Annotated in this window: 31 protein-coding genes and 2 pseudogenes; 14 read left to right on the top strand and 19 right to left on the bottom strand. The window is 60.9% G+C overall.

Annotation, left to right across the window (positions count from 1 at the left end; translation table 11 throughout):
- The 6 genes from NKI73_RS29985 to NKI73_RS29960 all read left to right on the top strand — a co-directional run.
- The coding region (locus NKI73_RS29985) for a type I secretion C-terminal target domain-containing protein (protein WP_352635221.1) at positions 1 to 2,206 on the top strand (2,206 nt) is incomplete at its 5' end.
- A gap of 60 nt (positions 2,207 to 2,266) precedes the next feature.
- Positions 2,267 to 2,638 carry a hypothetical protein gene (locus tag NKI73_RS29980; protein WP_352635219.1) on the top strand — a complete coding sequence of 124 codons (372 nt, stop codon included), beginning with the start codon at positions 2,267 to 2,269 and terminating at the stop codon, positions 2,636 to 2,638.
- Positions 2,639 to 2,670: 32 nt separating this feature from the next.
- On the top strand, positions 2,671 to 3,417 hold the full coding sequence (locus NKI73_RS29975; RefSeq protein WP_352635227.1) for a lytic transglycosylase domain-containing protein: 747 nt from the start codon (positions 2,671 to 2,673) through the stop codon (positions 3,415 to 3,417).
- An 87-nt stretch (positions 3,418 to 3,504) separates the two neighbouring features.
- Positions 3,505 to 4,737: an ABC transporter substrate-binding protein gene (locus NKI73_RS29970; protein WP_352635217.1), complete on the top strand. Its 1,233-nt coding sequence runs from the start codon at positions 3,505 to 3,507 to the stop codon at positions 4,735 to 4,737.
- 33 nt (positions 4,738 to 4,770) lie between these two features.
- Positions 4,771 to 5,466: a thermonuclease family protein gene (locus NKI73_RS29965; protein WP_352635215.1), complete on the top strand. Its 696-nt coding sequence runs from the start codon at positions 4,771 to 4,773 to the stop codon at positions 5,464 to 5,466.
- 184 nt (positions 5,467 to 5,650) lie between these two features.
- A complete protein-coding gene (locus tag NKI73_RS29960; RefSeq protein WP_352635213.1) occupies positions 5,651 to 6,403 on the top strand; it encodes a GGDEF domain-containing protein in 753 nt (250 codons plus the stop codon).
- 6 nt (positions 6,404 to 6,409) lie between these two features.
- On the opposite strand, the gene NKI73_RS29955 is transcribed toward NKI73_RS29960, so the two are convergent.
- The 5 genes from NKI73_RS29955 to NKI73_RS29935 all read right to left on the bottom strand — a co-directional run bounded on the left by NKI73_RS29955 (position 6,410) and on the right by NKI73_RS29935 (position 17,244).
- The gene (locus tag NKI73_RS29955) at positions 6,410 to 7,936 is read right to left on the bottom strand and encodes an HlyD family type I secretion periplasmic adaptor subunit (protein ID WP_352635212.1); all 1,527 of its coding nucleotides are present in this window, start codon (positions 7,934 to 7,936) and stop codon (positions 6,410 to 6,412) included.
- A 4-nt stretch (positions 7,937 to 7,940) separates the two neighbouring features.
- On the bottom strand, positions 7,941 to 9,692 hold the full coding sequence (locus tag NKI73_RS29950) for a type I secretion system permease/ATPase (RefSeq protein WP_352635210.1): 1,752 nt from the start codon (positions 9,690 to 9,692) through the stop codon (positions 7,941 to 7,943).
- 73 nt (positions 9,693 to 9,765) lie between these two features.
- Positions 9,766 to 13,782 (bottom strand): T1SS-143 repeat domain-containing protein, encoded by a 4,017-nt coding sequence (locus NKI73_RS29945; RefSeq protein WP_352635208.1) that lies wholly within the window; start codon positions 13,780 to 13,782, stop codon positions 9,766 to 9,768.
- Positions 13,783 to 14,119: 337 nt separating this feature from the next.
- Positions 14,120 to 15,469 carry an HlyD family type I secretion periplasmic adaptor subunit gene (locus NKI73_RS29940; protein ID WP_352635206.1) on the bottom strand — a complete coding sequence of 450 codons (1,350 nt, stop codon included), beginning with the start codon at positions 15,467 to 15,469 and terminating at the stop codon, positions 14,120 to 14,122.
- A complete protein-coding gene (locus NKI73_RS29935; RefSeq protein ID WP_352635203.1) occupies positions 15,466 to 17,244 on the bottom strand; it encodes a type I secretion system permease/ATPase in 1,779 nt (592 codons plus the stop codon). The genes NKI73_RS29940 and NKI73_RS29935 overlap by 4 nt, the downstream gene beginning before the upstream one ends.
- Positions 17,245 to 17,737: 493 nt before the next feature.
- Here NKI73_RS29935 and NKI73_RS29930 point away from each other — a divergent pair.
- Positions 17,738 to 17,918 (top strand): annotated as a pseudogene (locus NKI73_RS29930) (IS21-like element helper ATPase IstB); the annotation flags it as partial.
- A gap of 97 nt (positions 17,919 to 18,015) precedes the next feature.
- On the opposite strand, the gene NKI73_RS29925 reads toward NKI73_RS29930, so the two are convergent.
- Together NKI73_RS29925 and NKI73_RS29920 are read right to left on the bottom strand one after the other, a co-directional pair.
- Positions 18,016 to 18,879: an IS3 family transposase gene (locus tag NKI73_RS29925; RefSeq protein ID WP_352635225.1), complete on the bottom strand. Its 864-nt coding sequence runs from the start codon at positions 18,877 to 18,879 to the stop codon at positions 18,016 to 18,018.
- Positions 18,858 to 19,208: a transposase gene (locus NKI73_RS29920; protein WP_352635201.1), complete on the bottom strand. Its 351-nt coding sequence runs from the start codon at positions 19,206 to 19,208 to the stop codon at positions 18,858 to 18,860. The genes NKI73_RS29925 and NKI73_RS29920 overlap by 22 nt, the downstream gene beginning before the upstream one ends.
- Positions 19,209 to 19,672: 464 nt before the next feature.
- On the opposite strand from NKI73_RS29920, the gene NKI73_RS29915 reads away from it, so the two are divergent.
- Together NKI73_RS29915 and NKI73_RS29910 are read left to right on the top strand one after the other, a co-directional pair.
- Positions 19,673 to 21,754 carry a hypothetical protein gene (locus tag NKI73_RS29915; RefSeq protein WP_352635199.1) on the top strand — a complete coding sequence of 694 codons (2,082 nt, stop codon included), beginning with the start codon at positions 19,673 to 19,675 and terminating at the stop codon, positions 21,752 to 21,754.
- 288 nt (positions 21,755 to 22,042) lie between these two features.
- A complete protein-coding gene (locus NKI73_RS29910) occupies positions 22,043 to 22,276 on the top strand; it encodes a hypothetical protein (protein WP_352635197.1) in 234 nt (77 codons plus the stop codon).
- An 11-nt stretch (positions 22,277 to 22,287) separates the two neighbouring features.
- Here the strand turns inward: NKI73_RS29910 and NKI73_RS29905 are convergent, their stop codons facing one another.
- The 9 genes from NKI73_RS29905 to NKI73_RS29865 all read right to left on the bottom strand — a co-directional run bounded on the left by NKI73_RS29905 (position 22,288) and on the right by NKI73_RS29865 (position 32,659).
- Entirely contained in the window at positions 22,288 to 22,926 is a 639-nt protein-coding gene (locus NKI73_RS29905; protein WP_352635195.1) for a response regulator transcription factor, read from the bottom strand.
- A gap of 604 nt (positions 22,927 to 23,530) precedes the next feature.
- Positions 23,531 to 24,139 carry an ATP-dependent DNA ligase gene (locus NKI73_RS29900; RefSeq protein WP_352635193.1) on the bottom strand — a complete coding sequence of 203 codons (609 nt, stop codon included), beginning with the start codon at positions 24,137 to 24,139 and terminating at the stop codon, positions 23,531 to 23,533.
- A 228-nt stretch (positions 24,140 to 24,367) separates the two neighbouring features.
- Positions 24,368 to 24,706, bottom strand: a complete 339-nt coding sequence (locus tag NKI73_RS29895; RefSeq protein ID WP_352635191.1) for a slr1659 superfamily regulator — start codon at positions 24,704 to 24,706, stop codon at positions 24,368 to 24,370.
- 18 nt (positions 24,707 to 24,724) lie between these two features.
- Positions 24,725 to 25,285, bottom strand: coding sequence for a slr1658 superfamily regulator (locus tag NKI73_RS29890; protein ID WP_352635190.1), 561 nt, complete (start codon positions 25,283 to 25,285; stop codon positions 24,725 to 24,727).
- Between the two features lie 2 nt (positions 25,286 to 25,287).
- Complete coding sequence (locus NKI73_RS29885) at positions 25,288 to 27,654, bottom strand: SpoIIE family protein phosphatase (protein ID WP_352635189.1); 2,367 nt, start codon at positions 27,652 to 27,654, stop codon at positions 25,288 to 25,290.
- Positions 27,651 to 28,829: a methyltransferase domain-containing protein gene (locus tag NKI73_RS29880; RefSeq protein WP_352635187.1), complete on the bottom strand. Its 1,179-nt coding sequence runs from the start codon at positions 28,827 to 28,829 to the stop codon at positions 27,651 to 27,653. Before NKI73_RS29880 ends, NKI73_RS29885 begins: the two co-directional genes overlap by 4 nt.
- A complete protein-coding gene (locus NKI73_RS29875; protein WP_352635223.1) occupies positions 28,826 to 29,350 on the bottom strand; it encodes a ubiquinone biosynthesis methyltransferase UbiE in 525 nt (174 codons plus the stop codon). The genes NKI73_RS29880 and NKI73_RS29875 overlap by 4 nt, the downstream gene beginning before the upstream one ends.
- A gap of 172 nt (positions 29,351 to 29,522) precedes the next feature.
- Positions 29,523 to 31,151: a putative bifunctional diguanylate cyclase/phosphodiesterase gene (locus tag NKI73_RS29870; RefSeq protein WP_502909629.1), complete on the bottom strand. Its 1,629-nt coding sequence runs from the start codon at positions 31,149 to 31,151 to the stop codon at positions 29,523 to 29,525.
- A gap of 371 nt (positions 31,152 to 31,522) precedes the next feature.
- On the bottom strand, positions 31,523 to 32,659 hold the full coding sequence (locus NKI73_RS29865) for a helix-turn-helix domain-containing protein (RefSeq protein WP_352635183.1): 1,137 nt from the start codon (positions 32,657 to 32,659) through the stop codon (positions 31,523 to 31,525).
- A gap of 230 nt (positions 32,660 to 32,889) precedes the next feature.
- On the opposite strand from NKI73_RS29865, the gene NKI73_RS29860 reads away from it, so the two are divergent.
- The 5 genes and pseudogenes from NKI73_RS29860 to NKI73_RS29840 form a co-directional block, all read left to right on the top strand.
- Positions 32,890 to 33,192 (top strand): hypothetical protein, encoded by a 303-nt coding sequence (locus tag NKI73_RS29860; protein ID WP_352635181.1) that lies wholly within the window; start codon positions 32,890 to 32,892, stop codon positions 33,190 to 33,192.
- Between the two features lie 117 nt (positions 33,193 to 33,309).
- Complete coding sequence (locus NKI73_RS29855) at positions 33,310 to 33,543, top strand: hypothetical protein (RefSeq protein ID WP_352635179.1); 234 nt, start codon at positions 33,310 to 33,312, stop codon at positions 33,541 to 33,543.
- Positions 33,544 to 33,909: 366 nt separating this feature from the next.
- Positions 33,910 to 34,569, top strand: coding sequence for a L,D-transpeptidase (locus NKI73_RS29850; RefSeq protein ID WP_352635177.1), 660 nt, complete (start codon positions 33,910 to 33,912; stop codon positions 34,567 to 34,569).
- A gap of 10 nt (positions 34,570 to 34,579) precedes the next feature.
- Entirely contained in the window at positions 34,580 to 35,092 is a 513-nt protein-coding gene (locus tag NKI73_RS29845; protein ID WP_352635175.1) for an OmpA family protein, read from the top strand.
- 128 nt (positions 35,093 to 35,220) lie between these two features.
- Positions 35,221 to 35,418, top strand: a pseudogene (locus tag NKI73_RS29840) (tyrosine-type recombinase/integrase); the annotation flags it as partial.
- Between the two features lie 141 nt (positions 35,419 to 35,559).
- Here NKI73_RS29840 and NKI73_RS29835 read toward each other — a convergent pair.
- From NKI73_RS29835 to NKI73_RS29825, 3 genes are read right to left on the bottom strand one after another with little or no spacing between them, the layout of a single operon-like run.
- Positions 35,560 to 36,813: an adenylate/guanylate cyclase domain-containing protein gene (locus NKI73_RS29835; RefSeq protein WP_352635173.1), complete on the bottom strand. Its 1,254-nt coding sequence runs from the start codon at positions 36,811 to 36,813 to the stop codon at positions 35,560 to 35,562.
- The gene (locus NKI73_RS29830; RefSeq protein WP_352635171.1) at positions 36,810 to 37,199 is read right to left on the bottom strand and encodes a response regulator; all 390 of its coding nucleotides are present in this window, start codon (positions 37,197 to 37,199) and stop codon (positions 36,810 to 36,812) included. The genes NKI73_RS29835 and NKI73_RS29830 overlap by 4 nt, the downstream gene beginning before the upstream one ends.
- Positions 37,196 to 40,249, bottom strand: coding sequence for a GAF domain-containing protein (locus NKI73_RS29825; RefSeq protein WP_352635169.1), 3,054 nt, complete (start codon positions 40,247 to 40,249; stop codon positions 37,196 to 37,198). The genes NKI73_RS29830 and NKI73_RS29825 overlap by 4 nt, the downstream gene beginning before the upstream one ends.
- Positions 40,250 to 40,577 lie beyond the last annotated feature (328 nt).

Below are 40,577 nucleotides of genomic sequence, written 5' to 3'. Positions count from 1 at the left end.
GTTCACGGTCACGGCGACGGTGACGGACGCCGACGGCTCCACCGGCACCACCAGCTTCACCGTGGTGATCGATGACGATACGCCGACTGTATCGACCAACCTCGCCGTCCAACTCGACGACGACGCGCTGGCCGGCGGCAACCCCGGTGGAACCGGCGATGTCACTCCCGACACGGCCAATACGACCGGGACGCTGGCGCATAGCTATGGCGCCGATGGCGCCGGCTCGACGCTGCTGACGGGTTCCGGCCTGCCGACCTCGTCGGTGACGGAAGGGGCTTTCTTCCAGACGGTGACCGGCACGCTGCTGACGATCAGCCAGATCCAGAACGGCGTCGCGGTGGCGGTTGTATCGGTGTCGCTGTCGAACACGACGGCTGGCGCCTATACGGTGACCCAGCTGCATGCGATCGACCACCCGGCGGGCGCCAACGAGAACGACGTGGCGTTCACGGTCGGCTACACGACGACCGATCATGACGGCGACACGGCGACGGGCTCGCTGACGATCAATGTCGATGACGACACACCGACGATCAGCAACATCCAAGACGCGATCATGCCGAACGTCAGCAATACCGACGTTCACGGCACCTGGCAGCCGTCCTTTGGAGCGGACGGGCCAAGCCTTACTTCGGCGATCAGCCTTGCTATGGGAGCCGCGCCCTCTGGACTGACCTACATTTTGACTAGCCAGGGGACGAATGGTGCTGGCGATGCCGTAACTCAAGTCGACGTGAAAAGTGGAACGACTACTCTCTATACGTTCTATGAGTATACGCACTACGATCCGGCAACCCATTCGTCCGAGATGTTTGCCTACACGAACCTCACGGATGCGCAGGGAGCTACCGGCGCGAACGAATACTTCACGCTGACTGTCGCGGCAGATGGAACCTACGACTTCCACCTCGTGACGAACAGCCTGCAATCGACCAATACGTTCGACATAACGGGGGTCCATCCGGGCAACGGCAACTACGCGACGATCATCAACAACGTTGGCAGCTTCGGCAACGGTGCGGTCCCAGCCAGCGGCTACGATGTCCTTATCGATGGGTTCAACGCGTCAAACGTCAACGACAACGTATATATGAACAATAACGGGCTGGGGATCGGCAACGGTAACCTGGACACGAACGAGACCCTGACCTTCAAGTTCGCTCTGCTTCAGGATCACGTCTCGATGGCTATCGGGAAAAGCGGAAACGATGCGAATGAGCATTTCTTGGTGACCATCTGGAATGCGGCGCACAATATCTCCGCCACCTGGAACGTGACACAAGCGGATGGCACGCCGCTGATTATCGACGCGGCGCATTGGGGGACCAACGGAACGAATAGCGGGGCGTTCTTCGATTTCAGCGAAGCAGATGTAAAGAACATCTCAAGCGCCAGCGGTGAGGATCCCAAGCTAGTGATCCTGTCGCTTACCTACAACTCGCAGACGATCATTAGCGACACGACGCTGAATTTTGCGCTTGGCATCACCGATCATGATGGCGACTCCGTCACCAGTTCGGACAATCTGTCCGTCTCGCTAGTCGGAACCCATACCGGTTCCGGCTATCAGGAGACGGGTACCACGACTGCGGAGGTAATTGCCGCGAGTTCCGGTGCCGACACGCTCAACGGCGGAACCGGCCCCGGCGACACCGTCGACTACAGCAGCGCGTTGGGCGCGGTCACGATCAATCTGTCAACGCAGACAGTGAGCGGAGCGGGGGCGAGTGGCGACACGATCAGCAACTTCGAGAACGCGATCGGCTCGCATTTCGCAGATACATTGACCGCCAACAACACCGGAAGTGCACTGTGGGGCGGGGGAGGCGACGATACGTTGATTGGCGGCAACGGCAACGACCTGCTGATCGGCGGTCTCGGTCAGGACACGATGACCGGCGGCACAGGCGCCGATACGTTCAAGCTCGATCATCTCGACATCAAGGATCTCATCACCGATTACAATGGTGGCGAGGGTGACAAGATCGACCTGACGGCGTTGTTCGAAACCGGACCAGGGACCAATATTGCCGATTTCGTGAAATATGATGCGCTCTCACACACTCTCAGCGTCGATACGAATGGTACAACCGGCGGCGCCAATTTCGTCGACGTCGCCGTCTTGCAGAACGCACCTGTCGCCGGCACCATCAATCTGATTTACGACGACACGGCGCACGTACAACACACGGCAACGATCTAACGCCATGGCGCACGACCACCTGCCTATGTTATACATCGCTAATATCGAGGGGAGCTCAATATGAAACGTTCTGCAAGACTGCTGGTTTCCGCTGCGACGCTGTTGCTGGCAGTCGGGTCGACGGGTTATGCCGCCGACATCATCGAAGGTCCGACGGGCGACTATTGTCGTGTCGTCGGAACCTCCAACCTGGTGCTGAACGACAACATCGTCGATCTCAGGGAGCAGGTGGTGAAGCTGATGGACGAGTCGGTGGCGGCCGCCAACAGCTCGGAGTGGATCAACTCGTCCCGGCCCGTCTTCGTCTGGGCATCGGAAGCCAAGGTCGCTTGCGGCATGGCTTACGGCTACTTGAAGACGAACTACAAGGACGAAGACACGCTCAACAAATGCGAGTGTTTTCACGATCGCATGGTCGAGTACATGCACTGACCGGATAGGCGAAGCCACGCCTGTTGGCCGTCATGACAGCCGACGGATCATTCCTGAGCGCGATCGCCGGTGCGGTCGCGTTGATCGGCTTTGGCCATGCTGTCACGCCGGCCAGCGCCAACTGGCTGGAACGACCTTCCGTGAAACAGTCCTCCAATCCGGTGCGACCGGTGCACTGTGAGGCTGCCACGCAGTGGACCCGGCAGACATTCAAGGCGTTTGCCAGCTGCCAGGCATCGATCTATGGCCTGGAGCCGCTGCTGGCGCATGCCGTCATGGAGATCGAAAGCGGGTTCGATCCCGACGTGCAGGGCGCCGATGGCGAAGTCGGCCTGATGCAGGTCATGCCGGCGACCGCCAGGATGCTCGGTTTTCGAGGCTCCCTGGACGATCTGAGCGCGCCGGCGACCAACATCGCTCTTGGGGTCAGATATCTTGCGCAGGCCAACAGGCTGGCCGCGGGCGATCTGTGCACCACCGTCATGAAATATCGCGCCGGGCACAATGAAAGCCGGTTCTCGGCCCTGTCAGTCCGCTACTGCCAGCGTGCGCGGGCAATCCTGGCAAGGGACGGCATCGACGTAGCCGGCCCGCTACCAGTGGCCTCCTTCGGCTTTTCCGCATTTTCGCCAGGAGGCGGAGCTCCTGCCCAGGGAAAAAATGTGTGCGTGCGCCGTGTGTTCGTGCCCGGGCCGCGATACATGAAATGCGCCGACTACCGGAGTGCCGGGCAGGCACGACAGGTCAAGGCGCTCAGGGCCAGGCTTTTCGGCGGTTAAAAGAAATGCAGACGGCACAGCAAGTCCGCCGTAACATGACTTGAGGGCCAGACCGGGAAGCCGGCGGCAAATAAGGGTGGAGCATTCATGGAAGCTGGCCGACGCGTCCATTGTCCACGGACATGGGCAATCGCCTTTGCGCTCGCCATGATGGTGTCGGGCTGCCAATCGAAAGACGGCGTTTCCGAAGCGCTCGATCCGGCGGCGATCGCCGCGCCTGCCGGGCAGAATGGCGCCGCTGTTGCCGTACCTGCCGGGCAAAATGGCGCCGCTGTTGCCGGTCCAGTCCAGGCGACCCAGTCGCTGGGCACCGGTTCGACGAAGATCACCATGCTGCTGCCGCTGTCCGCCGCCGGAACGGCAGGCGAAAACGGCAGGAAGATGCTCGATGCCACCAAGCTGGCGATGACGGATATCGGCAATGGATTGCTTACGCTGACGGTAGAGGACACCAGAGGCGACAGCACACTGGCCAGCAAACTGGCGATAACGGCCATAACGACGGGGTCGAAGGCCGTCATCGGCCCGACCGAATTGCCGGCAGCACAGCATATTGCCACGCTGTCGGGATCGACGCGGCCACCGGTCCTGGCGCTTGCCGATAATTTCGCCGGCGGCGCCGGAGTTTATGCCGTGCCGCTTGGCGAAGCGGACAGCGCCGCGGCGGGCGCCGCGGGACTGGCGGCGAAAGGCAGCAAGAAGTTCGTACTGCTTGTCGCGGCGGGCCCAAACGCCGGCGCCGTGGAGAAGCGGGTCGCAAACAGCCTCAGCATCTACGGCGCGACGCTGGCGGTCACCGTGCCGTATTCGGCCGGCGACAGTGGCGCGAAGGCGGTCGACGATATGGGCTCGCTGGTGGAAGCCCCCGACGCCGTCATCGTTGCCAGCGGCGATGGCAGTCCGTCATCCATCCTTGCCGCCCTCAAATCAAAGGGCATTCCGGGAAAGACAATCTCCGTCGTCGGAACGAACCGTTGGCTGGAACACCCGATGGATCCGCTGTTCGCGGGGGCCTATATCGCCACGCTCGATCCAAGTGAAACCGGGCCGATCGCCGACCGTTTCAGGACGACATACAACTATCCGGCCGACGTCAATGTGGCCTACGCCTATGACATGGTTGCGCTGACCGCGGGGATTGCCAGTGCGGTCGGGCCTGATGGCTTCAGCAAGAAAAATCTCGAAAATCCAAACGGGTTTCGTGGATCGACAGGCCTGTTCCGGTTTCGGGCCGACGGATCCAGCGAGCGATCGATGCCGTTCTATCGGATTGAAAAAGGTGCTCTCAAGCTGGTTGCAAAATCGACGTCGGGTTTCTGATCGGCGAGAAGCCTTGAGAACCTGTTCGGGCTGATGGGCAGGTTTGTCCGCAGCCGCCAGCCGATCGGGCTCGGAAGCCTGCTGCTTCTGGCCGGTATCCTGCTGATTGGTCGGGCCGGGGCTTTGCTTTCGGTCGATCGGCCTGTCCTGGCTCCTTCGCAGGACGACACGCAGCCAATCCGACCGGCGGCCACTATCGAGGCACAACGCCGAGAGCCGGCGCGCAAGGTTGCTCAAGACCTCATCGCCCCGCCGCGGCTCGATCCCGCGGAGATCGAACGGGTCGAGCCCCGCCCGCCGCTCAGCGAGCTCGGGCTCGCCGTACCCCCGAAGACGCCGATGCCTGGCGACTGGCGGGAGGTCTTGCTCTACCGCCCGATTGCGACATCGTCGGCGATGTTCGAATCCATGGGCCGGAAGGTGATCATCAGCGGGGTGCAAGGCATCGACCTCGACGGATCCTGCTCGTTTCACGCCGTCACCTGGCCCTGCGGCCAGCGCGCACGCGCCGCTTTCAATTCCTGGCTGAGGGGACGCGCGTTGAAATGTTTCGTGCCGCCGGACGTCGAGCGTTTTGCCATCGCCGCACCGTGCAGCCTGGGCAAGCAGGATGTCGGCGCCTGGCTTGTCTCCAATGGCTGGGCCACGGCGCTGCCGAACGGCCTCTATGGCAAGGCGGAGGCGACAGCCAGGGGTGCGGAGATGGGCATGTTCGGCCCAGCGCAATAGCCGGCCATTCAACCCCTGATACTTGGTTTGTTAACCGTCACGGGCGAAGCTTTCCCCAGGAGCAAGCCATTTCGTCCGCAGCCTTGATGGGGTCATCGCGCAATCGATTAAATTGCAAGGTTCCTTGAAACTGAAATTGCAACACACCGGCCTTATTACCAGCCCATCCACAGGAGATCGGCCAGTGACAAAGATATCGGCGAGCACCACCGTCCCAGCATGGAAAGGCGTCGTTTGGCTGACCTTTCTGGGAACCACGGGAATCCTGGCCCTTTCCGTCGGCCTCAACTATCTGCTGCTTTTCTCGGAGGCGCTGACGCCATTTGGGCGCAGTATGATCACGGCGATCCTGTTGCCGGTTGTCCTTGGCGTTCCGCTTTTTCTGTTCGTCGGATTGAAGCAGATCGAGGTCCGTCACTATCGCCGGGAGCTCGACAAGTCGGCAACTTTCGACACCATGACCGGCTGCCTGAACGGAGCGGTGTTCACGTCGATGGTCGAACGAAGAACAGCAAGGCCGTCGTCGCCAGGGCCGAGATCCGGCGCCTTCCTGGTCATCCATTCGGAACAGCTGCGGTCCATCAACCTGCGCTTTGGCCTTGAATGGGGCGACGAGGCCTTGCGGCTGGTCGCCTCGACCATACGATCGTCGGTGCGCGCGGAGGACCTGGTTGGACGTATAGGGGCTTCTATGTTCGGGGTCTTCCTCTCGGGCGCCACCGAGGCGGAAGCCAGCGAAATCGGCGAGCGTATCCGGTCGCGCATCGCGCAAGTCTATTTCGCACCAAAAGGAACCGAGGATGCGCTGAGCGTCAAGGTCGGCGGCGTGGTGTTCGAAGACGAGGTGGAGTTCGCGGACATGTTCCGCTCCGTCGAGCAGCGCATGGCAATCGTCCAGGACGGAGCCGCGTTCGAACTGACGCATCTCCACAGCTGACAGTCGCTAATGCTCCCTGAAACCGCGATTGAGAGAATCGCGAACTGGCGCCAGCATGTAGTCGAGCAGCGTATGCTCGCCGGTCAGGATCATGACCTCGGCCGGCATGCCGGGCGACAGATGGACGTCATGCAGCTTCCCCAGATCGGCGGTATCGACTTTGACCTTGGCGAGGAAATAGGGTTCTCCTGTCCTCTCGTCCGTTAGCCGGTCCGCCGATACCGAGGTCAGCAGGCCATGGATCTGCGGCAGGTGCCTGGTCGGATAGGCCGACAGCACCACGCGGGCCGGCATGTCCGGATGCACCATGTCGATGTCGGCAGGCTTGATCCTGGAATCGATGACCAGATTGGGCTCATTGGGAACGATATCGAGAAGCGGCTGGCCGCCGGAAATCACCCCGGATTCGGTCGTCACGCGCACGTTCATGACGGTTCCCGCGATCGGTGCGGCAATGTCGGTCCTTGCCAGCACATCCTGGCGTGAAGGCAGAAGGCTGCGCAGCTCGGCCAGGTCGCCCCGCACCTTGGCAAGGTCCTCATTGGCGCTCTCGCTATCTTGCTGGCGCAGGTTGAGCAGCTGCAGCTTGGTCTCGCCGATCTGCTGCTCGTTGCGCGCGACCTGCGACCGGTTCGACGCCTGGTTGGCCCGGATGTCGGCCTGGGCGCGCTGCAGCGCCAGGATTCGCGGCAGGCGCTCCAGTCCCTTCTTGTAGAGCACCGTCGCGGAACCGATCTCCTGGTCGATCAGGCCGAGTTGCTCGCCTTGCGCCGCGATCACCTCCCTCGATCCCGTGATCTGTTCTTCTATCTGCGCTATGCGCTTGTTGAGGATCTGTTCGCGCCCTTCGCGGGTCGCGAGGCGGCTGTCGAGCAGCGCCTGCTCCTCGACAACCACCTTTCGCGCGATCTCGCTGTCGATCGAGGTCAGCTCCTTGGGAAAAATGATCTGGTCTTGCTTGGCAAGCTCCGCGAGCAGGCGCGCCTCGGCGGCCAGCAGGCGGATGTAGCGCCCCTGAAGCTCGTCGTAGCGGCCCTGTGCGTCGGTCGTCTTCATGCTGATCAGGATCTGGCCGGCGCTGACCTTGTCGCCTTCCCGCACATGGATGGCCCCGATGATGCCGCCCTCCAGATGCTGCACGGTCTTGCGGTAGCCCTCCGGGCTGACGACGCCGTTGGCGACGACGGCGCTTGCCAGAAGCGCCACGCTGGACCAGACCGCGATGCCGCCGACAAATCCGATCGCCGAGACGTAGCCCAGTACGCGCGCCGGCCGCGTTCGCTGCTTCAGGTCGCGCTTGCTGGCCCGAAACGCACCGGAACGCCGCCGGACAAGAATTCGGAGCATGGGCAGAAGCAGCGCGGCTGCCGCTGCCGCCACCGCGATGCGTGCAGGCAGGCCCAGCCCCTCGAACCAGCTCGAGGCCGCGCCCGTCAGATCTCCGAGAGCGATGATAAGCTTGTCCACCATGTCGCGCAGGCTGACCATCAGCAGGTCCAGCATCGTCGACAGATCGCCAAATCGATCGTCCATGGGTTCACTCCACTGCCTTCAGCTGCGCCGGCACATTGGCGGCGATCTTGTCCCGTACGGATGCCGGCTGGGCGATGCGTTTGGTCTGACCGGCCAGAGCGCCGAGCACCTCGTCGCGCGTGCCGAACATCGACATGCAGCCGTCCTGGAGCAGGACGACACGATCGGCGGTGCGCAAAAGGTTGGTCTGGTGGCTGATGAGGATAACGGTGCGGCCTCTTTCCTTCAGATGCCGAAGCACGTTGAACAGCGCTATCTCGCCGTCGCCGTCGAGACCGGTGTTCGGCTCGTCGAGCACGACCAGCGCCGGATCGCCGAATAGCGCCCGGGCCAGCGCGATGCGCTGACGTTGGCCGCGCGATATCCGAGCTCCACGTGACCCGACCTCGGTCTGGTAGCCGTTTGGCAGCCGCAGGATCATCTCGTGGATGCCGGCAAGCTGCGCCGCGGCGATGACCGCGCCGCTGTCGACGTCGCGCAGGCGTGCAATGTTTTCGGCGATCGTGCCGGGGAACAGCTCGACCTGCTGCGGCAGATAGCCGATGTGCATGCCCAGCTGGTCGGATGGCCAGCTCGATACCTCCGCACCGTCCAGTCTGACATGGCCGAGCGACGGACGCAGCGTTCCGACAATGAGGCGGCAAAGCGTGGTCTTGCCGGAACCCGACGAACCGATCACGCCGCAGGTCTCGCCCGCCTCGATACTGAAGGCCACCCGGTTCAAGAGGGCCTGCGGCGCACCCGGTGCGTAGTAGTTCAGGTTCTCGAGCCTCAGCCGCCCTTGCGGGCGCGGCAGCTTCACGCAGGCGTTTTGCATCGACCCGGTGTCGGCGAAAAGCCGCGTCAGGTTGCGACGTGCCGTGCGGGCGGTAACCAGGCTGCGCCATGCGCCGATCGAGCGTTCTATCGGCGCCAGCGCCCGGCTCAGCAGGATCGAGGCGGCAATCATCGATCCTGCGGTCAGTTCGCCATGCAGGACAAAATAGGCGCCAAGCCCCAACACGGCCACCTGAAGCGCCAGCCGGATCGAGCGCGACAGGCTGCCGATGGTCGTCGTGCGCCCGAGCAGTTGCGCCTGGACGGTCATCAGCGACTGCTGCCTTTCCTCCCAGCGCCGCAGCGCGGGCTCGGACATGCCGAGTGAGCGCAGCGTCTCGGCGCCATCGATGTATTGACCGGCCGCGACCTGGTTGCGACGCAGCCCCGCCGCCGCTTCCTGACCCCTGTGACGGGTGAGGAAATCATTGGCGAGCGCGCCGCAGAACAAAAGGATCGCTCCGGCAATTCCGACCAGGCCCAATGCCGGATGCAGAAACCACATGAACATTAGGAAGACGGGCGTCCACGGCGCATCGAGAAAGGTCAGCATGCCGTCACCGCCAACGAAACCGCGCAGATCCGACACGTCCTTCAGGCCGGCCTCGACGCCGTTGCCACCCACGAGGCGAGCCTCCATGGCGCGTTCGATCACCGGAACACTCAGCTGGTCGTCGAGCCATTGGCTGATATGCCCGAGGATCATCCGGCGGGCCTGTTCCAGCAGGCCGTAGACGGCGATCGCGCCGATCACCGCCAGAGTTAGCCACTTCAGCGTGTCGATCGACCCGCTCGACAGCACCCGGTCGTAGATCTGCAGCATGTAGACGGTGCTGGCCAGCAGCAGAAGATTGGCCAGCAGGCTGAAGAGGAGCAGGGCGGGCGCCTGGCGCCGTGCCAGATGCATCACCTCCTGGAACTGCGGTCTTGACTGCGTCACGGTAGCCCCCCGGGGTTCAATGCTTTTGGTAGTGTCCGGCCGGGCGCCAGTCTGGCGCCCGGCCGGTGTCGTGTCAGGCAATGCCGTCGTCGAAGATACCGGTGCCGTCGACGCCGACAGAGAAGTTGGCGAACGCATCGGCGGTACCGCCGTCGACGTCGCTGTCGTAGTCGGTGATCTGGACCGCGAAGTCGAACGATTGGTCCGGCGTATCCTGCCCTTGCAGCAGGTTGAAGCCGCCAATGTCGAACTTGCCGGCAACAGCCTCGATGTCGGCCACGTCATGCGGCGCTTCAGTGTCGAACTCGACCGTGTAGTGGGCTCCGAGGCCGGACACCGTGACGCTGTACTGGTTGAAAATGACACCTACCGTGGCGCTGTCGATCAGGTTCACGGGATCCCCAGGATCGGTGTCCGTCCAGCTTTCGATCACCGTGCCGTTCGCGTCGAGCACCCTGACCCCGGTGATGTTGACCGGGTCGGCGTTGGCTATGGGATCCAGGGCGAAGGCGCGGGCCTCTGCATCGGTGTCGACTTGGCCAAGGGCGACGTTGTCAATGTCGTAGGCGAAGATGTCCATCGTCGCCAACGTATTGCCCTGCACCTGCGAGATCTCCACGGACGCAGAGGTCACCTCCGTCGTGCCTTGGAAGCCGATGGTGTCGGCATCGTCGGCCGTTTTCTGCGTCAGCCCGCCCGTGACCCCGGCGATCGAATCGTCGTCGGGATTGTCGAGATAGACGAAGAACGCGCCGTCTCCCGGATCGAACATCTGGTTGCCGATGCCGATCGTCACCGGTCCGCCGCCCTTCGACGTGTTGATGGTGTCGCTGGCGTTGGCGCCGCTGGTGACATAGGTTCCATCGGCCTTGAGGTGCACGTCAGAACCGATCACCAGCAGGGCCGATCCGTCGAGGTCCGCCTTGTCGGCGGCGATGACGCCGAACAGGTTCTGGCCCGATGGCAGGTCGCTGAAGTCGAACGAGGTGAAGGCCGCCGGTGGATCCTCGTGGACGGTGAAGGTGTACTCGCCGCTGCCGTCCTGATCGAGCACGATGTCGTAGACCAGCGTGCCAAGCGTGGCGTCCGAGTAATACTCGATCTTCGTTGCGTCGGCCGAAAGCACCGCCGTGAGGTCCGAGAAAACGTTGGTCGGCGTCGAGTAGTCGGCGAACGTGTAGGTCTTGGTGCCGTCGCCCGACAGGTCGTCGGCGGTGTTCTCGTCGGCGCCGATGATGCCGTTCAGCGAATTGCTGACGAAATCGCCGGCGGCGAAGTCGACTACGCCGCTCAAGATCTGCGCGCTGATCACCGGCACGTCGTTTTCGACATTGATGACGAAGGCATTGACGTCAGGCGTCACCGCGTCGCCGTCGGCATCCGTCGCCACCAGCACCGACGATAGGTCGAGCGCCAGAAGAGCGTCGTCGCCGCTGGCGGCTGCGTGGTCGATCTGGTCCTGAAGGTCGAACGTGTAGCCGCCGGTTGCGGCCAGCGCCAGCGTGAACACGATGCGCTCGTCGGCTCCGCCGTCATCGGCGGTGGCGGTCAGCAGATCGCCGGTCAAGTTGACTTCATAGGTAACTGCGTCGCCCTTCGAGGTCAGGCTCTGCAGGCCGGACGTGTCGGCCGACAGGCTGAAGGTCACCGGTTCGTCGGCGCCGGACGTCACCAGTGACGCCACCGATCCGCTGGCCTCGTCCTGGTTGGGCGTGGCGTCCTCGTCGATGCCGTCGGAGGAATCGCCGTCCGCGAGCTTGAGGTCGTCCTCCTGCACCGTTGCCGATACCGTCTCACCCGACGCCACCGGCACGTCGTTCTCGACGTTGATGACGAAGGCTTCGGCATCTGGCGTCACGGTGTCGCCGTCGGCATCGGTTGCCACCAGCACCGACGACAGGTCGATCGCCAGGATACCGGCATCGCCGCTGGCGGTTGCGTGGTCGAGCTGATCTTGCAGGTCGAAGGTGTAGTCGCCGTTGGCGGCCAGCGTCAGCGTGAACACGATGCGCTCGTCGGCTCCGCCATCATCGGCGGTGGCGGTCAGCAGATCGCCCACGACGCTGTAGGTAACGGCGTCGCCGTTCGAGGTCAGGCTCTGCAGGCTGGACGTGTCGGCCGACAGACTGAAGGTCACCGGCTCGTCGGCGCCGGACGTCACCAGTGATGCCACCGATCCGCTGGCCTCGTCCTGGTTGGGCGTGGCGTCCTCGTCGATGCCGTCGGAAGAATCGCCGTCTGCGACCTTGAGGTCGTCCTCCTGCACGGTTGCCGACACCGTCTCTTCCGACGCCACCGGCACGTCGTTCTCGACGTTGATGACGAAGGCTTCGGCATCTGGCGTCACCGTGTCGCCGTCGGCATCTGTTGCCACCAGCACCGACGACAGGTCGATCGCCAGGATACCGGCATCGCCGCTGGCGGTTGCGTGGTCGAGCTGGTCTTGCAGGTCGAAGGTGTAGTCGCCGTTGGCGGCCAGCGTCAGCGTGAACACGATGCGCTCGTCGGCTCCGCCATCATCGGCGGTGGCGGTCAGCAGATCGCCCACGACGCTGTAGGTGACGGCGTCGCCGTTCGAGGTCAGGCTCTGCAGGCCGGACGTGTCGGCCGACAGACTGAAGGTCACCGGCGCGTCGGTGCCGGACGTCACCAGTGATGCCACCGATCCGCTGGCCTCGTCCTGGTTGGGTGTCGCGTCCTCGTCGATGCCATCGGAGGAATCGCCGTCCGCGACCTTGAGGTCGTCCTCCTGCACCGTTGCCGATACCGTCTCTTCCGTCGCCGTCGGGCCGTCGTCCTCGAAACGGATCTTGTCACCGATATCGAAATGCTCGACCACGCCTTGCGTCAATCCGAACTGGCCGATGTCGAATTTGCCCTCGACGTCCTCGACGAGGACCTGGTTGTGATCGGTCGCGGTCGTCCATTCGACCTTGTCGCCGGCGCCGAGCCCCGCGATCTCGACCTTGTCGTTGACGCCGTCCAGGTTCGAAACCGTGATGCCGTCCTGGGTGCCGTCGGCGTTGAAGGTGTAAACGGTCCCGCCGACGGTCACCGTAATGGACGTGATATCGATCACGCTGCCGGTTCCGAGCGCGGTGTCGAAATCGGCGCCGTCGGCGTTGGGAGCCAGAAAGGCTTCGATCGTCAGCGTTGCGTCCGTATTGCCCTGGATTTGCGAAATGACGAGGAAGCCGCCGGTGACATCCAGCGTATCGCCGAACTGCACGTTGTCGAGATCGTCCGCTTCATTCTGGTCGAGGCCGCCGACAACGCCCGATAGAAAGTTGGGGTCCGGATCGGTGACATAGGTGAAGTAGGCGCCTTCACCTTCATCGAACATCTGGTTGTTGATGCCGATCGTTACGGTGCCGCCGCCTTGCGACGTATTTATCGTGTCGCTGGTATTGGTGAAGGTGTTGTCGGCCTTCAGGTCGATATCGCGACCGATGACCACGATGGCAGCGTCGGCGTCGCCGACCGTGCCGAACAGATTTTGCCCGGAGGGCAGAGTGTCGAAATTGAAGACCTTCGGCGAAGTTATCGCAACATCGATAAGGCCGGTGAGATCGACGGGGTCGTCGGGATTGTTCGTATCGGGATTGTCGATGGCTTCGAACTGGACCATGGAGATGTTGACGTCCGATCCGCTGGTCGTGATGTAGACCGCAAAGACCACGTCTCCCGACGCGTCGACGCCAAACACCAGGTTGTCGCCAAGACCGCTGGCGCTGTCGATGCACAGGTAGATCGCCTCGCCGTCGAGCGTCGTGAAACTGGTTGCAATGTCGGTGGGCGGGGCACCGCTGCCCACGACGTAGACCGGCAGCGAACTGCCGTCATCCTGGACGAATCCTTCCAGGGTGGAGCCGCCGCTCAGCGTGGCCACGGTATTGGTCGCCGCGCCGTTCGTGCCGCTGAAGGTGCTGCTCAGCCCGAGGTCGGTGAAGAGACGGGTGGAGAATGTGGCATCCAATGACGCCACAAGGATATCGTTGTCGTTGTTGTCTTCGGTACCGACCGGGACACCGCTGTTCTGCAGCCCGGAAGATTCGTCCAGTGTGACGGAATCGGTGATGATAATTGCCATGATCGTTGTCCCCTTGGGGTTAGATTCTAACGATCCGCACATCCGATAACCCCGGGGTGCATCTGCCAGAGTGCACTCCGGTCGCGGCCTGGATGAGCGGCCCTCATACGCCATTATGTCGCCAGCGAAGAGGACGCGTCCATTCTCAGTTCGATAGTATTGGGGTCAATGCCCGTACCTGATCGAACGATATACATCCTTCGATAGATCAGGCCGCGACAGGCGCTCGGGGTGGCCGCGGCGCGGTCTTGGCTGCGTCGCGGAAGGCCCCGTGCGATGTTTTCGGTTGTGCCCGGTCGGCGCCCAGACTGGCGCCCGGCCGCTGGGCGGCCTACGGTTATTTTTCCCGCATTGCTCGGCGGAAGTTCTGCGTGATCGGCTCGGCGAGGTAGGAAAGCACGGTGCGAGCACCCGTCCGGATCATCGCCTCGCTCGACATGCCGGGCAGCAGCTTGCGGCCCTCCAGCTTGGCGAGTTCGCTCTTGTCGATCAACACGGTCGCGGCGAAATAGGGTGCCCCGCTGCGCTCCTCCACCATGCGGTCAGCCGACACGATCTCCACGACGCCCTCGAGCGGCGGCAGGTTGTAGCGGGCAAAGGCCGGGAAGCTGACGCGCGCGGGCTGTCCGGGGGCGATCGTCTCGACATCCTCTGGTTTGACCATGGCCTCGACCACGAGTTGCTGTCCGAGCGGCACGACGGTCATCAGTGTCTCACCGGGTTTCACGACACCGCCGGCCGTGTGGACCTTCAGGTCCATGACGATGCCATCAACCGGTGCGACGACATCGGTGCGGGTAAGCACGTCCCTGGCGGAGCGCTCCTGCTGTCCGAGGTCGAACAACTCCGCCTCCACCTTGCTCAGCTCGTCGACGGCCTCTTTCAGCCGCACTGTGCCGAGGTTCAGGATCTGCATGTCAATCTCGGCCATGGCGCTTCCGGCACGGGCGATTGCCGCGACATTGGTGGCGCGCTCGCCCTCGATCTCGCGCTGTTGGCGTCTGAGCAACAGGTTCCGCTCGCGGGTGGTCAGCCCCTTCTTGAGCAGGCTCTCAAGGTCTTTGCTTTCACCCTCGATCGCCTCGATCTGCTTGTCCTCGGTGACGATGAGCTCCTCCAGCCCCTTTACCTCATCCTCGGTCTGGTGACGGCGCTGGCCGAGAATTTCCCGCTCGTCGGTCAAGTTGTGGTGCTTCGCCGCGAACACGTCACGCTGTGCGGCCACCGCATCCTTCGCGGCGGTGGCGGGGTTTGCGAGCAACGCCGGATCAAACTCGATCTCGGCCTTGCCGTCGCGCTCGGCCCTGAGACGCGCGGCCAGCGCCTCACGCGTCGCTATCCGGTTCTGGAACAGGTCGAGCTGCGCCTTTGCCTGTGTGTCGTCGAGTCGGACGAGGACCTTGCCCGCCTTGACAATATCACCGTTGGCGGCGTTCAACTCCGCGATGATGCCGCCCTCGAGATGCTGGATGAGCTTGCGGTCGCCGGCGACCTTGACAATGCCCGGTGCCACTGCGGCGCTGTCCAACGGTGCCAGGGCTGCCCAGCCCCCGGCGACGCCGAAGAACAGGAACATGATCGCGAACCCGGTGAACGTCACGCCGGCCAGACGCAGGGGTACCGGTTCCAGGAGGGAGGGCGGCGCGACGGGTAATGGCACGACGTTCAATGCTGAAGACCGGGTCATGCTTCTTTGACCTCTTCGATTTCTTTGACTTCCTTGACCAGTTCGAGGGTTGGCAGTTGGGCTGCCTTTGGCATCTGGCTAACCTTGCGGGCGCGGTTGGCGAGTTCGTTGAACACGGCATCGCGCGGCCCAAACAGGTCCTGAGCGCCGTGGTTAAGCACCAGCACCTTGTCAACTTTTTCCAAAATGCTTGGCCGGTGCGAGATCAAGATCAGGGTCGTACCTGCCGCCTTGAGCCCACCGATGACTGTAGCCAGTGCTTGCTCTCCCTCGTGGTCGAGATTGGAGTTAGGCTCGTCGAGGACAAGGAACGCTGGGTCGCCGTAGAGTGCTCGCGCCAGCCCGATGCGCTGGCGTTGCCCCCCGGACAGTGCCGCACCACCTTCCCCGATCTCGGTGGCGTAGCCCTTCGGCAATCCCTTGATCAGTTCATGGACGCCGGCCAACTCCGCGGCCTTGACCACATTGTTGAAAACCGCAGGGTTGAGCGACGCAAAACGGGCGATATTCTCGGAGACGGTGCCGGCGAAGAGCTCGATGTCCTGGGGCAAATAACCGACGTGTCGTCCCCTGTCCTCGGCCGCCCATTCGACAACGCTCATGCCGTCAAGCAACGCGCGACCACCGGATGGGCGCCAGGCTCCGACCAGGATTCGCGCCAGACTTGTCTTGCCGGCGCCGCTCGGGCCGATCAACGCCATCGCTTCACCGGGCTTGAGCTGGAAGCTGACGCCTTTCAGAATGTGCTCGCCACCCTGACGGGCAAGCACAAGGTTATCAGCCTCAAACCTGCCTTTCGGTCGTGGCAGCGGCAGAACTGGCGTGGCCTCCGGGCGCTGTCCGGCGACCGCGGTGAGACGCCGGTAAGCGGCACGCGCTCCGACCGTCGCTTTCCACGTGGCGATCGCTTGCTCGACAGGGGCCAACGCACGGCCCATCAGGATTGAGGCGGCGATCATGATACCGGGTGAAGCCTCGTTGCGAAGTACCAGATAAGCGCCGAGGCCGAGGATGGCCATCTGCAGGGCCAGGCGGTGGCATCGTGCGATGGCCGCAATGACGCCGCCCCGGTTGGCGGCAAGAACTTGTCCTTTATTTGCCTCGTCCTGATGCGCCTTCCAACCCTCCAGCAGGGGCTTCAACATGCCCATCGCCTGGACGACTTCGGCATTGCGGATCGCCGCCTCAGCCTGCACGTATGCCCGCGACTGAGCGCTTGTGGCCTCCGTCAACGGTTTGCGTGTGATGTATTCGTTCAGCAAAGCGAGTGCGAACAGCACAAGCCCGCCGCAGAGTGCCAACCAGCCCAGCCAAGGGTGCATGAGGAAGATGGCGGCGAAGAAGATCGGTGCCCAAGGCGCGTCGAGGATCGGGAAGATGCTCGGGCTGGTCAAGAAATTTCGCACCTGGTCGAGGTCGCGCAGTGGTCGCGCGTTAACCTGGCCTGGGGCAGAAGCGGCGTATTCCACCGATGCGGTCAGGAGGACTGGGCCCAACCGTGCGTTCATCCATGACCCGACCTTGGCCAACAGACGCCCGCGCACAACTTCCAACCCCGCGAGTGTCCCGAGCGCCGCCAGCGCCATCAGCGACAGCATCACCAGCGTCTCCAGACTATGGCTGCCGAGTACGCGGTGGTAGACCTGGAGCATGTAAAACGCCCCGGTCAGCATCAGCACGTTGATGCCGCCGCTGAACCAGATAAGCGGTCGGATGGCGCGTTTGGCCTCTTTCATCACCACCTGCAGGGCAGAGGGCTGTTGCTTGGTTTTCATCGTTATTTCTCTGGTGTGCGGAATGACATCCGGCGCGAGGGATTGCAGTGGGGACAGCCATGAGCTGCTATGGTGAGTGCCATCGAGATTCCCCCTTTTTTTGGAACGCATCAAGAAAAGGGGTTCCCCATCCCCAGATGCCCTACCCGAATGCATCCGCTGGCGCGCTGACGCCCTGAATTGCGGCCTTTGATCCTCGATTGTGTCGCCGCCGAAGAGGACGCGTCCATTCCCGGTTCGATAGTATTGAGGTCAATGTCCGCACCTGATCGAACGATATATATCTTTCGATAGATCAGGCCGCCGCAGACGCTGCGGCGGGTATCACGGCCGATGCCATCACGCGGCTTTCCGGCCCGTGCCGGCCTCATGTCGATGCCAAGTGCTGATGTCAGAGGAGGCCGGCCCCTGGATGGTCGAGGCCCTTTGCGCCATCCAGGCCAGTTCCGCCCGGCTGCCGAGGTGCAGCTTCTCGTAGACGTGATACAGGTGCAACGTCGTCGATCTGCTCAACCAGCTCAAGACCGAGCGTCGCGCCGGTAAGCAGGGCCGCATCGCCGACTATCTCACCCGCCTCGGCTTCGTCGTCCTCGATGAACTCGGATCGTCTCACGCATCACTGTGAGATCATCGAGACTGGCAATGAGTCCGGGCGCTTCAAGAACCGCGCCTGATCAACCCAACACGTCCAAGCTCATCCGCGCTCGCGGGCTGCAACCCGATCAGCTCCGCCCGGCGAGCGCTAAGCGAAGTGCCCTACATAGAGGGGGGTCAAAATTGGACGCCGATCTGGAGTGCGCCCCTCGGACCGGACAGGTCAAGCCGCAGTTTTGACCATCTGCCGGGCGTGTTGGTCCTCGAACTGTTGCGGGCTGAGATAGCCGAGCGCTGAGTGCAATCGGCGGGTGTTGTAAACCTCATCAATGAAGCGGGGAAGTCCTCAGCGACGTCGGCGAAGGTTTCGTAGGCCATCGGATAGACGGCTTCGACCTTCATCGTCTTCATGAAGCTTTCCGCTTTCGCATTATCGTAGGGATTGCCGCGCCGGCCCATCGATCCAATAAGATCGTGCTCGGCGAGAACGTTGCGGTAGAGGAGTGCGGCATATTGCGAGCCTCGGTCCGAGTGATGGACGCAGCCCGGCGGGGTTTTTCGTCGTTCGATTGCCGCTTTCAATGCTGCAACGGTCAAGCGCGCGTCGATCGACCGACCGATGGCGTAACCAACGACCTTGCGTGACCAGGCATCCAAAATGACCGCGACGTAGACGAAGCCCGCCGCAATCGTCACGTATGTTATGTCGCTCACCCAGAGCTGGTTCGGGCCGTCGGGTGTCACGTTCTTCGCCAGGTTCGGGAAGATCGGCAACTCGTGATCGCTGTCCGTAGTGGCGATGAAGCGCCGCCTGATCCTGGGCTGCAGATCGTGCTCGCGCATCAACCGTCTGACCTTCTTGTGGTTGACGACGATGCCGCGCTGCCGCAGCGCCGCCTGCATGCGGCGATAGCCGTAAGCTTCGAAGCTGTCGGAGATCTCACCCATCGTCTCGACGAGCGCTGTGTCATCCACGGCGGTTTCGGGCTGATCGTAGTAGGTTGATCGCGCGATCCCCATCAGCCGGCATCCTTCAGCGATGGAGACACCGCCGGGCCGGTGATCACGGATGTAGTCCCGCTTCTCGGACGTAGTGCGCTTTTCAGAGCCCCCTTTAGAAACTCAATTTCCAAGGCTTGCCGGCCTACCAGCCGCTCCAGCGCTGCGATCCGCGCCTCATAGGTCTGCATCGTGTCGGCCGCCGCCACGTCTTCGTCGAAGGAGCCGGCCTCGTATTTCTGAACCCAGATGCGGATCAGGTTACGCGGCAGTTCGTGCCGCTTGGCGAGACCATGCAGCGTCTCGCCGGACAGGAACTCCTGCACTACCTGACGTTTGAACTCGATGCTGTGCGTGCGATAAGTCACCATGGGCTTCCATCCTTCGAAAGCCCGGCTTCCAAGTCAATTCTGCTTGTGCATCCTGTCCGGTCCGAGGGGCGCACTCCAATCGGGGGTAAGTTTTGCAAGGCGTTTGACACGTACGGTTGGCGCCGACGCGAGCATTCACTACGGCGCTTCTCCGCCAGGTCAATATTCCCAGTTATATTGACGACAGCGATCTATCGAAAACGATATATATCGTTCGATATAGATCATAATACTACCAGACGGAAAGTTGACTTGCCATCCTTAGGCTGCGCCCAATGGCCCCCCTGAGCAGCTGGGGTTTGTTAGCATTTCAAGTGATGGCGGACGGGCAATCGTAGTTTTCTACGCCTCCGGAACTTACGCACGTCAAGGCGTGCTCTGTTCCGGTTCTCGAAATCCACCATTTTCGGCGCGCCCTGACCTCTGACCCTGGGGACAGCTCGATCACAATTGGGAGGAAGATTATGACCACTATTACCGGCACAAATCTCGTTCTCGACGAGCAAATCGACGTACAGACTGTCACCGATGATAATGATATCATCCTGGACGCGACGCTGCTCGCCCATCTCGTCAATGATCTCGGCGTCGACATCAGTGATACCGACCCCGCGACAGGCTTCCCGCAGGTGGCCGTCAACAGCGCCCTCCTTGACACAACCGGAGCGACCGATCTGGCGCTGTCGACCACTGGCGGCTCGAGCGGCCTCTTTACCGTGGGCGGTGTTGAAATCTTCCTCTACAACGAGGGCGGCATCATTTATGGGCGCGAGGCCGACGCGAATGGCGACGCCGACCCGGCGGGCGCCCTGGCATTCGCGGTTGCGCTTGACTTGACCGACGGCGTGTCATCGGCGCAGGTTTACCTCATTCAATACGAACCGCTGCACCACCTCAATCCGGACGCTGTTGACGACGGCGACATCCTATCGTTTGCCGAGGGCAAGATCACACTGGATGTAACGACTACCGAACTCGTAACGACGTTCCAGACACTCGACTTCGCGTCGATCCCGTCAGGTAGCCCGCAGGAGACACTAACGGTTGCGACAGCCGATCCCACTGACAATCACAGCGCCAAGTTTGATGGGCTCATCTTCCCGAGCGGGACGGTGGTTGATCCAACGACAGTCCCAACCAACTCCGGAACCAATGATGATCTGAACCCCGACGCCGTCGGCTTCGGTGTGAAGGGCGGCCAAGCCTCCCAGTTGAATCAAAATGAGGGCTTCTTCGTTCAAGACGCGGCCTGGACCTCCTCTGATCCGGATGCGAACGAGATCGGCGGCATTAGATTCGACGTCCAGGGCATAGGCGGGGTGAAGAGCGTTAACATCGAGTGGTGGACTGTCGATAATGGAGCAGTAGTTGAACACGGCGCCGACACAGTAAGCTTGCCTAAAGGCAGCGCCGTCTATGAGAATTATACCATCGAAACGGCGGATAGCGTCGACCAAATCTACGTTCGATTTACCTACGACACGAAGCAAAGCACGTCCGGCGTGCGCATTGAGAACCTCGAAGTCGCGTTCCCATCAACGACCGAGGTGCCAGTCGTCAACCCCGAGGATCTCGGGACGCACCTCGTGTTCGAGGACGCCGGGCCGACGTTCACCGGCATCACTGGTGATGGCACGGACTTCCAGGTCGGATTGGCCGCCGGTCAACAGGACACAGGGACGTTCGACCTTACTCCCGGAGCCGACGGCTCACACGTCACCATCACCGGTTACACCGATCTCGGTGGCGATGACATCGAAGAGATTCTCAGCATCGACGGAACCACGCTGACGTACTACGACGTTGCCGCCGATCAGAACCTCTACCAACTGAGCGTGACGGATTCGGGGTACACTTTCGACGTGCTCTTCACACCCCACGGTGAGCAGTCCGACCTCGACTTCAATGCGGTCAAGTCGGGCGGTCCCCAGGAGACCTTGACGGTACCCACGGCGGACAACACCGGCAGCATCGTCTTTGACGGCCTGATCTTCAACGCTACGCCCGCAGCGGACGCGACCGAGTCAGCCTTTGCGCCGTTCAACGCTGCTCCTCTGGGAGGCCCGACCGTTGCGGCTGACGACCTTAACCCCGATGCAGTTGGATTCGGGGTGAAAGGCGGTCAGGCGTCGCAGATCAATAACAACGAGGGCTTCACCTTCTCTACTTTGGACGGGTCTGACATCAACAATCTAACCTTTGCGGTCGCAGGGATTGGAAACATCAACACCATCACAGTAGAATCGTGGCTTTACGACGGTGGCGGTAATCTGATTGATCACAATACCGACGACGTTATTGGCTTGCGCTCGGGTAATCAGACCGTGACCATCAACGACGATGGTGGTCAAGCCTTCGACACGGCCTACGTTCAGTTCCACCTCAACGGTGCCAACTCGGGTGTTCGCGTCCTCGACTTCTCGACGAGCATCGAGGGTCCGGTTCCCGATCAGTTGTTCGAGTTCACGCTGGCAAACACCGACCTCGACGGGGATGCTGCTACGCAACCACTGAGCATCCTCGCAAGCCAGGACTTCATTGTTTAATGGCGTCCTCGTAGCCTACAAGAGCTTCAACGCCTGCGATCCGGTCCCCCTTTGGGGACCGGTCGTTCAAGACACCAAGGCCCTTGACTAAAACCAGGCGACGCGCAAAGCGGCGGCTTGCAGTGCCCACCTATGATGCTGTGGACGGCTCTCCAACTAATCGTCCAGCCTGTTTGGCTGAAGCCCCAAGCCAATCTCCCAGGGCCGGTTATCAGGCGGGTTTGACCGAGAGCAGGCGGTCGGTTGTAATGATCGATACGAAGATCGCATCAATCGAAGCGGACCCCGGTGGTCAACTGGTTCGATCGGGTATGCGCCAGCCTGGAAGGGAACCTCCAGCGAAGTGCCGAGAGTCAGGAGATATTGCAGCGTGAGATTCGTGTCCAGGGACGCATCAATATCGTCGTCTGTACTGCCGGCGGACTCGATCAGGCCGGCGCAGGCGCTGCGGCGGGTACCACGGCCGACGCCATCACGCGGCTTTCCGGCGCCCGTTGCCGGTTTCATGTCGATGCCAGTTGAAAGTGCTGGTGTCAGAGGAGGCCGGTTCCTGGATGGTCGAGGCCTTTGCCATGCGCCGCCCAGGCCAGTTCCGCCCGGCCGCCGAGATGCAGCTTTTCATAGACGTGATGCAGGTGCATCTTCACCGTGCCTTCGGATACGTGCAGCCGCTGCGCGATGGCCTTGTTGCGTAACCCGCGCGAGACGAGATCGGCGATCTCGGTCTCCCGCCCGGTCAGCCTGGACATCGGCTGGTGCCGCGTTTCCGGCGTCAGCAGTTGCTGGACGATCTTGTTGTCGATCCACTTCTTGCCTGCCGCCACCGCGCTCACGCATTCGATGAGATAGCGGTGGCTGATGCCGTCCAGCATCAGACCGTCGCTGTCGAGCGCCTGTATTTCCTTGATGCCGAGCCGGCCGGCTGGCTGGACGATGAAGATGATGCCGAGAGCGCTGTTGCAGGCCTTCAGCCGGGAGGAAAGCCCTGATGTCTGCGGGTCCGCGATATCCAGGCCGACGATGACGATATCAGGCCGATGGCGCTCCACATGAGGGAGAACGTCGACAAGGCGGCGGCACTGGGCGACAACATCGTGTCCAGCCTTCTGCAACACCCACTCCAGACCGGCGAGATACACCCCCCGCGGGTCGGCGACAACCAAAGTCGACATACCAACACCGTCCGACCAACACCGTTCGAAAAAACGCAACGAACTTGGTTAAACACCCGTTAAATCACGAAACCAGAGCTCATGCGTATTGTCAAGTAAACACTAATATAGCGACTGCTATAATAAAGACCTTAGGCTTTCAGGCCGATCGGCGCGGGAACCCGCACGGCAGTGAGTTCGGCTGACGCTGCCGGATGGCACTCGCAAACCTTGTCAGTATCGCGTCATGATGAGCAGGACGCGATACTGGAGATCAACCTTAGCGGTTTGCGATATGGCACGACACGAAGGGAGCAGGTTTGCTGCCCCTCAGTTCGCGTAACATCACGATATTGAAAGAAATTTGGTAGCGGGAGAGCGCTACCGCCTTTCCCCCCACTCGCAGGCCCCGAGATATTTGCTTCGGTGTTGGGCGTGATGCACCTTTCTCCGTGCATCAAATATGGTAGGGCGGGAGAGTCTTGCTCCGAAGTCGAAACACCTTCGGACGAGGCGAACGACCGCTTAGCGCCTCTTGTCGGTCGTTCCGGCCGACTTGACCGTCGCCAAAAGCAGACATTGCAGGTGCCGAGGTCGTGGTTGCGCCGGAGGCGGTCGTCGATGCTCAGAAATCGGGTTCCTCAAAATATTTGGCTTTCAGCCATGTATTCGACGGTCCGCTCCTGTAGCGGCTGTCGGCGCGCTTCGAGATAATGCTTTCGAGCCCCACCTTTTCGATGGCGCGGAAGATCGCTAGCGCACTGCCCTCGAAATGCTCGTTGTACTGGATCTTGCCAAGGCGGTGCTCAACCAGTTGCCACAGCGTCTGCTTGCGCTGCAGCAGGGGCAAGGAGCCTAGATTGCGACCGTCGAGATGGAGGATGTCGAACGCGACGAACACCAGCCGGCTCGGTTTGTTCCAGATCGCGGCTTCCAGCGCGGGGCAATCGGGAGCGCCCTGCTCGCCTGGCACAATGACCTCGCCGTCGATAATGGCAGCCCGGCATGGCAACTCGACAGCCAGCGCGATGGGCCAGTATTTCGTGGTCCAGTCGCGGCCATTCTTGCTGTAGAGACGCACGCCGCCGTTATCGATGATGATCTGCGTTCGATAGCCGTCAAGATTGACCTCGTGAAGCCATCCCTCATCTTCGGGCGGCTCCTTGACGCGAGTCGGGATCTCCGGCGGAATGAACTCCAGCCGGCCGCCGTTCACCTTGGCACTCTTACTCAATGACGCCACCTTTGATCGCACAGCAGCGACGATCGGCACAGGCAGCCCGACATCCCCCAACCTGGACGTTTGACGCCTGTGCCGAGCCTCCGCCGAGCCATTGCGAGCATCTACGCACGAGGCCGGATTGTCGTTAGCTTCGCATCCAGATACTTATCCTGGCGTACATATCTCGCTCGTTGCGGCGCTCTTGCACCACGCAGTCTCTGGCCAATTAGAGCGAGCTGATTAGTCCATCAAAAGCACCAGGGCGGGATGCAGCTTCTTGAGATTCGGCAATGATTTCGATTGCCAGGGTATGTCGGGCGTTCCACGCACGACGAGTCGAACATCGGGATGCTTGCGCACCTCGATGGTGAATTTTGCCAGCAGGTTGATGCCGGAAGAGTTGAGAAAGTGAAGGTCCTTTAAGTTGAGCGTAATGGAAGAGGGATTTGAGGCAAGCACACTGGTCGCCAACGCCGTGACAGGCGCACCGGCGTCGGAACTGGCAAGCCGCATGGCACCGTCGAAGAAAATTTCGCTTCCTTCAGTCCACACGCGGTAGTCGTCTGTCTTGATTTCCATAGCCTGGCTTCGTTTCATTTAGTTGTGAATTTGCGAGATCGGAATAGAGGCATATGTCTCCACGCAAATCCGATCGCTTTCGTCGGCGGCGCTGAATATCCAAGCCAGGCGCGCGCCGTAGTCGCTCATCAACGTCAGCAATCCAAGTCCGGAGCCTCCTACGTCGGGGTTCGCGGCATTGGCTTCAATTCGCTGTATCAGCAGGTCCATGGGGTCGCCAACCGTGATGTCCGCCAGGAGACTTTGGAATTCGGACGCATCTTCACCATCGACGTCATTCGACACCTTGAGCTTGAAGCATTCCGAATCCATCGACGCCTCGATCAAGATCTCACCCGGTGCGCGAAACTTGACGGCATTTTCGATGAGTTCGTTGACCAGATATCCAATGCTGTGCCGCACTTCCATATAGTCATTGCGGGATGACCGGAAGCGCAACGCGAAAAGATCGGCGATGAAGTCCGAGGTCGTGGCACAATGACGCCAACTCAAGTCGAGAGGTCCGTCGAACAGCCGCACGCGACTGACGCTCTCCTTTATCCCAATTGCAACGTCAGGGGTCCCGAACAGCGTTGTCATGGCTATGTGTGCCTTATGATCACGAGGGTGATGTCGTCGTGGATCTTCTGGATCCCGATATGGGCCATGAGATCCTCGATGATCCCGGTTTTGATTTCCTCGGCGCTCCTGCCTTGACGTTTCCGTGCGCTCTCGCAGAGGCGCTCGAATCCGAACAATTTTCTGTCTCGGTCTTCCGCCTCGGTCACTCCGTCCGTGTGCAGCACGATCACGTCGCCGCTCCCGAACACGATGTCGCGCGTGGCAATGAACTTCGAGATGTCATTCTCCAAGCCAACCGGCAGACCCAGATCCATCGTGTCGATACGTTCGACGTCCCCGTCCGCACGCACGACGAGAACGTCCTCATGCTGGCCGGATAGCGTTACCCGCTCATCCTCGAAGTCAAGGAAGGCCAGCGAGAGATGCTTGCCGGTGTTCGTCCGCTCGATGTTCTTGTAGATCGCTCTGTTCAGCCGATCCAGAAACTGGTGCGGATCCCCCTCGTTGGTCTCCTGCAGCGCGCGTGCAACGGATTGGACCATCAGCATCAGCACGCCGCTCTCAAGACCATGACCGGTCACGTCGCCGATGCCGATCTTGACCCGTGACCCGTTCTGCAGGACGTCATAATAGTCACCGCCGACCTCGTCGGCCGGCCGCATGTAGGCCGCGATCTCCAGCCCCGGAATCGCTTCGAGTTCGAATTGTTTCGGCAGGACCATCATCTGTATCTGCCTGGCGACCGCAAGTTCGGCGCCAAGGCGGACGTTCTCGTCCTGCAGCTTTTCGTTGAGTGCGGAAATCTCCTGATTGGCGTCCCCGAGTTCCCTGGTTCGTTCGTCGACGAGTTGCTCGAGGTTTTCCGTGTGAAAGCTGATCTGCTCGGCCATCCGGTTGAAAGCGATTCCTGCCGCTCCAACCTCGTCGCGCGTTGGAATGCTCACGCGGACCGAATAATCTTTGGACTGTAGCCGCTGGGCGGCGCTGGCGAGCGCCCTGAGGCCCGCGGTGATCCGCTTCGAAATTCCGAGCACGGCGGCAAAAACTATCAGAAGCGAAACGACGATCGCAGCGATCTGAAAAAGCAGGATACGGTTGGTTGCGCGGAAAATACTCTCCTGCGCGGCGACCAGGGACGCATAGATCTCCCGTTCGGGAACGACGATCCCGACCGACATCGTTTCGGACTTGATCGGTCCCGAACTCCACAGATTGGTCGGCTTCAATCTTTTGAGGACAACAATGTAGGGTACGCGTTCGCCCTTGTCGTCGAGCATGATATGCTGAATGACACCGTCATTGTTCTGGTCGAGAGGCAGCGACGCGATAGCCGGCTGCGTGCTTCCCCGCAGGGACCTCTCCAGGCCGGTGACGCCCTGGCTGCCCGCATCGCTCGATGACGTCAGGCCGATGATTGCCTGGCCCGACGGATTGATCGCCACCACGTTGCCAGTCGACATCGTGAGAAAGCCGAACCCGGTTTGAGCGATCTTCACACGTTCGACGACTTCCGCGAGTTGGTCGAGAGTGATGTCTGCTCCCGCCGTACCGGCGATGCCGGTGCGATCGCGCGTCCACAGCGGATGGAAAAAGCTGACGATCAACTTTCCCGTGATCGCGTCGGTGTAAGGCGCCGTCTGGGTGATGTCGTCAGGTACCGGACGCGAGGCTGGATCCCTGGCCCATTGCTGCCATGACCCATAGATCCCCGGAAAGAAGAACTCCCAGAACTCCGCCTTGTTGTGGCCCGGATAGAGCTTGTCGAAGGTCTGTGCCTGGTTCGTATACGGTACGGTCCTGAATATCGGCCGTTCTTTTGGACCAATATAATACATCTGCAGTTTGGACGACCCGCTGGCCATGAGCGTCGGCGCAACGAGGTCCAGGACGGTGCTGTGTTCTATTTCCTGCTGAACGCTTGGCAGCGGACTGTGGTCGGCGCCCAGCAGATAGCCCCAGACGCTGACCACGGACGGCGCGCCCGGCAGGTTCTGTGCCCAATCGCCCTGCGCGTCATAGACGACCCTTACCGAGCCGGGCGCCTGCTGCGAAAGGGTGGCTCCGACCTGTTGCTGCCTGCTTGGATCGTCGATCTGGGCCTGCAGCACGCCGGCCAGCGCCTTGACGTCCCCATGAACTCGATCGAGCAGCAGGTCGACGCTCAGCGCTGTCGATTCGGCATAGGAACGAATGTATTCCTGGTTTGCGGTCGTCAGGCCCTCACCGACTTCCGATGTGGCATCGCGCGACAGCTTTTGAACGTTCCAAAGCGCCAGGCCACCGCTCAAAAGGAGGTCGAACAGCACGGCGCCGCCAACGACCAATACGAATTTCGCTCGAAAGGAGCGCAGGCCGAAGCGCGGTGTACCCTCACCGTCGGCTTTCATTGCGGCCGTCGCCCCGATGCGACCCAGATCGGCCAACCCGCATAACCCTTGGGGTGGAGCGCAGCGAAAATGTGGTCCTCGAAGCCCTGCCGGAACCGCGCGACGAACTCCGGTCCATCGCCGCGTCGGGTCGCCATCTCGCCCGCATAGACATCCGCCCAGGCTGCAATGACATCGGCGAAGTCCTGCGGATCGCCGTCCAGGTTAGTGACCATGAAGGTCTCCACAAGGATGTCTTCGAATCCGGCTTCCACCAGGTATCGTCGACTCTTGGGCCCAAGCTCGACGTCCATCTCGAAATGCCCGAACAGCTTCGCCACCTGGTCGTAGGTCCAGCGAATGCTTTCGGCGCGCGGCTCGCCGAGGCAATGCGAATTCTTCTCGTTGGTGATGTAGACCCGCCCGCCTGGCTTGCATATGCGGTAGAGCTCCTTGAGGATGAGTTCAGGTCGATTGAAGATTTGCAGGGAATGCCGGCAGGTGACCAAGTCGAACTGCGCTTCATCGAGCAGCATCTCCGATGCATCGCCATACGTATATTCGATGCCCCGGATGTCGAACTCCCGCATCACTCGTCGAGCATAGTTCAGGCTTGATCTGGAGTGGTCGAGGGCGACGATCCGCGATGGCTGGAACTCCTTCTGCGCGAGCACAGCGAAATCGCCGATCCCGCAACAGATGTCGGCCATGACGATCCCGGGCCTCATCCCGTGTCGCGGCAAGATTGCGCGCTCGTGGCGCCATGTCATCTTTGTCTGAGTGCGCAGGATCGGTACGAACCCGCCTTCCTCAAGGAAGCCCTGCCCCGGATAGAATTCGGTGTCATACTCCTCGACGGTGATGTTCGGTTCAATTCCGCTCAGGCGACCGAATTTTCGCGAGGTCCATCCGACGACGCTTGACGTGATGACGACGAATTTGAGATCGGGTCGAGCGCGACAAGCGTCGATGATGATCCTCGAAAAGGTGTGAAACGCGGCGTTGTTCATCTGCGTCAGGCGCCTGACATTGACGTAGAGAACGCCGCGCACACGGCCGATCGCATCGCGAAGCAATGCTATGCTGGGCCCAAGCTCATCGATCGCCTGAGGCCGGACCACTCCCGATATGGAGAACTCCTGGTTGTTCGCGTCATATTGCGCCTTAAAGCGCGGGAGAAGGTCGTGAGGGCTCAATTTTGCAAGCCCTCAAGCGGAAGATCCACGACAAGCTTGATTGCATCGCCACCGGCTTCCTCGATCCAGAGTGTCGCGTTGTAGTCGACAGCCAGTTCCAGGAGTACGACCTCGCGGCTCGGCGCGAGATCCCCAGACACCGAATTGAGGTATCGCTCTCTGGCCTCTATTCCTGCGAGTTGCGACACAGCTTCTTGGTAGAATTGGCGCTCCTCCGGCACGCAAGGAAATGTCAACTCGATCCTATCCGTCACGCCATGGCGAGACACCCTGCATGCCAGTTCGCCATCGGCATGGCGCGTGCGAAAGGCGACTTCCAGCAATTCGTTGAAGGCGGAGGAAAAGAGATTTGAATGCCGGACCGAGTCAGACCTGTTCTGACTGATCATCCGGGCCATGTATGTCGAGACATAATCGCAGTGTCTCCAAGCGGAGACAAAAGCTTTGATTTCCATGTCGATCTGGATCATGGGTTCAAAGGTCGGTCCGCCGCCAGCCAGGTCATGATGAACAGGTCCCATTGGCATCCTCACTTGTTCCGCAGTATTGAACCCCCGCGGCGTGATGGCCTCCGCGACGACAAATTTCACCGCCCGTGGTCGGTCAGTCTGGCACCGACCCGAAGAATTACACGGTATCCGCCTCGATCGTTCTACAAATCTCCACGTCATCGTTAACAAAGGGTTCAAGGCGCTAGAGCGCCCGATTTGATTCCTGCATCGCTCGTACCATCCTCGGTGGGGACCGCTTGATGAAATCGCTGATCGCTTCGGCCCCGAGCGGCCGTCCTAGGTAATTACCTTGCAGGCAATCGCAATTTTCCTTGATCAGCCACCGTGCCTGTGCCGACGTTTCGACGCCCTCGGCAGTGACATTTATCCCTAGGCCGTGCGCCAGATTCATGATCGATCGCACGATCGTTTGGCTTTTGAGGTCGGTCTCCAGGTCCGCAATAAAGTACTGATCGATCTTCAAAGTATCGAAGGGAAAGTTCTTAAGGTAGCTTAACGATGAGTAGTATGTTCCAAAATCGTCGAGCGAAATTCGTATTCCCAGGACGTTCAGGGTATTCAACGTATCGATATTGTCGATCGTCTTCTCAAGTAGGACCGTCTCCGTTATCTCAAGTTCAAGTCTGTCGGCTTCGATTCCAACTGCGTCGATGATCTGGGCGACGGTGTCCGTCAGCGAACCGCTAAGGAACTGAGCTGGTGACAGGTTCACTGCGACTGTCAGCGAGGAAGGCCACGTCAACGCCTGGTGACAGGCTTCCTCAAGCACCCATCGCCCAATCTCGTCCATCAGACCGTCGGCTTCGGCGATCGGTATGAACACGTTTGGTGGAATGATTCCGACCTCAGGGTGCCGCCACCGCAGCAGCGCTTCGAAACCGATCACCGACGAGGGAGGCCGAATGAGCGGCTGATACTCCAGATAAAGCTCGCCTCGCTCCAGCGCGGTTCGAAGGCTGCGTCTCAGATTCTCGCGTTGCTCAAGCAAGAGCAGCATCGAACGGTTGAATGTTCGAGCGCAGCCGCGTCCATCTGTCTTGGCCGCGTAAAGAGCAATGTCAGCGGCTTTCATCAACTGTTCGCCGTCGGTCCCATGCTCCGGCCCGAAAGCAATTCCGATACTCGAGCCGACGAAGACGGGAATGCCGTTGATGACGAACGGGTTCTTGAACGCGTCGACCAGCGATCCGGCGAGGCGCTCAGCTTCTGCTGGCTGCTCTTTTCCTAATTGGATGACAGCGAACTCATCGCCGGCATACCGGTATGCGGATTCGCCGTCCTGCAGCGCGTCGCGGATACGACCCGCCGCGAGCTGAAGAAGCGTATCGCCTGCTCCATGCCCGAGCGTGTCGTTGACTGCTTTGAAATCGTCAAGGTCGATCTGCAGCAGGGCGGCTTTCGACTTCAGTTCGCCGAGGGCAGCCAGCGCCTGCTGCAGCCGCTCGCCGAATCGCCGCCGATTGTACAGTCCGGTCAGCACGTCGTGCGTCGCCTGATGGAGCAAAATTACATGCTCTTGCTCGTCCGTCACGCTGCGCCCATCGCGCTCCCTTGATTCAATGATTCCCGCACCATTTGCAGTGGCGAAAACAAAAACGGACCGTAGCACTTCGCCCGATGACCGCGGCAAATCGATGCTTGCCGGTGAGCCGCCGTGGAACACACGAAGAAATTCGTCGCGATACCTCGCATCGAGGAAGCTCGGGTAGATCTCCCAAAGGGCGGCACCCGGCGTCACCGCGCCTCCGTACATGCCCCTGAGCTTGGTTGCGTAGTGGGTCAGACAGAAGTCGCGGTCATAGAACGACAAAAGTTCGGTCGTGTTCGCTAAAAGGTCAGCGAGAAGCGCTTCGCCTGGACGTGGAAGGTCACTCTTCGTGCCGACGCCTGATGCCTCTGGAATCAAGAGCCACCTCCATAAGCGGCGCGAATCCACGTCGCCCAGTCCAGAAATAACATAACTATCAAGCCTGGCAAACTTTTAACTCGCAGTCTTAACAAGTGCCGCGTACGGCGTAGGTGCAATGCGTGCTCCGCTGTGGTTTTCGGCGATAATAATCAACGGTCACAGTTGGTTAATAAATCGGGAATTGGCGTGAATTGGCTATATGATTGATAGCGCGGTGGACGTGACATGAAATATTCTGGTCCATGAAGCGGCGACCATCGCCGATCCTGTACTCAGCTTCCGAGCGCTTTGAGCCAACCTTCAAAGGAAGAGGCCTTCTCGTGTTCAGCAAGAGAAACAGAGCGGGCAGGGCGCGGCAACACCACGGTACCGCGGCCTTCGCGGGGACTGTAACCGAATTCCTTGGTGAATGCTCGGCTGAAATTAGCCGCTGAACTAAACCCGAAGGCCTCAGCAATTTCGACAATTCGCCGGCGGTCCGCCGGATCGCTAAGCGCTATATGGGCTGCCAGAAGTCGGCGACTTTGTATATAATGGAGAACGCCACCGCTCGGTTCGAACAATTGATAGAGGCGAGAGCGCGATACGCCGAGCGTTCGGCACATTGAATCCGGCGTCAGATGAGCCGCATCCAGATTGTTTTGGACGTACCGACGCGCTCGCTCCATCAGCGCGACATTCGCCAATTGTTCGGCGGCCGCGGCATGTTCCGCCGGAGGCGCGAGGCAGGCAATGATCATGCTGCGTGTTGCGTGTACGATGCGGGGCAGATCTTCGGCCGTGAGGCTGCGCAGTCTTGCTTCGATGCCGTTGACGTACTCGACCAAGAGGTTGGCAAAGTTGCCGGACAGAATTGAATTGTTTTTTGCGTCGAGGGTTGACGCCGCTTCAGAGAACAAATCACGCGGCAGATAGAGACAGAGACTTTCCGCGTCCGTTACCCTCCCGCGAAACGGGTAGCCAAGCGATCTGATCTCCAAATTGCCCGGCTGGTTTTCCGCAACGCGGCGATCGACCTCCGTCCATGACCGGCCAGTACGTGGCAAGACGATATACCAGTGATCGATCGAACTGGATCGGAGCTTCGTGGCGGAACGCATGTAACTATGTGCCGGCGCGCGCTGTTGAACGATCAGCATGTCACCGAGATTCCAAGCCGTGTGGTCGGCGGGAAAGCCATCGTTCAGCGATTTGTCATCCGGCAACTTGACCTCGACAAGCGGCGCCATATGCGCTTGCCAGGCCGCGAATTGATTCTCTGGCGCCAGTTCCCGCGTTGAAAAGGGCAGAGGTTCTAGTGCCGGCGCGAGCGATGGAGCAGCTTCAGGTTGACCTTCGCGCGGCCAACGGCGTCGATCACGGTCCCGCGGCGGCCTCGTAGGGGCCTCGTCTTGCCTCTTAGTGTCCATCGCGTGGTGCCATATCCGAATCGGGTATGCCCATGCCCCTCTCAATCATGTGGTGTATTTCAGGCATCTGGCAAGACTGGCGAACTCGTGTCGGCTAAAATGGCGATCACGCTGGATTACAGCAAGAAATACATTCCCGGATAAGTTTCTGGATGCGAAGATAACGACACTCTTCAACCTGATGCGTATAGAATCTGGCATCGTGAGGTAGTAGTTGAGGAGATCATGAAATGAACGCAAAGCTCAACAGCGAAGCTCGCCGTAAAATAATTCTTGATGGATACGGTAAGAACGAGCCGTTGAAAGATATTGCGGCAAAGATCGGATGCTCACTGGCGAGTTTGAAAGTTACCGCCAGTAAACTCGGCTGCACTCGAACTCCAAAAGAAGCAGCGGAATTCCGGCGCGGATTTCACGTCCCGGAACACAAGCGGCAAGATTACCAACAACTTATGATTGCTGGGCAGTATAAAGCCCGTGAGTGTGCGTTGATTTTGGGACTCTTAACAGAGCAATCATCAGGCAACAGGTAAACTGATCCAATACACTGTGGGCGATATTATCATTTAAGCATTCCATTACGTCAGCAGTTCATCAGTAAAATACCCGCCGAAAAGCACCGGGCGGCGGGTCCTGAAAGGTTCGCCCAGATGCTGCGTCGGCGTTTCAATCACACCTGCCTGAGCCCTCACGATCTGGCTATTTGTGAACGCGTGTTCGATCAGGTCTGCGCGGATGAGAACCTCGACCCTCTGGACCCGGATGCCGAAATCTTGGCGGTGATGGTCGTGGCCATTTTTCGAAATATCCACACCAGCGAGCGCGAACTGCTGGAGGCAGTGAAGTCTCGTCGGCAATTGCTGCGTGAACCAAAAGCGCCGTGATTTGAGTACAACGAGATAAATAGAGGCAACCTAAGGCTCCTCGCATGAATCCGATCAGTCCCGACGCGCTTTAGCCGAGGCACCTGACTTGAAGAACGGCGCGGGCACGAATTCACGGTCCCTTCGATGGTTGAGATTTGCTTCGGAACTTCGTTTTTTGGCGCACTGACCTGTTAGCCGCGATGTCGGTTGTCGTGTTTGGATCAGTTAGAAATTTCAATCCCACCTGCTTGAATGTCTGCCATCACGTTTTTGGTGCTAGAAGCTGTCGGACCACTTCCGGCCCCCCAACTGCAGCATTTTCCACTTTGAGGCGAAATAATTCTCAACTATGGTCCGCCAGGCTTAAGGCATGGGGGATTGCCGATGGTTTTATCACGCAGGGGTGTCGTGCGCGGCGGCCTGGCGCTGGTCGCGGTCGGTGCAACCGGCAATATTGTTCAAGCCGCGACTGCAAAATCCTTTTTCGCCGGTACCGCAAGCGACAACAATTTTGTCTATCGCAAGACCAACTTCGCCAAGATCGACAAGAGATGGCATCGCCAGATCGTCAAGTATTTCAGCAGCGAGCCGGTCGGCACCGTCGTGGTCGATACCCGCCACCACTTCCTCTACCTCATCATGGAAAACAAGACCGCCATCCGCTACGGCGTCGGCGTCGGCAAGGACGGCTTCAAATGGTACGGCCGCGCGACGATCGACCGCCGCGCGCTGTGGCCGCAATGGGTCCCGCCCCCCGAAATGCGTAAGCGCAAGCCGGACCTACCGCCCATGGTCGCAGGCGGCGCGTCCAACAATCCGCTCGGGCCGCGCGCGCTCTATCTGTACCGCGACGGCGCCGACATCGGCTACCGCCTGCATGGCACGCTGGAGCCATGGAGCATCGGCACCGACGCTTCCAGCGGCTGCATCCGCATGTTCCCGGAAGACATCATCGACCTCTACCAGCGGTGCCCGATCGGCACCGCAGTGGAGGTCCTACCGCACATCGCCGACCAGGCGCCCGCTTCCACCACTGTCGAATGATTGGCGCATCATGAACCGCATGATTGAAACCACGCGCCGGCTGCTCGCCGCCGGCCTGCTGGTGCTGGCCGCATCCTGCTCGACCAGCAACACGCTGGCCCCTCCCACCCCCGACGTCACCAACACCGAGATTGCCGGTTTCCAGAACGTGCAGCCGGGCAGCGAGGAGGATTTTATCCTCAATGTTGGCCGCCGCACCTATTTCACGCAAGGTTCGGCCGCGCTCGATTCTGTCGCCAAGGCCACCCTCGATACCCAGATCGCCTGGTTAGCAAAGCATCCGCGCTGGCTGCTCAAGCTGCAGGGTTTCGCCGACGATCCCGGCGCAGGCGAAACGGCGCTGTCGCAGCGGCGCGCCGATGCGGTGATGGACTACCTAGCCGCCGGCGGTATAGACCGCAACCGCATGTGGGCCAAGGGCTACGGCACGGACAGGCTCGTCCGCGACTGCCCCGACGCCTCCTGCAGGTCGCAGAACCGCCGCGTTGTGTCTAATTTGCGCGATGAGAGGGGCGAATCGTAGGGGCTGCTGTTTTGCTTGTCACCAAATCAGAGTCTCACACGCGACGGCGGCATGGCTGCTTTGCGCCCAATCTCGGCCGTAGAGAACAGCTTTGCCACCGCCTGAAAGCAGACCTTGCTGGGGACCACGCTGGCATCGGCCTGCGCCGGGAGGAATACGGCACGCACTCAATACGGCGGACTAAGGCGTCCATCATTTACAAAGCCACCGGCAACCTACGAGCGGTCCAAATCCTACTCGGCCACACCAAGATCGAGAATACGGTGCGCTATCTTGGCGTCGACGTCGAGGATGCACTCACTTTGGCGGAAGGGACAGAAATTTGACCACCCCGGCTCCTTGCGACCAACGAGGAGCCGGACAGGTATGCGCCCCCTGTCGGCCGTTGAGGTCACCTTTGCCACCTCGTGAAAGCAGACATTGCCGGCGACAAGGCTTGACGGTCGCGGTCGCGACAGGCGCAAAGATCAGTCGAGGCTGATCCGCGTTCCCTTGGCGCCGTTAAGCAGCCGCTTGAGATGGAAGCTAGCGAGCTGGTCGTCCGGACATTTGCCGATCTGCGCGGCGAAAGCCGTAAGCGCGTTTGCATCGCCGGCCTCCAATCTGCCGAAGGCTTCGAGATAGCTCGCCGTCGAAGGATCACTATACTGCTTTGACGACAAAGGCTCGAACGCGCGCAGCGCCTCGGCCCTGCCGCGCAGCATCAGATCGCCGACCGGCCGACCGCGGAAGCCGTCGACCCTTGCAGCCGCGCTCCCGCTGACGCAGATACGCGTGCCCAGCTGCTTGTTGGCGCTTTCCAGCCGCGCCGCGATATTGATGGTGTCGCCATAGGCCGTGTAGTCGAAGAAGCGGCCTCCGCCGAAATTTCCGACCAGCGCCGGACCTGCATGGACGCCGATGCGGGTCGTACCGATCGCGACGCCCTTGTCGCGCCAGCTATCGCGGAACGATTGCGACAGCGCGTCAAGCTCGAGCGCGCAGGCAACCGCACGCGCCGCATGGTCCTGCTGCTCGCCAGGCGCGCCGAACAGCACATGCAGCGCATCGCCGACGATCTTGGCGACGGTGCCTTCATGCGCGAACACGACGTCGGTCATGCCGGCCAAATAGTCATTGAGGAGCGCGCCTAGCGTGGCAGGGTCGATCGTTTCCACCAGCGTGGTGAAGCTGGTAATGTCGGTGAACAGCGAGGCGACCTCGCGCCACTGCCCGGCTAGCGCCAACCCGTCGGCGTCGCCGGCCAGCCGCTCGGCCAGATTGGGCGAGAAGTAGCGCGACAGCGATGCATGCGCGCGCTCCGCGACCGCTTGCCGCCGATGCGCCTCGTGCAGCACCTCGCGATGCTTCAAGGTCTTGGCGATCGTGATCTCCAGGTCGGCAAAGTCAATCGGCTTAGTGATGAAGTCGAAGGCGCCGCGGTTCATCGCCGTGCGGATGTTGGCCATGTCACCGTAAGCGGAGACGATGACGGTCGAAAGCTGCTGCCCCTCGGCCTGCTGCAGCTTCTCCAGCAGCGACAGGCCGTCCATACGGGGCATGTTGATGTCGCACAGCACCATGTCGATGTCGCTGTTGCCGTCGATGACGGATAGGGCGTCCACACCATCGCTGGCAAACAGGAAAATGACCGCGCCGTCGCGGATCTGACGCCGGAACTTCTGGACGATCAAGACCTCAAGGTCGGGCTCGTCGTCGACCACGAGGATGCGCGCCGTCACGCCACCATTCCCAGCCGCGTTTCGATCTGTTGCCTGAGCGCCGCAAAGTCGATCGGCTTGGTCAGCAGCGCTTCGGCGCCGTTCTCCAACGCCTTGCGCTTGGTTTCGGCGTCGCCATAGGCGGTGATCATGATGACCGGGACGTCGGGCCGCAGCACCTTGATCTTCGGCAGCATCTCGAGCCCGCTTATGCCGGGCATGTTGATGTCGGACAGCACCAGGATCAGTGTCACCCCTTCGGCGTGGTCGATCTGCTCCAACGCATCGACCGCCGATTGCGCGAACTCCATGGTGAAGCGGCTGGCTCGGATGTCGCGGCGGAACTGCTGGCGAAACAGCGGCTCGACGTCCGGCTCGTCGTCGACGACCAGGATAAGGAGGCTCATGCTTCACCTCCCGATTTTGCGAGCGAGGCCGCAGCGCGCGGCAGCACAATCCGGAACTCGGTGAACTCGCCTGTCTGGCTGTCGACGTCGATCGTGCCGGCATGCTGTTTGACGACGATGTCGTGGCTGAGCGACAGGCCGAGCCCGGTGCCCTCGCCGGCTGGCTTGGTCGTGAAGAATGGATTGAACATCTTCTCCTTCACCTCGGGCGGAATGCCGGTGCCATTGTCGCGGATCCTGATTTCGACACGGTCGCCGAGGCTCCTGGTGGTGGCGGAGAGCGTCGGCTCATAGGCCGCGCCATTCGCCGCTGCGCTCCGCTTGGCCGTTGCATAAAAGCCGTTGGAGATGAGGTTGAGAAGCACCCGCGTGATCTCCTGCGGGTAGAGATCGACATCCCCCGCCTGCGGGTCGAAATTCTGCGTCAGCGTGATGTTGAATCCTGGCTTTTCGGCGCGCGCCCCGTGATAGGCAAGGTTCAGGCTCTCCTCCACGACGGCATTGATGTCGATAGGACGATGCTCTCCTGATCCCGCGCGCGAATGCAGCAGCATGTTCCTGACGATGGAATCGGCCCGCTTGCCGTGCTGGACCACCTTGTCGAGATTGCCCTTGAGCATGCCTGTCAGCTCGGCGACCTCTTCGCGAACGGATGCCTCCAAAGGCGCTCCGGCCAGCACACTGCTCAAATCATCGATGAGTTCGCCGGAGAGCGCTGAGAAGTTGTTGACGAAGTTGAGCGGGTTTTTGATCTCGTGGGCGATACCGGCGGTCAACTGGCCGAGTGAGGCGAGCTTCTCCGTTTGCACGAGGCGGTCCTGCGCGGTCCTCAGATCTTCGAGCGAGCGTGACAATTCGCGGGTACGCGCCTGCACCTCGTCGAACAGCCGGACGTTCTCGATCGCTATGCCGGACTGGTCGGCAAACGTCTCGACGAGCTCGATCTGCCTCGGCGTGAAGTCCCGCACCTGTGACCGCGTCAGCGCGAACACGCCGACCGGCGCGCCTTCGCGCAAGATCGGAACGCATAGAATGGTCCGGTAGCCGCCGAGCTTCTGAAGCTGCGTTGCCCCGTAGTCCGGGTCGGCGAGCACGTCCGAAACGTGGACGGCGCGGGCTTCGAGGGCCACCCTTCCGGTGACGCTGTCGCGACTGGCGCCGAAGGGATTGGCTTTGGCGAAAACCGCGGCTTCAGGCAAATTGCCGTAGTCGGCCGACCACCGGTAGAGATCGCCGTCGCGCTTGAAGATGACGCTCGTGTCCGCGTCGCACAGCTTGGCCGCTGATTCCACCAGCGTGTCGAGAACCGGCTGCAGGTCGAACGTAGAGCGGCTGATCGCCTTCAGGACATCGGCCGTCGCCGTCTGCTGCTGCAGCGATTCGCTGAGTTCGGCGGTACGCGCCTGCACTTCGTCGAACAGCCGGACGTTCTCCATGGCGATTACCGCCTGGTCGGCGAACGTCTCGACAAGCTCGATCTGCTTTCCAGTGAAAGGTCTTACGACGGGCCGGGTGAGAACGAAGACGCCAACCGGAATTGCCTTGCTGAGGAGAGGAACGCCAAGACAGGTGCGATACCCGCCGAGCTGCTGGTATCCCAGGGCTCTGTATGCTGGGTCCGCCAGCACGTCTGCGATATGGATCGTCTTGGCTTCGAGAGCCACTCGTCCGGTGATGCTGTCCTGATCGACAGCGACGGGATTTTCCCTCGCATACTGTTCGTATTCCTCCGAGAATCCGTAACTGGCCGCGAAATGATAGAGATCATCGTTTCGCTGGAATATGGCGCCGCTTTCGGCTTCGCAGACTCGAATGGCAGATTCGACAAGCGTGTCGAGCACGGTCTGCAGATCGAAGGCCGAGCGACTGATCACTTTCAGCACGTCGGCGGTAGCCGTTTGTTGCTGCAGCGCCTCGCCGAGTTCCGACGTGCGCGCCTGCACCTCGTCGAACAGGCGGACATTCTCGATGGCGATCACCGCCTGGTCGGCGAAGCTCTCGACCAGTTCGACCTGACGCGGTGAAAATAGCCCGATCGTCCGCCGCGCCATGCCGAATACGCCGATGGTCTCCTGACCCCGCTTCAGCGGGACAGAAAGTACTCCGCGGAAACTGCCCATGATTGCCGCTTCCGGCCTTTCGTATTCCGGGTCTTTAAGCGCGTCCGCCACGTGGATCGTCAATCCCTCTAGCGCGGCGCGGCCCTGGAACGTCCCTCGTCCCACGACATGTGGGTTGGCTCGTTCGTATGCATGCAGCTCGGCAGCCTGCCCGCCGCCTGCCATGAACCGCAACGTATCGCCAACGCGCAACGAGATTGCGCCCATGTCCGCCCCGGCCAGGCGTATTGCCGAGTCGACCAGCGTCTGCAGTACCGGTTGAAGATCGAAGGCCGACCGGCTGATTGCCTTGAGCACATCGGCGGTCGCGGTCTGCTGCTCCAGCGCCTCGCCGAGATCGCGGGTGCGCGCCTGCACCTCCTCGAAGAGGCGGACATTTTCGATGGCGATGACGGCCTGGTCGGCGAAAATCTTGAGTAGCTCGACTTGTTTTTCGCTGAACGGTCTGACCTCCGTTCGGCGAATTACGAGCGCTCCAATGGCCTCGTCCTCACGCAGCAAAGGGGTGGCGAGAATTGTCCGGTGGCCAAGCCGTAGCGCCATCGATCGGCCTGCAGGGAACTCTCCCTCCAGCGCGAGCAGATCGTGCACATGTATCGGCCTGCGATCGGTCACGGCGCGACCGGTGGCCCACTCCCGCGTGATCGGAAAAGTGGCGAAGTCGATGGGGATCGGCCCGTGGTGTGCGCCAATGGCCAGCGATTCGCCTTGCCGCAGAAAGATCGCCGCGTCATAGGCCTCGCAGAGTTGTGCGGCGCTTTCGGCGACCGCATTCAGGACCGGTTGGATGTCCGTCGGCGACGCCGCGATCACCCTGAGGATCGCACTCGTCGCAGTCTGCTGTTCAAGGAGACTGGCGACCTCCGCGGAGCGTACCCGATTTTCTTCGCGCGCCGCTGTCAACTCGGATCGGAGCGAGCTGATTGTCATCTCAGAGTCGGAGTCGGGCCCTCCCACTGAGGTGCTCCTGTTTTTCCCTGCTCAGTGTCGGCTTTGGCCAGCCCAGCGTCAAGTTTGGTGACCTTGCAACGTCCGTTTGTGACGCAGCACGGCCGCTTTGGGCAACTGAGCGTCGGCCATCGGAGGTATTGCAGATAGGGAATACGTCCGAGATGGGGTCGTAGGCGGGGTGCCCGCTTCTTCGCACCTTGACCTAAAACCGGTCGGTCAGCTTCCGTGAAGAGTTTCGGGCGCCGGCAGGCGTACGAAAGTCCCCGAGGAAGGAACCCGTGGGCCACAGGCGATGGTTATGGGGATT

Origin of the sequence: Mesorhizobium sp. M0496 (assembly GCF_040321205.1) — a bacterium.
Taxonomy (GTDB): Bacteria; Pseudomonadota; Alphaproteobacteria; order Rhizobiales; family Rhizobiaceae; genus Mesorhizobium.
Note: the sequence above shows the minus strand (reverse complement) of the source record. Positions and strands in the feature narration are given on the sequence as shown.

What these genes read in the sequence shown, in the direction of transcription:
- NKI73_RS29935 (WP_352635203.1), bottom strand. Translation starts at nt 17,244, where the DNA reads ATGAAAACCAAGCAACAGCCCTCTGCCCTGCAGGTGGTGATGAAAGAG.
- NKI73_RS29855 (WP_352635179.1), top strand. Translation starts at nt 33,310, where the DNA reads ATGCTGCGTCGGCGTTTCAATCACACCTGCCTGAGCCCTCACGATCTG.
- NKI73_RS29845 (WP_352635175.1), top strand. Translation starts at nt 34,580, where the DNA reads ATGAACCGCATGATTGAAACCACGCGCCGGCTGCTCGCCGCCGGCCTG.
- NKI73_RS29830 (WP_352635171.1), bottom strand. Translation starts at nt 37,199, where the DNA reads ATGAGCCTCCTTATCCTGGTCGTCGACGACGAGCCGGACGTCGAGCCG.
- NKI73_RS29850 (WP_352635177.1), top strand. Translation starts at nt 33,910, where the DNA reads ATGGTTTTATCACGCAGGGGTGTCGTGCGCGGCGGCCTGGCGCTGGTC.
- NKI73_RS29975 (WP_352635227.1), top strand. Translation starts at nt 2,671, where the DNA reads ATGACAGCCGACGGATCATTCCTGAGCGCGATCGCCGGTGCGGTCGCG.
- NKI73_RS29920 (WP_352635201.1), bottom strand. Translation starts at nt 19,208, where the DNA reads ATGGTGACTTATCGCACGCACAGCATCGAGTTCAAACGTCAGGTAGTG.
- NKI73_RS29940 (WP_352635206.1), bottom strand. Translation starts at nt 15,469, where the DNA reads ATGACCCGGTCTTCAGCATTGAACGTCGTGCCATTACCCGTCGCGCCG.
- NKI73_RS29865 (WP_352635183.1), bottom strand. Translation starts at nt 32,659, where the DNA reads ATGGACACTAAGAGGCAAGACGAGGCCCCTACGAGGCCGCCGCGGGAC.
- NKI73_RS29915 (WP_352635199.1), top strand. Translation starts at nt 19,673, where the DNA reads ATGACCACTATTACCGGCACAAATCTCGTTCTCGACGAGCAAATCGAC.
- NKI73_RS29825 (WP_352635169.1), bottom strand. Translation starts at nt 40,249, where the DNA reads ATGACAATCAGCTCGCTCCGATCCGAGTTGACAGCGGCGCGCGAAGAA.
- NKI73_RS29945 (WP_352635208.1), bottom strand. Translation starts at nt 13,782, where the DNA reads ATGGCAATTATCATCACCGATTCCGTCACACTGGACGAATCTTCCGGG.
- NKI73_RS29885 (WP_352635189.1), bottom strand. Translation starts at nt 27,654, where the DNA reads ATGAAAGCCGACGGTGAGGGTACACCGCGCTTCGGCCTGCGCTCCTTT.
- NKI73_RS29875 (WP_352635223.1), bottom strand. Translation starts at nt 29,350, where the DNA reads ATGGGACCTGTTCATCATGACCTGGCTGGCGGCGGACCGACCTTTGAA.
- NKI73_RS29965 (WP_352635215.1), top strand. Translation starts at nt 4,771, where the DNA reads ATGGGCAGGTTTGTCCGCAGCCGCCAGCCGATCGGGCTCGGAAGCCTG.
- NKI73_RS29970 (WP_352635217.1), top strand. Translation starts at nt 3,505, where the DNA reads ATGGAAGCTGGCCGACGCGTCCATTGTCCACGGACATGGGCAATCGCC.
- NKI73_RS29905 (WP_352635195.1), bottom strand. Translation starts at nt 22,926, where the DNA reads ATGTCGACTTTGGTTGTCGCCGACCCGCGGGGGGTGTATCTCGCCGGT.
- NKI73_RS29955 (WP_352635212.1), bottom strand. Translation starts at nt 7,936, where the DNA reads ATGGACGATCGATTTGGCGATCTGTCGACGATGCTGGACCTGCTGATG.
- NKI73_RS29890 (WP_352635190.1), bottom strand. Translation starts at nt 25,285, where the DNA reads ATGACAACGCTGTTCGGGACCCCTGACGTTGCAATTGGGATAAAGGAG.
- NKI73_RS29860 (WP_352635181.1), top strand. Translation starts at nt 32,890, where the DNA reads ATGAACGCAAAGCTCAACAGCGAAGCTCGCCGTAAAATAATTCTTGAT.
- NKI73_RS29895 (WP_352635191.1), bottom strand. Translation starts at nt 24,706, where the DNA reads ATGGAAATCAAGACAGACGACTACCGCGTGTGGACTGAAGGAAGCGAA.
- NKI73_RS29980 (WP_352635219.1), top strand. Translation starts at nt 2,267, where the DNA reads ATGAAACGTTCTGCAAGACTGCTGGTTTCCGCTGCGACGCTGTTGCTG.